At 61.0% G+C, this 57,671-nt stretch carries 48 protein-coding genes (2 of these 48 cut by a window edge); 24 read left to right on the top strand and 24 right to left on the bottom strand.

Annotated features, from left to right (window positions below; all coding sequences use genetic code 11):
- Nucleotides 1-1,335, top strand: the 3' end of a protein-coding gene (locus tag AD666_RS06530) for an OTU domain-containing protein (RefSeq protein ID WP_256222496.1). Its footprint begins 3,975 nt before the window's first position; 1,335 of the gene's 5,310 nt are visible here — the last part of the coding sequence; the start codon falls outside the window, past its left edge; its stop codon occupies nt 1,333-1,335.
- Between the two features lie 63 nt (nt 1,336-1,398).
- On the opposite strand, the gene AD666_RS06525 is transcribed toward AD666_RS06530, so the two are convergent.
- From AD666_RS06525 to AD666_RS06515, 3 genes are read right to left on the bottom strand one after another with little or no spacing between them, the layout of a single operon-like run.
- Nucleotides 1,399-2,082 carry a GNAT family N-acetyltransferase gene (locus AD666_RS06525; RefSeq protein ID WP_053148964.1) on the bottom strand — a complete coding sequence of 228 codons (684 nt, stop codon included), beginning with the start codon at nt 2,080-2,082 and terminating at the stop codon, nt 1,399-1,401.
- A gap of 10 nt (nt 2,083-2,092) precedes the next feature.
- Nucleotides 2,093-2,539 (bottom strand): GNAT family N-acetyltransferase, encoded by a 447-nt coding sequence (locus tag AD666_RS06520; protein ID WP_053148961.1) that lies wholly within the window; start codon nt 2,537-2,539, stop codon nt 2,093-2,095.
- Between the two features lie 2 nt (nt 2,540-2,541).
- A complete protein-coding gene (locus AD666_RS06515) occupies nt 2,542-3,183 on the bottom strand; it encodes an FMN-binding negative transcriptional regulator (RefSeq protein WP_053148957.1) in 642 nt (213 codons plus the stop codon).
- A gap of 101 nt (nt 3,184-3,284) precedes the next feature.
- Between AD666_RS06515 and AD666_RS06510 the strand changes: the two genes are divergently transcribed.
- Nucleotides 3,285-4,850 (top strand): PLP-dependent aminotransferase family protein, encoded by a 1,566-nt coding sequence (locus AD666_RS06510; RefSeq protein ID WP_053148954.1) that lies wholly within the window; start codon nt 3,285-3,287, stop codon nt 4,848-4,850.
- Between the two features lie 34 nt (nt 4,851-4,884).
- On the opposite strand, the gene AD666_RS06505 is transcribed toward AD666_RS06510, so the two are convergent.
- From AD666_RS06505 to AD666_RS06480, 6 genes are all read right to left on the bottom strand, one after another.
- Nucleotides 4,885-9,498, bottom strand: coding sequence for a dermonecrotic toxin domain-containing protein (locus AD666_RS06505; RefSeq protein ID WP_053148951.1), 4,614 nt, complete (start codon nt 9,496-9,498; stop codon nt 4,885-4,887).
- Nucleotides 9,499-9,612: 114 nt separating this feature from the next.
- Nucleotides 9,613-10,713: a polyamine ABC transporter substrate-binding protein gene (locus AD666_RS06500; protein ID WP_053148948.1), complete on the bottom strand. Its 1,101-nt coding sequence runs from the start codon at nt 10,711-10,713 to the stop codon at nt 9,613-9,615.
- An 11-nt stretch (nt 10,714-10,724) separates the two neighbouring features.
- Nucleotides 10,725-11,756 carry a histone deacetylase family protein gene (locus AD666_RS06495; RefSeq protein WP_053148945.1) on the bottom strand — a complete coding sequence of 344 codons (1,032 nt, stop codon included), beginning with the start codon at nt 11,754-11,756 and terminating at the stop codon, nt 10,725-10,727.
- 485 nt (nt 11,757-12,241) lie between these two features.
- Nucleotides 12,242-12,796, bottom strand: coding sequence for a hypothetical protein (locus tag AD666_RS06490; protein WP_053148941.1), 555 nt, complete (start codon nt 12,794-12,796; stop codon nt 12,242-12,244).
- Between the two features lie 181 nt (nt 12,797-12,977).
- Nucleotides 12,978-13,340 carry a DUF6124 family protein gene (locus AD666_RS06485; RefSeq protein ID WP_053148938.1) on the bottom strand — a complete coding sequence of 121 codons (363 nt, stop codon included), beginning with the start codon at nt 13,338-13,340 and terminating at the stop codon, nt 12,978-12,980.
- 405 nt (nt 13,341-13,745) lie between these two features.
- The gene (locus AD666_RS06480) at nt 13,746-14,738 is read right to left on the bottom strand and encodes an AraC family transcriptional regulator (protein ID WP_053148936.1); all 993 of its coding nucleotides are present in this window, start codon (nt 14,736-14,738) and stop codon (nt 13,746-13,748) included.
- Nucleotides 14,739-14,911: 173 nt separating this feature from the next.
- On the opposite strand from AD666_RS06480, the gene AD666_RS06475 reads away from it, so the two are divergent.
- Nucleotides 14,912-18,337, top strand: coding sequence for a dermonecrotic toxin domain-containing protein (locus AD666_RS06475; RefSeq protein WP_053148933.1), 3,426 nt, complete (start codon nt 14,912-14,914; stop codon nt 18,335-18,337).
- A 45-nt stretch (nt 18,338-18,382) separates the two neighbouring features.
- Here the strand turns inward: AD666_RS06475 and AD666_RS06470 are convergent, their stop codons facing one another.
- The 3 genes from AD666_RS06470 to aspA all read right to left on the bottom strand — a co-directional run bounded on the left by AD666_RS06470 (nt 18,383) and on the right by aspA (nt 22,872).
- Nucleotides 18,383-19,387, bottom strand: a complete 1,005-nt coding sequence (locus AD666_RS06470; RefSeq protein ID WP_053148930.1) for an asparaginase — start codon at nt 19,385-19,387, stop codon at nt 18,383-18,385.
- A gap of 132 nt (nt 19,388-19,519) precedes the next feature.
- On the bottom strand, nt 19,520-20,968 hold the full coding sequence (locus AD666_RS06465) for a sodium:alanine symporter family protein (protein ID WP_053148927.1): 1,449 nt from the start codon (nt 20,966-20,968) through the stop codon (nt 19,520-19,522).
- A gap of 479 nt (nt 20,969-21,447) precedes the next feature.
- Complete coding sequence (gene aspA, locus AD666_RS06460) at nt 21,448-22,872, bottom strand: aspartate ammonia-lyase (RefSeq protein WP_053148924.1); 1,425 nt, start codon at nt 22,870-22,872, stop codon at nt 21,448-21,450.
- A gap of 180 nt (nt 22,873-23,052) precedes the next feature.
- On the opposite strand from aspA, the gene AD666_RS06455 reads away from it, so the two are divergent.
- From AD666_RS06455 to AD666_RS06435, 5 genes are all read left to right on the top strand, one after another.
- Nucleotides 23,053-23,970 (top strand): LysR substrate-binding domain-containing protein, encoded by a 918-nt coding sequence (locus AD666_RS06455; RefSeq protein ID WP_053148921.1) that lies wholly within the window; start codon nt 23,053-23,055, stop codon nt 23,968-23,970.
- A 333-nt stretch (nt 23,971-24,303) separates the two neighbouring features.
- Nucleotides 24,304-24,795: a 5-(carboxyamino)imidazole ribonucleotide mutase gene (gene purE, locus AD666_RS06450; RefSeq protein ID WP_003196369.1), complete on the top strand. Its 492-nt coding sequence runs from the start codon at nt 24,304-24,306 to the stop codon at nt 24,793-24,795.
- A 12-nt stretch (nt 24,796-24,807) separates the two neighbouring features.
- The gene (locus tag AD666_RS06445; RefSeq protein WP_053148918.1) at nt 24,808-25,893 is read left to right on the top strand and encodes a 5-(carboxyamino)imidazole ribonucleotide synthase; all 1,086 of its coding nucleotides are present in this window, start codon (nt 24,808-24,810) and stop codon (nt 25,891-25,893) included.
- Nucleotides 25,894-25,996: 103 nt separating this feature from the next.
- Nucleotides 25,997-26,242, top strand: a complete 246-nt coding sequence (locus AD666_RS06440; RefSeq protein WP_053148915.1) for a GlsB/YeaQ/YmgE family stress response membrane protein — start codon at nt 25,997-25,999, stop codon at nt 26,240-26,242.
- Nucleotides 26,243-26,333: 91 nt separating this feature from the next.
- Complete coding sequence (locus AD666_RS06435; protein WP_053148912.1) at nt 26,334-26,870, top strand: DUF3299 domain-containing protein; 537 nt, start codon at nt 26,334-26,336, stop codon at nt 26,868-26,870.
- 135 nt (nt 26,871-27,005) lie between these two features.
- Here AD666_RS06435 and AD666_RS06430 read toward each other — a convergent pair whose 3' ends face one another.
- Together AD666_RS06430 and AD666_RS06425 are read right to left on the bottom strand one after the other, a co-directional pair.
- Nucleotides 27,006-27,905: a D-hexose-6-phosphate mutarotase gene (locus AD666_RS06430; RefSeq protein ID WP_053148909.1), complete on the bottom strand. Its 900-nt coding sequence runs from the start codon at nt 27,903-27,905 to the stop codon at nt 27,006-27,008.
- A gap of 58 nt (nt 27,906-27,963) precedes the next feature.
- A complete protein-coding gene (locus AD666_RS06425; protein ID WP_024777863.1) occupies nt 27,964-28,368 on the bottom strand; it encodes an acyl-CoA thioesterase in 405 nt (134 codons plus the stop codon).
- Between the two features lie 364 nt (nt 28,369-28,732).
- On the opposite strand from AD666_RS06425, the gene AD666_RS06420 reads away from it, so the two are divergent.
- The 8 genes from AD666_RS06420 to AD666_RS06385 all read left to right on the top strand — a co-directional run bounded on the left by AD666_RS06420 (nt 28,733) and on the right by AD666_RS06385 (nt 39,486).
- Nucleotides 28,733-30,031, top strand: a complete 1,299-nt coding sequence (locus AD666_RS06420; protein WP_053148907.1) for an MFS transporter — start codon at nt 28,733-28,735, stop codon at nt 30,029-30,031.
- A 239-nt stretch (nt 30,032-30,270) separates the two neighbouring features.
- The gene (locus tag AD666_RS06415; RefSeq protein ID WP_053148904.1) at nt 30,271-31,269 is read left to right on the top strand and encodes a phosphate ABC transporter substrate-binding protein PstS; all 999 of its coding nucleotides are present in this window, start codon (nt 30,271-30,273) and stop codon (nt 31,267-31,269) included.
- Nucleotides 31,270-31,674: 405 nt separating this feature from the next.
- Nucleotides 31,675-33,708, top strand: a complete 2,034-nt coding sequence (locus AD666_RS06410; protein ID WP_172679603.1) for an ABC transporter permease subunit — start codon at nt 31,675-31,677, stop codon at nt 33,706-33,708.
- Between the two features lie 15 nt (nt 33,709-33,723).
- Entirely contained in the window at nt 33,724-35,394 is a 1,671-nt protein-coding gene (pstA, locus tag AD666_RS06405) for a phosphate ABC transporter permease PstA (RefSeq protein WP_053148897.1), read from the top strand.
- A gap of 136 nt (nt 35,395-35,530) precedes the next feature.
- A complete protein-coding gene (gene pstB, locus AD666_RS06400) occupies nt 35,531-36,364 on the top strand; it encodes a phosphate ABC transporter ATP-binding protein PstB (RefSeq protein WP_053148894.1) in 834 nt (277 codons plus the stop codon).
- Nucleotides 36,365-36,473: 109 nt separating this feature from the next.
- Entirely contained in the window at nt 36,474-37,235 is a 762-nt protein-coding gene (gene phoU / locus AD666_RS06395) for a phosphate signaling complex protein PhoU (RefSeq protein ID WP_053148890.1), read from the top strand.
- Nucleotides 37,236-37,404: 169 nt separating this feature from the next.
- Nucleotides 37,405-38,370 (top strand): response regulator, encoded by a 966-nt coding sequence (locus AD666_RS06390; RefSeq protein ID WP_053148887.1) that lies wholly within the window; start codon nt 37,405-37,407, stop codon nt 38,368-38,370.
- Nucleotides 38,371-38,589: 219 nt separating this feature from the next.
- A complete protein-coding gene (locus AD666_RS06385) occupies nt 38,590-39,486 on the top strand; it encodes a M23 family metallopeptidase (RefSeq protein ID WP_053148884.1) in 897 nt (298 codons plus the stop codon).
- A gap of 141 nt (nt 39,487-39,627) precedes the next feature.
- Here AD666_RS06385 and AD666_RS06380 read toward each other — a convergent pair whose 3' ends face one another.
- The 3 genes from AD666_RS06380 to phoB all read right to left on the bottom strand — a co-directional run bounded on the left by AD666_RS06380 (nt 39,628) and on the right by phoB (nt 43,140).
- A complete protein-coding gene (locus AD666_RS06380; protein WP_053148882.1) occupies nt 39,628-40,968 on the bottom strand; it encodes a hemolysin family protein in 1,341 nt (446 codons plus the stop codon).
- Between the two features lie 114 nt (nt 40,969-41,082).
- Nucleotides 41,083-42,369 (bottom strand): phosphate regulon sensor histidine kinase PhoR, encoded by a 1,287-nt coding sequence (phoR, locus tag AD666_RS06375; protein WP_256222515.1) that lies wholly within the window; start codon nt 42,367-42,369, stop codon nt 41,083-41,085.
- Nucleotides 42,370-42,450: 81 nt separating this feature from the next.
- The gene (gene phoB, locus AD666_RS06370) at nt 42,451-43,140 is read right to left on the bottom strand and encodes a phosphate regulon transcriptional regulator PhoB (RefSeq protein WP_053148877.1); all 690 of its coding nucleotides are present in this window, start codon (nt 43,138-43,140) and stop codon (nt 42,451-42,453) included.
- A 152-nt stretch (nt 43,141-43,292) separates the two neighbouring features.
- Between phoB and AD666_RS06365 the strand changes: the two genes are divergently transcribed.
- A complete protein-coding gene (locus AD666_RS06365) occupies nt 43,293-43,679 on the top strand; it encodes a hypothetical protein (protein WP_053148874.1) in 387 nt (128 codons plus the stop codon).
- A gap of 76 nt (nt 43,680-43,755) precedes the next feature.
- Here the strand turns inward: AD666_RS06365 and ubiA are convergent, their stop codons facing one another.
- The gene (ubiA, locus tag AD666_RS06360; protein WP_053148871.1) at nt 43,756-44,646 is read right to left on the bottom strand and encodes a 4-hydroxybenzoate octaprenyltransferase; all 891 of its coding nucleotides are present in this window, start codon (nt 44,644-44,646) and stop codon (nt 43,756-43,758) included.
- Entirely contained in the window at nt 44,646-45,209 is a 564-nt protein-coding gene (locus tag AD666_RS06355) for a chorismate lyase (RefSeq protein ID WP_053149697.1), read from the bottom strand. The genes ubiA and AD666_RS06355 overlap by 1 nt, the downstream gene beginning before the upstream one ends.
- Nucleotides 45,210-45,405: 196 nt before the next feature.
- Here AD666_RS06355 and AD666_RS06350 point away from each other — a divergent pair, with 196 nt between their 5' ends.
- The 3 genes from AD666_RS06350 to AD666_RS06340 all read left to right on the top strand — a co-directional run bounded on the left by AD666_RS06350 (nt 45,406) and on the right by AD666_RS06340 (nt 47,209).
- A complete protein-coding gene (locus AD666_RS06350) occupies nt 45,406-45,573 on the top strand; it encodes a rubredoxin (RefSeq protein ID WP_053148867.1) in 168 nt (55 codons plus the stop codon).
- A 24-nt stretch (nt 45,574-45,597) separates the two neighbouring features.
- Complete coding sequence (locus AD666_RS06345) at nt 45,598-46,746, top strand: NAD(P)/FAD-dependent oxidoreductase (RefSeq protein WP_053148864.1); 1,149 nt, start codon at nt 45,598-45,600, stop codon at nt 46,744-46,746.
- A gap of 190 nt (nt 46,747-46,936) precedes the next feature.
- Nucleotides 46,937-47,209, top strand: coding sequence for an HU family DNA-binding protein (locus AD666_RS06340; RefSeq protein WP_053148861.1), 273 nt, complete (start codon nt 46,937-46,939; stop codon nt 47,207-47,209).
- A 99-nt stretch (nt 47,210-47,308) separates the two neighbouring features.
- Here the strand turns inward: AD666_RS06340 and AD666_RS06335 are convergent, their stop codons facing one another.
- A complete protein-coding gene (locus AD666_RS06335; protein ID WP_053148858.1) occupies nt 47,309-48,820 on the bottom strand; it encodes a hypothetical protein in 1,512 nt (503 codons plus the stop codon).
- Between the two features lie 229 nt (nt 48,821-49,049).
- Between AD666_RS06335 and AD666_RS06330 the strand changes: the two genes are divergently transcribed.
- The 4 genes from AD666_RS06330 to AD666_RS06315 are packed head-to-tail and all read left to right on the top strand — an operon-like array spanning nt 49,050 to nt 51,533.
- Nucleotides 49,050-49,484 (top strand): DcrB-related protein, encoded by a 435-nt coding sequence (locus tag AD666_RS06330; RefSeq protein WP_053148855.1) that lies wholly within the window; start codon nt 49,050-49,052, stop codon nt 49,482-49,484.
- A gap of 24 nt (nt 49,485-49,508) precedes the next feature.
- Nucleotides 49,509-50,882, top strand: a complete 1,374-nt coding sequence (locus AD666_RS06325) for a PAAR domain-containing protein (RefSeq protein ID WP_053148852.1) — start codon at nt 49,509-49,511, stop codon at nt 50,880-50,882.
- The gene (locus tag AD666_RS06320; RefSeq protein WP_053148849.1) at nt 50,872-51,105 is read left to right on the top strand and encodes a hypothetical protein; all 234 of its coding nucleotides are present in this window, start codon (nt 50,872-50,874) and stop codon (nt 51,103-51,105) included. Before AD666_RS06325 ends, AD666_RS06320 begins: the two co-directional genes overlap by 11 nt.
- Nucleotides 51,102-51,533, top strand: coding sequence for a GTP pyrophosphokinase (locus AD666_RS06315; RefSeq protein WP_053148847.1), 432 nt, complete (start codon nt 51,102-51,104; stop codon nt 51,531-51,533). Before AD666_RS06320 ends, AD666_RS06315 begins: the two co-directional genes overlap by 4 nt.
- A gap of 20 nt (nt 51,534-51,553) precedes the next feature.
- On the opposite strand, the gene AD666_RS06310 is transcribed toward AD666_RS06315, so the two are convergent.
- The 4 genes from AD666_RS06310 to tssG form a co-directional block, all read right to left on the bottom strand.
- Nucleotides 51,554-51,988: a DcrB-related protein gene (locus tag AD666_RS06310; RefSeq protein WP_053148844.1), complete on the bottom strand. Its 435-nt coding sequence runs from the start codon at nt 51,986-51,988 to the stop codon at nt 51,554-51,556.
- Nucleotides 51,989-52,006: 18 nt separating this feature from the next.
- The gene (locus tag AD666_RS06305; RefSeq protein ID WP_053148841.1) at nt 52,007-53,944 is read right to left on the bottom strand and encodes a type VI secretion system Vgr family protein; all 1,938 of its coding nucleotides are present in this window, start codon (nt 53,942-53,944) and stop codon (nt 52,007-52,009) included.
- 169 nt (nt 53,945-54,113) lie between these two features.
- On the bottom strand, nt 54,114-56,804 hold the full coding sequence (gene tssH, locus AD666_RS06300; RefSeq protein ID WP_053148838.1) for a type VI secretion system ATPase TssH: 2,691 nt from the start codon (nt 56,802-56,804) through the stop codon (nt 54,114-54,116).
- Nucleotides 56,797-57,671, bottom strand: the 3' portion of a protein-coding gene (tssG, locus tag AD666_RS06295) for a type VI secretion system baseplate subunit TssG (RefSeq protein WP_053148835.1). 178 nt of this gene lie beyond the right edge of the window; the window shows 875 of its 1,053 coding nt (coding positions 179-1,053); its start codon lies beyond the right edge, outside the window; it ends in the stop codon at nt 56,797-56,799. The genes tssH and tssG overlap by 8 nt, the downstream gene beginning before the upstream one ends.

Genomic DNA, 57,671 nt, shown 5'->3' with positions numbered 1-57,671 from the left:
ACCGCAGATCCTGGCACCCGATTGCCGCCGGAAATTCTCCAGCAGGTCGGGCGCTTATTGTCGCAGCGGCCTCCGGCCAGATTGGCGCCCAGCATCAACGTGCCGTACTCCGGAGAAGAAAGACAGGCCATGAAGCAGCTGTTCGAAGACCTCCTGATAGGTCCTGTCGAGCATCAGCTGGTGCAGCAACTGCTTAATGATCAGTTCTTGCTGATTTCCAACGATGTGGCGCACATCCTGCTGGAATATGGCGTCACCGCCAGACAACTGATAGATCATCATCCCAACAACAGTTCGGCCTACGTTCTGCATGAGGAAGCGCTGCACGGTCATCTGGACGAGGATCAGTTGGAAGCGCTGCTCGACGGAGCTTACCTGGTCAACCGCGATGATCTGGATGATGCCAGTGACCTACTGCTGGCCGATGCCGGCAGGTACGTAGAGGAGACGTCTGAGCTGTTCGATCATTTTATCTACACGGACACAGCCGAGCGGACCGTTGATTTGCTCAGGACGGCCCTCGGGCGTTTCCCCGACTTGCTGAGGCGGGCGAATCTACTCCTGCGGTCGCCGGTCATCGCGCATAACCTGGGCGGCCTGTTGCGCGTCAGTGAAGTGGCCAGGTGGTTACGTAATCCCGCTCTGTCCGACTTGCGGTACCAGCTCATTGCCGAGTATGCCAGCAGCCGCCATAGCGAGTTGCAGCGCACAGAAAACATCAATATCGACTGGATGCAGTTGTTCGACGACCGGAACCTGCAAAGTATCGTCACGCGACAAGAAGAGCTGGCAGATTTCCTGGTGTTTCTGGGAGGTGCCTGGGGCAACATAATGGACAACGATATACCTGCGGTCGGCAAACTGTTCAGCTTCCCGGGACAGCTTCCGTCCAATAGCAGGGTTGCGTTGTTATTCGATACGCCAAATCTCTGGAGCTCCTTGCAGAAACTGCGCAGGGACTATGCCGGTCAGATCTGGGCCGACCTGATCGGGCCATATTTCAGCGACGCCACCATTCGACGTGCACTGGCCGAACCCAGGGTATTGAAGTCCGAGCTGCATCTGGCCCTTGCCTTGAGAAGCGCCCTTGGACCGGAAGAGTTCCGCGCCAACCAGATCATGCAGCGCCTGCTCTCCGTCGGCCAACGCCGGGCCCAGCAGTATCTCTACAATTTTGATTTCCCCACCAACCGCCTGGGCCATAGCCGTCTGGATTTTGCGGTGTATGTGGAGAGCCACTTGACCATCCCGGACTGGGCCTGGCAATACGCAAGGCGTGGTGTCACTCCCGATTCGCTGAAGCAGATTGGTGAGATGAAGCCCAAGTCTGAGTAAGTGCTATTGGTTTGTGGTGGCTGAAGTGTCGCCATCGCGAGCCCTGCTCGCGATGACGGACCTTCAGTCAACTACCTGCGTCCGGCACTCCACCAGACTGCGCACCTGCCCACCCTCGCTCTGGTTCTCTTCGCTCAACCATCGTTCGAACCCTGCGCCAATCGCCGGCCATTCCGAGTCGAGCATCGAATACCAGGCCGTGTCGCGGTTCTGTCCCTTGACCACCATGTGCTGGCGGAACACCCCTTCGAAGGTGAAGCCCAGCCGTTCGGCCGCGTACCTGGAGCGGGCGTTGGCGTTGTTGCACTTCCATTCCAGACGCCGATAACCCAGGGCGAAAGCCTCTTTGGCCAACAGGTAGACCGCTTCGGTGCTTTTCGGCGAGCGCTGCATCGGCGCACCAAAGGTCACATGGCCAATCTCGATGCGACCCTGGGCCGGTACGATGGACATCAGGCTGAGGATACCCTGTACATCGCCACTGGCGCGGTCGATCACGGTGAAGAAATAGGGGTCGGTGTTGGCGGCGTGGTTGTCCAGCCACGCGTCGAAAGCCTTGCGCTCCGGGAAGGGACCATAAGGCAGATAGTCCCACAGCTTCGGATCGGCGCCGGGGCCTTCCAGGGCTTGCCAGAGACCGTCACCATGGCGCGCCGGATCAAGCTTCTCCAGGCGGATGAAACGGCCTTCGATCAGCCGGGTGGACGGCGCCGGGACACCTTTCCAATCGGCGAGTGAAATCGACATGCTGTGCTCCTTAAAGGGCTTGGCGAAATTGAATGAAGCCTGGGCGTTCGGCGATGCGTTCATAAAGCTGGATCGCCGTTGCATTGGTCTCGTGGGTCAGCCAATGGACCTTGCAGCACCCGTCGGCCTTGGCGGTGGCGTAGACGAATTCGATGAGCTGGCGACCGATCCCGGTGCCCCGGCTTTTTTCGGTCACCAGCAGGTCCTGCAGGTAGCAGGAGTTCTCGATGCTCCAGTTCGAGCGGTGGTAAATGAAATGCACCAGGCCTACCGCAACATCGCCGTCCCAGGCGAGCGCGCCGTGGGTCGGCTCGCGGTCATCGAGCAGGCGTTGCCAAGTGCTTTGGGTGACCGCGTCCGGCAGTTCGGTCTTATAGAATCGCAGGTAGGCCTGCCACAATGGCAGCCAGGCGACGTGATCGGCAGCGGTGACTAAGCGGATCCTGAGTTGGCTCATCTTCATTCCTCGGTCGATGGGACAGGCATCAGGCGTGCGAGGGCCTGGTCCTGTGGGGTGGGACTGGCGGCGAGCCCGTTGCGCACCCCGGCTGCATCGGCAGGGGTGCGGTTCTGGCTGAGCTTGCGTTTGCCTTCCAGGCACTGGATCGGCAAGGCGAAGCCGACGATGGCCTTGAGCATGCTGTCGATGTAGTCGGGCGGCGCATCATCGACTTTCCACGGCTGGGCGCGGCCGGCTTCGTGACGGTCGGTGAGGGCACTTACCAGGTTGCGCAAGCGATGGGCGTCGCTGAAGACTTCGGCGGTACCGTAGGCATGCACGGCCAGGTAGTTCCAGGTCGGCACGACTTTGCCGTGCTCGGCTTTGCCGGGGTAGAACGCGGGGCTGACGTAGGCGTCGGCCCCGGCGAATATCACCAATGCCTCGGCGCCGGCTTCCAGGTCGCGCCATTGTGGGTTGGCCCGGGCCAGGTGCCCGTACAGGGTACCGTTGGGACCTTGCTGCGGGTCCAGCAACAGGGGCAAGTGACTGGCCTGCAAACCCAGCTCGCCTTGGGTAACCAATACGGCCAGGCGGCATTCGCCGATCATGTGATGCAGTTGGGTCAACTCTTCAACGGCAAAGGCTTTGGGGTTGTACATGGCGATTTTCCTTGGCGAATGCGCACATCCTAGGCAGGCTATTGGTCTGTTGTAAGAGCCACTTTCAGCAAATTCAATCGGACCATTTTGAGGGTGCTGTGATGACCAATGCGGTGCCGCCGCTATCCTTCAATCCCGCCGGAATCGAGCTGGACCGTCGCCACGGGCTGAGTCGTCAGCTTTACCAAGCCTTGCGTTCGCGGGTATTGGACGGGCGCTTGGCCAGTGGTACGCGCCTGCCGGCCAGCCGCGATCTGGCGGCGGCGCTGTCGATATCGCGCAATAGCGTGGTACGGGCCTACGATCAGCTCTATGCCGAGGGTTTCATCGAAGGGCGAGTGGGGGACGGCACTTATGTGGCAACGCTGTCTTCATTGGCGTTGCCCTTGAAAAACATATCCACAAAAGTATCCACAGGGTTTTCTACAGGCTTATCCCCAGGTTTATCCACAAAAACCTCTCTGGATTGGCTCGATCTGCCAGTGGCGCCCGTCAGTAAAGTTATCCACAGCGGTGGCTTGGAACGGGTCGAAAAGCATCATCTGAACCCGCCGCCCAGTGGACCTCCCCGGGCGTTCCGGGTCGGCGTACCGGCCTTCGATCTGTTTCCCTTCGACGTCTGGGCCAAGCTGAACGCGGCTTTCTGGCGCAAACCGGATCTGCAGCAGTTGTGTTATGGCGACTCCCAGGGCGACGCACGTTTGCGCAGTCTGATTGCCGCGTACTTGCGAAGCTCTCGGGGCTTGCACTGCACGGCTGAACAAATTGTGATCACCAGTGGGGCCCAACAGGGCATCAGCCTTTGTGCACAGCTGTTGGTGGATCCTGGTGACATCGTCGCTGTGGAAAACCCTGGCTATCGCGCCGCCGGGCATGCGTTTTCGGTCGCCGGCGCCGAAGTGCGCGGAGTGCCTGTGGACAACGAGGGGCTGGATTGCGCGGCGCTCGGTACGTTGAGCAACTGTCGACTGGCGTACGTCACCCCGTCCCACCAGTATCCGCTCGGTGTCGTCATGAGCCTGGCCCGGCGGCTGGAGCTGCTGGCCTGGGCCGAACGCAACGACGGCTGGATCGTCGAGGACGATTATGACGGCGAATACCGCTACAGCGGCGCGCCGCTGGCTCCGCTGGCGGCACTGGATCGCCAGGGACGTGTCCTGTATGTCGGGACATTCGGCAAAGTCGCATTCCCGGCCTTGCGCCTGGGCTATCTGGTGTTACCACCGGGTCTGGTGGACGCCTTCGCCCGTCGCCGTGCGGTGGACGTGCGCCATTCGGAAGTCAGCACCCAGGCGGTGATGGCCGAATTCATGGCGGCCGGGCATTTCCAGCGGCACATCCGGCGCATGCGGCGGGCCGCGTTGACGCGGCGCGATGCGTTGCTTGCGGGCTGGCCGAGGGCTATAGAAGGTGTCGGAACCTTGCCCACGGTCGTGGCCGGGCTGCATGTCACGGTGCCGGTGGACAGTGTCGAGCGCGAGCGTGAACTGATCGACCAAGCGACTCGCGCAGGTGTCGAAATCAATGGACTGAGCAGTTATTGGCTGCCCACCACACCGGCGTCGAACGTGCGTGCCGGGCTCGTGCTGGGGTTTGCGGCCGTCCCGCCAGTGGCGATCGAAGCGGCACTGGCGAGCCTGGACAGGGCATGGAACGGGGACGGTTGAACACTGGGCACCCAGGGACGCCCAGTGCTCGGGGTTATGCTGGTCGTTTGGGAAAAAACACTTCTATGGCTTGATCTACGGCGATCTCGCTACGGTAATGGTCGATCAGTTGATGCTGGTTGAGGTCGTTGGTCACATCGGCGGCTTTGCCCAGGTTGACCTGTTCCGGCGTCTTCAAGCGGGCAGACAGGAAAGCGTGAGCCGGTACCCAATCGGTCGAATAGTGGAAGTCCGCAAACCAGAGGGTTTTGTTTTCTTTCAGGTCCTTGATCTCATACCTGTCCAGGTAACCATACAAGGGGCCCTTGATACGTTGTCGGCTTTTTTGCTTGCTGATGGAAATCTGGTTCCGGCTCTTGAGCCAAGTAACGCTGCTCATGGTGGGTGGACGTTGTTTGATGACCTTGAGCACGGCTGCAAACCCCTCGTCATACAGAGCCTTCGCGGCCTTCTTGAGGTCTGCGCTCGTGGATTGGGCGATACGCCGGTCCTCGGCTGAGACGTCCACCGTTTCGTTCGAAGTCGAGTCCAGTGCTTTGGTGATCGCGGCGCCGACTTTCTCCATCCGGCTGGCATGGGCGTTCAGGATCACGCCGAGACCGGCCGGCGAACGCGAGGGTTTCTGCAGGTTTTCCGCGACTTGCACCTTGAATGCCGTCAAGCCGTTGATCAACGCCTTGCCCTTCGTCACGCTGGTTTTAAGGGGGGGAACGACCGACGGCATGCTGGCCGGCGGGACGTCGGCATTGACGTGGGGCACCCATTCGCCGCTCTCCTTGCGATGGAACGTGGCGATGATCTTCTCGGAAAACGGGTGTTTGACGTCGACCCAATCCGTTTCCTCCTTCAGCTTCGTCAAGCGAGGTTCGCCACTGACCAGGCCCCAGAACCGCGCCCTGATGAATCTTTTTCTCGGCCTCGGACGCTTCTCATAGGCGGCGCCCGTAGTCCGTCGGTTGCTTCTTTCGTCCAGCGCCTGGGCCAGATGATGCAGTGTTCGCCGCTTGAGCTGGCCGATTTGCTTGACCAGTCGGTTGAGATCAGCCAGCCGAACGCTGTCCTTGTACTCACTGGCAATATATTCCAGATGCTCTTCGATGGCAGAGAACTGTTCCGTCAGGCTGCCATAGGCGTCGATCTGCTCGTCGAGGCGTATCACGCTGCGCTCTTCAACGGCATCGTGCAAGCTCTGGAAGGCGACCGTGACGTTATCGACCACCTGGTTCAAGTCCGCCCAGCCCTCGGGCATGGTGCTGACGCTGTCGAGTGACAGGCAAAGATGCCGGTACATGTCCAATTGGATAAGCCGGATCGCATCACTTCCGTAGGCGGGCATTTTTCCGCGGTGCTGGCGCAGAAATTCAAAGCCTTCGCGGCCCAGTTTCTTGAGCCTGGCAAAACGGGTCTCCATGTAATCCAGGCGCTCTATCATGTCGTCGCCCACTCGGATCATATTGTCGGCAGCGTCTATGTGTTCCTGTTCCAGGCTTTCGACACCGGCGGTGGTCATGTCCATGGCTTTTCTCAGGGCTGGGGTAAATCGCTCGTTCAGCGCGTCTATTTCCTCGAACGTGAAATTGATCTGTGCGTTCAGGTAGCCCAGCCTGGCCTGGGGGGCGTCGGGCCTTGCCTGGAAAACAGGCCATTCAGTCAATATCCTCAGCGCTTCGTCGTAGCTTTCACGTTGCGTCTTCAAGGTGCTGAGGTACACGTCGCGCTTGCTTTCCTTGGCAGAGCCCGAAGCCTTGTTCATTTCCTCGGCGTTCATCGTCAGGAGCTTCTGGTTCTGCGGTTTACTGTTCTCGATTCGGTTCAGCTCCGACAGCAGTTGCGTGCTGAGGCGTTTTGCTTCGGCGAGGACTGCCCGCCTGGCGCCTTTGGATCCGAGGCCACGCAAACGCAGTCGTGTGTCGACATGCCATTTTCCATGTGTGTCAGCCATCAAGGCTGGGCCGATACGGGCAGGATTGGCCTCGTCGACAATGAAAACCCGATCATCCTCCACCGCGACCTTGAACCAGGTATGCGCCACTTGTGTGTACCAGTCCTCGCCTCGTGGATAGAGGCCTTTGAGCGCGCCTTCGGTCTCGGGTTGCTCCAGTTTCTCGGGTTTGTCGATACGGAAGGTTTCGAGGAGTTTCACGCCTTGCCCCGATTTGCTGATCAAGGCACCGCTGGAATGAATGACGGCGTAGTGTTCGGGTAACTGTTCATTACCCTTGAGCGTTGGGCGTTTTTCGATGACCAGATCGATTTTTTTCAGATCCTCCAGTTCGATCACCACCTCCGACGCTGTCGATCGACGGCCACGCTTACCTTCCCTGGCGTGGGCGATGGCATAGGCAGTGATAGCCATTGCCATGTTCAGCAGCAAGTCGACAAAGGCTTCCCATGTGGCTTGGCTGTTGGATGTTTCGTCGTCCTGGGTCAGGGATTCGACGTCGTCGAGGATCTGCCAGAACCAGGCGGCGGTGCCGACGGCCGAACCCAGGTAGGGCAGCGCCAGGTTGAAAATCAACCAGCCAGCTTGCTTGAAGGTCTGCCAACGGTGTTCGCTATTGGAAATCGATTGACGATCGGCCAACTCGGCCAGGGCATTGGCGTTTGCCTTGAACAACTGTGGCAGGAAATCCGCACCCAGGGTGTTTTCACTCAGCCTGATAGGGGCACTATTGGCCCATGCCGAAAAAGGATCGGTCACAAAATCGATAATGGTCCAGGGGGAGGGCAGCGGGCCTGAAAAAACGTATCGGCTGTAGTTTTCACGCACGCCGTCGGGTAACCAGGCCAATACCGATTGGCGCAGGGACGCGGTTTGCTTGATGGCATAGATCAGGTTGCTGAACGATGGATACTGACAAAGCTGCGGTTCGAGCAGCGGCCGGTACAGCAGGCAGGGACCGGCATCCGGGCTTTCGGGCCCGATCACGAACATATTGGTCACGACGTCCTCTGAACCCCTCTGCTCGGAGACGAACGCAAGCTTGCGTATCACGATGGTCTGCCCGTCGATCTTGTGATCGGTTTTCTCGGGCTCCATCAGGGCGCATACATACCGGTAGCCCCGTTCATCGATGTTCCCGATTCCACGGATCTTGCTTTCCAGCGCGAGCAGGGGGAGCTGGACGTGCAGTTGGGAGGTGAAAAGGCTCTGGCGACGGCTTGACTCTGTCGGATCGGCGAGCAATTTGCTCTTGATCAGCTCGGGATAGGCACGACCGATATCGACTTGGGCAATGAGCTTTTCGAGATAGTCGACCGACATCCACTTGGGCAGGGCGGTGCCATCGACTGATCGGACCGTTTTATCGCCTGGAGGCAGCGCCATCAGGTTCTGCAAGGCCAACTCCACCAGGCTGAACCGGGCGGTTTCAAATTTCCCCGGCACAATGAAGGTGCCCCAGGCGACCAGACTGCGGATCTGGACCTGTATTTTTTCCAGGTCCAGTGTCGAGGCGTCGGCATGTTCCGATTGCATTTGCTGCTTCAGGGCCGTCAACGTATAGCGCTTGATGGATGGAATATCGTCCAGATAGGTCTTGCCTGCATGGGCACTGCTCAGTGCCGAGAGGCTTTTCATGTGTTGGGCGAACAGGATCTGGTCTGATACCGATGCGGCTTTCAACCAGTCGGGTATCTGCTTCTGGAACCAGTCTTCGGTCGGGTCGTTATCCACGTCCAATTCATCGGAAGAGGACTGCTCGGTTTCGCTCGGTATGAACCGTTGCAGAAACCCGGGCGAACCAATGATCTGGACCTGCATGGCGATCAATCCACAGGCCTTGTGGTCGAAGATATTGCCGTCGGGTTCGTAGAGCCGCCATTGGATTTTCCTGCGCACGCCGGTCCCCAGGTGAGCGGGCAGGGATTGCCCCAGCGCATGTTGTGAGTCGAATTTCTCGTAGCCGTTGCGCAGCGAGTAGGTCAGGATGACTTCCTGGCCGTCTATTTTGCCGCTTAGCACCATGATCGAATTTTCGTTTACGCGAGTTGCCTCGTCGCCGTTGACATCATCGATGTCGATCAAATACGCGTGAGTGTCAAAGCGGTCGTGCGCCTTGCGATCCTGCTGGTCGGGGTAAAGGTAAAGCAATCTCGCCATGACGCATTCGGTCGCGGTCCAGCCCTTGACCTGCCTGACGTCCCAAAGCTTGCGCAATGTGCGGGAAAGTTCATGCCAGCGCGGCCCGGATGCACCGAGCGAGGCGTTCCAGTACGCCAGTTGCTGTTCCTGGCTGGCGGACAACATGGTGGGCACCAGCTCGTTGATCATGTTGCCGATCTGCCCGATGCGCACTGGCAGATGTACTTCGGGCGTAGTCAGCGGCAGTTGCGTCAGATAATGCAGACCCTCGACCAACATGGTCGATTCGTTTTCGCCCACCCGTTCGGCCACCATGCTGCTCAGGGTTTCATAGCGTGTGGGGCGTTCCACGATTTCGCCATCGACAATTTCCCAGTTTGGCTCCCCGACGACGGTGTTGTGTGGGTCGAGGTCCAGTGCCGGATAGAGTCTCTTGAGGGCTTTGCGCAAAAGTACGGCAGCAACTTCCGGAGAGGTAGGACCGGCCAGCAATTGGTTGAGTACAGCATCCCTGAGGCTGGCTTCAGGCGTGGATTGCGCGGTTGTTCTTAAGGTTCGTGCCATTCGAGTCTCCCTGTCTCGCGATGCATCCAATCCCCGAAGCCAGATGCTTCGGGGAGCCCATGCTAGGAGTGGGCGAGACAGGGAAGGTGGTAACTATGTATATGCCGCAGTGGATTACTGTCCGGATTTGATCCGCGTCCAGGCCCGGGTCCGTGCGCGCTCGGCATCCCTGGGCAAGGGTTGCAGGGTGTAGAGCGTGGCCATGGCGGTCTCGGTCGGGTACAGGTTGGGGTTGCCGCGGATCGCCGGATCGACCATTTCCGTGGCGTCCTTGTTCGGGTTCGGATAGCCGACGAAATCGCTGACCGGGGCGATCACCTGCGGCTGCAACAGATAGTTGATGAAGGTATAGGCGTCGTCTGGGTTCTTCGCTCCTTTGGGAATGGCGAGCATGTCGAACCAGATCGGTGCGCCTTCCTTGGGCAGGCGCATGTCCACGGTCACACTGTTCTTGGCATCCTTGGCCCGGTTGGCCGCCTGGGAGAAACTGCCGGAATAGCCCACCGCCACGCAGATGTCGCCATTGGCGATGTCAGCCATGTACTTGGAGGAGTGGAAATAGGTGATATGCGGGCGGATCTTCATCAACAGCGCTTCGGCCTTGGCATAGTCCGCCGGCTTCTTGCTGTTGGGGTCCAGACCCAGGTGCTGCAAGGCCAGGGGCAGGATTTCCGAAGGCGAATCCAGCAGCGCCACGCCGCATTGCTTGAGCTTGCTGATGTTCTCTTCCTTGAAGATCAGATCCCAGCTGTCCACCGGCGCGTTGTCGCCCAGGGCTGCCTTGACCTTGTCCGGATTGAAGCCGATCAGAATGGTGCCGTACATGTAGGGCACGGCAAATTTGTTGCCCGGATCGTTGGCCTCGATCAGCTTCATCAGCTTGGGATCGAGGTGGTTCCAGTTCGGCAATTTACTACGGTCCAGCGGTTGGAATACTCCGGCTTCGATCTGCTTGGCGAGGAATACGTTGGACGGTACCACGACGTCGTAGCCCGAATTACCGGTCAACAATTTGGCTTCCAGGGCCTCGTTGGTGTCGAAGATGTCGTAGACCAGCTTGACCTGGCTGTTCTGCGCCTTGAAATCTTCCAGGGCCTTGGGCGTGATGTAGTCGAACCAGTTGTAGACGCGCAAGGTGCGCTCTTCAGCCTGGACGGCACCGCAAAGCAGCGCGGTGCAAAGGGCGGGGACCATCAAACGCTTGAGTCTGCTCATGCTTGTTTTCCTCATTGGGCGCTTTGAAAACCTTCGAGAACGTTCACCGCATTGATGCCGATTTCGGCCACCGCATAGCCGCCTTCCATCACGAACAGCGTCGGCTTGCCGAGCGCGGCGATGCGCTTGCCCATCGCCAGGTAATCCGGGCTGTCGAGCTTGAATTGGGAAATCGGGTCGTCCTTGAAAGTGTCCACGCCCAGAGAGACGACGATCACATCGGCGTCGTAGCGCTGGACTTCGTCACACGCCTGTTCCAGGGCGGCGCTCCAGGTGTCCCAGCCTGAACCGGCCGGTAGAGGATAGTTGAAGTTGAAACCTTCCCCGACCCCTTCGCCGCGCTCATCCGCGTATCCCAGGAAGAACGGAAACTCGGCCTCCGGGTGGCCGTGGATCGAGGCGAACAACACGTCGCTGCGCTCATAGAAAATCGACTGGGTGCCATTGCCGTGGTGGTAATCCACATCGAGGATCGCCACCTTCTCGTGACCCTGATCGAGAAACGCCTGGGCGGCGATGGCTGCGTTGTTGAGGTAGCAATAGCCGCCCATCAAATCGCTGGCGGCGTGATGCCCCGGCGGCCGGCACAAGGCAAAGGCGCTGCGGGCGCCGCGCTGGATGTCGGCCTGGGCGGTGAGGGCGACCTGAGCGGCGCTGTAGGCTGCCTGCCAAGTGCCAGCGGTGATCGGCGCGCCGCCGTCGAAGCTGTAATAGCCGAGCTGGCCGTGCAAGCTGGCCGGGATGACCGTGCGCAGGGTCCGGGCCGGCCATGTATAGGGCAACAAGTCGCCGTCGCGGTGGTATTCGGCCCAGCGATCCCAGGCACCCTTGAAGAACTCCAGATAGGCCGGGGTGTGGATGCGTTGGATCGGTGCTAGGCCGAAGTCCTGTGGCGCTTGCACCGGACCCAGTGCCCGGGCCTTCACCCGCTCCAGTACATGATCGGCCCGGGAAGGCATTTCGAAGCAGGGCATCAATTGCCCATCCATGATTTCGCAACGGCCGTGGTGCAGGTGATGATCGTCCGAGTAGATCGTCAGCATTTTTGTCTTCCGCAGGGCTGATCCGGTTGCTTACAGTCTTGCGGCGGGCGGCGTTTCAGAGAACGGCAGGAGAGGCCAAAAGGGGATCAGAATGGCCAAAAGGTTTGACCGTAAATTGTCCTTGTTTTGGACGGATCGGCGCGGAAGTGAATAAAAAAATACGTGGGCCAGATTAACTGGGTAGAAAGGTACGGCAGATAAAAAAGGTAACCAGTTGGCCGCCGTATTCACAATCGGCCATGATTCTATGCACTAGCCGAAAGTTTGACCTGATGCGAACCAGCGAGCGCACCGTCTGGCTCGTCGGACGAACCACGCCGGATACGGTCGAGTATTCGCAGGTCCATTGAAGTAGTGACACGAGCTTTTCGCAGGCCGTGCACAAATGAGCCTCGGAAAGTGCCTTGCCCTTTGTGTTTGCCGGCTTTACCGCTTTGGGTTGCTTTCAATTTGCTCATTTTTCGATCACCTCTAAAGTGATGCTATTACGCATCAAAGGTCAATACAAGGGTACCGTTCACCATCCTGAACTCGTTCTCGATATATACCGGGACTGCTCCGGGTAATGGTTTATCGATTTCAATGTAGTCTGCGCCGATGATCTTGCAGTACTGGATAACGGCGAATATGCAGAGTTCGATGACTCTTCCCTTCAAGGGATGCTGGCCATTTTCCCGTTTAGGATGCCCTTCCAGTAGCTTGATCCGTACCAAGGTACGTTTGCCGCTGGGTGTGGCAAAGCATAGGCCGCATAACAAATCTCCATACCACAGCGCGAGATCGAAATGCCGGGCATCGTTTTTAATGACCCCTGGTGAGTCATGCCAAGGGAAGCCATATTCTGATTCCCACAGATCGAACTGTTCGAGGGCGACGGCGTCGCTGCCTCCGAATCGCACCAATGCGAAATCAAGCGCGTTCGTGGGCTCAGGACCTATTGAATCTCCTCCCAGCAATGCTAGTAACTCGTTAGAAGCAATACGGGCTGCACTGGCATAAGCCCTCCATTCCTCAAATTTTCGCTGTGTGTGTCTTGCCAATTTCTCAATCCCTGGTTTCGGCGAATACGATGATCGTCACACCGTGCACCTGTGGTGTTCCTTTACACATGGCGTAAACGGAAAAAGGAGCGTTGGAACCGCTGGGCTGGGTGGCTTACAACCAAAAAAATGAAGCAGACCCGACGCAACGCGCCGGGTTTCTGTCTGGAAAAGCTGTCCGCTATCGCGGATCGACATTTTCCAGCGCCCGGTTCGCCAGCAATGAACTGAGTTCGATCAGTTGCTGAATGCCAAGGGCAACATGACGTCGCGAGCCGTCCAGTTCGAATGCCAAGTCATTGACCATCGCATCAGCCGATGCCAGGGTTTCGCTGAGGTTGGCGAGCAGGCATTCGTTGTCGATGTCTTCTATGACGGTAAATAGCTGGCCCGGCTGAGTACCGGCTTTAGGCTTTTTCTGTTTGGGTAACAGATAGAAGTCCAAGGTACGTTTGGCGGCGTCGTCGAGCTTTTTTGCGTTTAGGCCGTCCAGGTAAGGTGAGGAGGGGTCTGCCTCTGGAGGGTTTGGGGTTATTTTGAACATTTGCTGAGAACTCCTTGGTTTAGCCGCAACCTCTTCCCTACTAAAAGAAGGGTGGCGGCTGTACGCAGGTTAGTAGACCGGGGAGCTCAGCATTGCCGGCGCGCCGAAGCGCCCTGCGTACAGCCACCATCAAGCACAGGGTGGACCTGCTTGGATGGAGACTCATACATCTTACCGAGAACCACGGGCTACTAAACCCGACCACTGATGGGCAGTGGCAGGAAAACGATAGAGTCCGGGGGCAAGGCGCACAAGCCGGCGGATTCTGGCGTAATTGTAGGCAAAGGCGCAAGGATGTGTGGCTTGACGGAGGTACGGCGGTCAGGACGAAAGCGCTTACCTGTGGGAGCAAGGCAACTCCCCACATAGCCTCCATAGCCGGTGTGGCTTGCCGACGACAGCGGCTCAGGGACGGAACTGACTCGGCGCTACACCACTCCAGCGCACGAAGGCATGACGGAAGCTCGCGGTTTCGCTGAAGCCCAGCTTTTCGGCGATTCGGTGGATCGGCAGTTGGTCTTCGCACAGCATTTGCTTGGCCCGTTCGAAGCGCAGTTCATCCAGCAGCTCCTGGTAGCTGCAGCCGCAGTCCTTGAGGTGTCGGCGCAGGGTGCGTGCCGAGCAGTTCATCTGTTCGGCCAGGCCTTCCAGGCCGGGGGCGGCTTCCAGCTGGACGTTGAGCAGTTGGCGGATCCGTTCCAGCCAGGCCTGGCGTCCGGTGAACTCGATGTTCTGCTTGCGGCAGCGTTCGACCATGGCGTGGTGGGTGACGGGGTCGGCCAATGGCAAAGGCTGGTCAAGCCAATGCCGGTCGAAGGCAAAGGCATTGTCGATGGCGTCGAAACCTACCGGGCAATCGAAGTGTGCGGCATAGCGTGCCTGATAATCGGGCGCCGGGTGCTGGAAGCGTGCGCTGCGCAGTGGCAAGACATGGCCGAGCAGGTCGTTACAGGTGACCCGCAGAGAGACCATGCAGAATTCGGCGTTGAACGCCGCCAGGGCCGGGTTTTCCCGGTAGTCGCTGGCGCTGAACCAGACGTGCTGGCCGTCGTCGTCCAGTTTCAGGTCGAAGAGTGTTCCCAATAGCGCCGGATAACGCAGCGCCAGGCGCAAAGCGTCACCTAAGGTGGCACTGGTGAGCAGCGCATAACCGAGCATGCCGTAGGACGACACGTGCATGCGCAGACCGAGGTCCAGGCCGATGTCATGCTTGCGGGCCACGGCGTTGACGCAAACCTGCATTTCCTGATTGGTGGTGATGCGGGTGTCGGCCCGGTCCAGGTCCGCCGTGCTGATGCCGCTGCCGGCCAACAGCGCCTCGCTCGGCAGGCCTTCGTGCTTGAAAGCATCGAGCACCAGAGAGACGGCGTTTAGCGTAGTGAGGTGGGAATGAAGCATGTTGTTTTCCGGCCTTGGGACGCTGTATAGCGAGCAAGTTGTATGCCGGGCAAAGCGATAACCCAATACCGCACAATGCCGCAAAGGGCTGTTTACGCTCGCCGGTAACGGTTGCGGCTCGCGTTTTATGCAGGTCGCAGATTTTTACACGTTACCTGCCACTGGGAACAACCATGTCGATTTCAAACCCGGCCCCTTCGGTCGCAAGCTTGCCACGCCCCCTGCGAACCGATGGCGAGATCACCTCGCTGGCCTTGAGTGTGCACCTGCTGTTCGCATCACGGCCTTCACTGATGGATGTCGCACGGACGACGCTTCGAGAAATACTCGCCGAGCACGACCCCGCGTTGGCGCCTGCCGCTGCAACGGCCGTGATCCTTGAACCTCAATGGCGCCTGGAGGGCGGCCAACCGCACAAAGTGGGATACAACACCCATGAGTTGACCGAGGTACTGCTCGAGCGCTGTCGGGGTGTGGGTGTCAGGACGTTCAGCCAAGGCAGCTTTCTTGCGAAATTCCCTGGTGCGGAGACGCCCCAAGGCGAAAAGGTCCCCTTGGGTGAGCTCCAGCAGATGCTCGATGAATCGGCCTCCTTGCTGATTGAGTCCTACCAACAGCACCTGGTGGATTTCTGGAGCACGGGCACCCCCAGCGTCTGGCGACAACTGTCCGATCTGTTCAAGGCGCAATTGCAACAGGCTGCTTCGGCGCTGATGGGCGAAGAACACGCCACCGTTCAGGCCGTCCTCGATTATCCGGAGCAGGGGCTGCGACAACAGGCCAAAGGGCAGGGCACCACCCGAGCCTACGTTACGTTTGTCTATGAGGGAGACAGCGACGTTCCCCATGCGGAGGACGTGTTGGTATTGGCCATGACACGTCAGATGAATGGACGAGAAGTCGCTTTGCTCTACACGTTGTCGGGCGGTATCGAGGTGTTCGGTTCGGTGGCGGCGATGGAGGCGTCCTGGTTCGGTGCGCGCCGCGCGGCGGACTCGAAGCTGAGGAACTACACACCCGAGCAGGACATCTTCGACGCCTTGACCCTCTGTCTCCTGGAGCGTCAGTTGCAGCTGCTTGCCGGGATCAAGCCCTCGGTTTATCCCGATACGGCCAGTCTTGAGCGCGAAGTGGCACAGGTTTCCAGCCCCAGTACATTGCTGGGGGCCTTTCGCTCGGGGCATGAGGCCAGGCTGTCGACATTCCAGGATGTGCTTCCTGCCTGGCTGAAGAGCGCACCGTTGGCGGATCGTAGCGCCTACAGTCGATTGCTGTCATCGCTGGCGGCCCAACATCGAAGGCAGGCGTCATTCATGACGGGTATTCCGAGCATCCTCGAGTTTGCCGGCCAGGCGCTAAAGGAAAAGATGCTGGAGGATGATCCCGCGCGCAGCGATATCTCAGTGAGCGAAATTGAAGTGACCTTGTCTCGAGTGAGCAATTCCTCCTTCGAGATCGTCGATCCGCCATTTCCGCCCCGCCGCAGTGAAGCGCAAACCCGGACGTTTTCCGAAATGGCGATCAAGAATCTTGGCGCCTTTCCCCGGGTTCAATCGAAAATCACCTATCAGGGGGGCAATCCCCCCGCCTGGATGACTTATGAGTACCTGCGGGACCTGACCTCGCGAGCCGACATTGGCCAACACTACCCCGAGCTGCTGCGACGCAAGCTGCTGGACGATCCTTTGGATTCGGCTCGCAGGCAGCAGGCCTTTGGCGACCGCCTCGGCATCCTGTTGCCGTTGTTGGCACTGGAGCTGAAGATCAAGAAGATTCTGACGGATCAGGCTTATCGTTCCGTCGTTGCGGTATTCCAGCCAAGGGCTTTCATCGATTTCGCGGCCGGGCATGAACCGGTCGTCAGGCCCTTGGCCTTCCTGACGGAGGCCAATGCGACGCCCGACGTGGTCGGCAACATGTTTGTGATCGGTCCCAGGGATGCCGGTCACGGGCCTCATGTCCTTTATCGGCCTGCATCGTCCGCGCCCTTGATGGAGTTCGCTTCCCGTGCCGCGCTTTTTGACGCCATCAAGGATGTCGGCGCGTTGCAAGGCAGCGTGCTCGCCGGGCTCGGGCCTTCTGCACGGCGGATCTACGCCAACGGCGGTTTCCAGGAGCCGCACATCGGCCGGGTGCTGCTGTCCGACGTCACCTCTCCCCGGACTCCTGAGCCCGCATTGCTCGGCACGGAGCTGATCCAGGGCGATATTGCCGGCGCCCTGTACAAGGCGTGCGCCCAGGCGTTGATCGAACAGGCCAAACGGGCCTCGGTGTCCGACTCGCAGGCGCGTTGGGACAGTTTCACGCAGTTTGGCTGGGTAGCGTTCAACCTGTTGCTGCCGCTGTTGGAGGGGCCTGTAGTGATGATCGGCCTGTTGGCCCAGCTCACGGAGCGGCTTGATGAGTTCGTCGACAGCGAGGGGGTGGAAAACACCGGGGAAGCCTTGGCCGAGGTGCTGATGAGCCTGGCGCTGGTATTGGTGCATGGAGGTTCACGCCTGGGAGCGATCAGCCGATTGGAGGAACGGCCAGTGACCGAGGCTGAGGCTCCGGTTGTCCCGCCGGGTAACGCAATCATCAAAGAGCCGGCATCATCTGCTTCCGCCAACCCTTACGGGGCGAAGGCGCGGCTGGTCTATGGCTGGTCGAGCCCTCGTGCCCGGTTTTGCGCCCCTGAACTGACCAGTCTCGACACCTTCAAACTGGCGGCTCCTTCCACATTGCAAGGCTTGGTGGTTTCGGGTGAATACCAGGGGCTCTATCGACGGGGCAGCCTGTGGTTTGCCCAGGTCGAAGGCCAGTGGTATCGAGTGTCACGCCGGCTTGAGGGGGTGGTGATCATCGACGCCGCCCACCCGGCGCGAACCGGTCCCTGGCTTGAACAGGATGGGCAAGGTCGCTGGAGTCTGGGACACAGCCCGCGATTGCTCGGTGGCGCGGGTGGGCTGAGCGTCCGTGCCGCAAAAAAACTCAAGAGCCTGGAGAAGAAGGGGCGCGATCTGCTGGGTACTCTTGATCAACAAATGTCTGATGCCGGTTGGCTGTCCAGAAGTGAGCGCCCGCCTATCGATGTTGAGGATCTCATCGTCGGCAAGGCAACCGAGTTCGAGCGCTGTGCCGAGGAGATCGAGCAGTTGACGCAGGCACTGGGTGACCAGGCCCCGCGAATGTTGATCAAGGATCTGAGAGCCGGTGCCAGGCGTCTGCGGGAGTTGGGGCGAACCACCCGCATCGCGATGACCAAGGCAAAGCTGCCCAACGTTGGCGCGGTGGAGTATTTGCTGCAGGAGCAGGAGATCAGTATCCGCAAGGCCGGTGGCCGGGTGGATATTTCAGACAATAAAGGCAACGACTTCCTGCAGGTCTACGAGATTCGCGAGAGGCGCAACAACCGCGTGCTGTGGTTCGCGCACTTCCATTATCTGAAACAGGATGCGGCAGCGGATGCCTTTACCAAGGCTCACCTGAAGACGTACGAGCAGGGTGGGCGGGGCCTTGAGTTCCAGAAAGCCCAGCAGAAAGCCGGCCAGGCGGTTGAAAGGATCTGGCGTGCCGACATCGGCAGCACCGCCGCCAAGGCCTTGTTCCTCTCGGTGTAGCGGTATGAGGCGCGAGGAGATTCGCGCCTCACCGGTTGGCAGGGCTCAGCTCAGCTCACCGCACAGATCCAGCTCAACCAGCCGGCGGACGTCTTCCACGGCCAGCCCGGCGCCGATCAACGCTTGCAGCTTGCCGAACGCCGCCTCGCGGGTCATGCCGCCGCCGGACAGCACGCCGACACCGCGCAGACGACTGCCGGCCTCGTACACGTCCAGCTCCACGCCACCTTCATGGCATTGCGTCACCGCCACGACCACCACGCCGTTGTCCCGCGCCCGCTGGAGGCTGGCGAGGAAAGCCGGATTGTCGCTTGGGCCGGTGCCGCTGCCGTAGCATTCCAATACCAAACCCTGGATGCCACTGCCGAGCAGGCCGTCGAGGATCTCGGCACTGATACCGGGAAACAGCGGCAGCGCCGCTACGTTGGCCAATTGCTTCGGCTGGCGATAATCCAGCTGCGCTGGCAAGGACGAGGCTTTCACGCCACCGCCCTGGCGCTCCAGGCGCTTGAACGGATGACGACCGAAGCTGCGCACCTTGGCGCAACGGGTCGGCGCCAGCAATTCGCCATGGAAGTACAAATGCACGCCCGGCGCCAGGCCTTGGCCGAGGGCAACCAGCGCGCCGCTGAGGTTTTCCCAGGCGTCGCTGTCGGTCACGCCGGCCGGCAGCATGGAGCCGGTGAAACAGACGCGGGCGTGCAGGCCCAGCAACTGGAAGCTCATCGCTGCGGCGCTGTAGGCCAGGGTATCGGTGCCGTGCAGGATCAGCACGCTGTCGCAGCCTTGGACGTCCACCGCGTCAACCACTGCTTCGCGCAGTTGTTGCCAGTAAGCCGGGGTCATGTTGGCGCTGTCGATCAGCGGCGACATTTCCCTGAAACGCCATTGTGGGACGACGAGTTCGGGTTGGCTGTGCAGGTAGTCGCGCATCCGCGCTTCGAAACCGGAAGCCGGGGCCAGGCCGTGGGCACTGGCCTGCATGCCAATGGTGCCGCCGGTGTAGAGCACCATGACGTGCTGCGCGGCAGGGTAAGAGGCGGATTTCATTGATGGGTCTCCTGGACGAATGCACCTTGCGCCCAGCATGCCTGCGTGCGCAAGGTGTGTCACGTCGAGTGGCAGGACGCCACTCGTTGCGGTCTGTCGCGGCGGGTGGCGGGGAGCCACCCGCCAGGGCGATCAGCGTTGCGTGGCAGGCGTGCCCTGGGCTGCGCCTTGCTCGCGTGGAGCCGATTGGCTTGGGCTGGTCGGCCAGGCCTTCGGGTCCAGGTCCAGGTCGGTGAATTTGCTGGAGTCGAACACTGGCTGCTTGACGCCGGCGCGGCGCTGCTCGTCGTAGTCGCGCATCACGCGCAGGCCGACCTTGAACAACATGGCCAGGGCCATCAAGTTAACGAAGGCCAGGCAGGTCATGGTGATGTCGGCGAAGGCGAACACGGTCGAAAGGTCCTGCATCGAACCCCATACCACCAGCGCCAGCACCAGGCCGCGGAAAATCATCAGCACGGCGCGGTTGCGGCTGAGGAACTGCAGGCTGTTCTCGCCCAGGTAGTAGTTATAGAGGATGCAGGTGAAGACGAACAGCGACAGCGCGACGCTGACGAACACGCGACCCCAGTCACCGACCACGGCGGCCAGCGAGTTCTGGGTCAGGACGATGCCGTCACCTTCGAAGCCCGGGGTGTAGAAGCCCGACAGCAGGATCAGCAGCGCGGTGCAGGTGCAGATCACGAAGGTGTCGAGGAACACACTGAAGGCTTGGACCACGCCCTGGGCGCCCGGGTGTTTCACGGCGGCCACGGCGGCGACGTTCGGCGCACTGCCCAGGCCTGCTTCGTTGGCGAACACGCCACGCTTCACGCCCATCACGATGGCGCTGCCGAGCAGGCCGCCGAAGGCTGGGTCGAGGCCGAAGGCGCTCTTGAAGATGGTTTCCAGCATGGCAGGCACGTATTCGATCTGGGTGCCGATCACGTACAGGGTCACGCCGATATAGGCCAGGGTCTTGACCGGTACCAGCAGGTCGGACACCGCGGCGATGCGTTTGATGCCGCCGATGAAGGTGATGGCCAGCAGCACCGCCAGGACGATACCGGTGTGGCTTGGGTCGAAGGCAAAGGCGTTCTGCAGCGAGTGGGTCACGGTGTAGGACTGCAGGCCGATGAAGGCGAAGCCGTAGGTGACCAGCAGCAGGATGGAGAACACCACCGCCATGCCTTTCAGCTTCAGGCCGTGCTGGATGTAGTAGGCCGGGCCCCCACGGTACAGGCCGTCGCCGTCGGCGCGCTTGTAGACCTGGGCCAGGGTGCATTCGAAGAAGCTGCTGGACATGCCCACCAGTGCGGTGACCCACATCCAGAACACGGCGCCCGGGCCGCCGAGGGTTACGGCGATACCGACACCGGCGATGTTACCGGCGCCGACGCGGCCGGCGAGGCTCAGCATCAGGGCCTGGAACGAGCTCAGCTGGCCAGCCTGGCCGTGAAGGGACTCTTTGAAGACACTGAACATGTGGCCGAAATGGCGGAACTGGACGAAGCGCGAGCGGATCGTGAAGTAGCCACCGAGTCCCACAATAAGCAGGATCAGCACTTTCCCTGAAAGGAAGTCGTTGATGACTTCGAGCATGGATTATTCCTCGCTGTTTTTTGTTTAAGCAAATACTGGCCGCTGGAAACATCGTGTTACGACGGCCGACAGGCGGCCAGGCAGGTCAAGCGATGTTTCGTCCCGGTCCATTTCGCGGGTTGTTATTAGTTCGGGTTCGCATGTTTTAAGGGGCGCTTGTTTACGACCTCGCATGCGAGAGGGGCGGCACTATACCTATCAGTGCGGTGCCCGTCTGCACAGTTGTGGTGCGTCCGACGAAACAGCCTCTTTAGTTACCTGGCCTTTCGGTCAGGTTCTTGTGGGGCGAGTCGGCCCATGATGGCTGACGACGCGGGTTACAACGGCAGCGCGGCGTCGTTTATCACGAGTGGTCTCGGTCCTACAGGTTCGGTCATCCTTTCGCTATCAATTAAAAAAAGGGCTTGGGGAAAGTCCCCAAGCCCTCAAAAGGTGAGAGGTGTCTAGTCCCTCGACCTGGTGAGCAATGGTCGCGTCGATCACGCTTTGAGCGGAACCAGACGCGGGGCAATCATGTTTTCGGGGCGCAGGATGTCGTCGAGCATCGCCTCGTCGAGCAGGCCTTCCTCACGCACCAGTTCCAGCACGCCGCGGCCGCTTTCCAGCGCGACGCGGGCAATGCGGGTGGCGTTCTCATAGCCGATGTACGGGTTCAGGGCGGTGACCAGGCCGATCGAGTGCTCGACCAGCTCACGGCAGCGCGCTTCGTTGGCGGTGATGCCCACGATGCAGTGTTCGCGCAGCATGTCCATGGCCCGTTGCAGCAGGCGGATCGAGTCGAAGATCTTGAAGGCGATCAGCGGTTCCATCACGTTCAGTTGCAGTTGGCCACCTTCGGCCGCCATGGTCAGGGCCAGGTCGTTGCCGATAATCTGGAACGCCACTTGGTTGACCGCTTCCGGGATCACCGGGTTGACCTTGCCGGGCATGATCGAGCTGCCTGGCTGGCGGGCCGGCAGGTTGATTTCATTGATGCCTGTACGCGGTCCGCTGGACAGCAGGCGCAGGTCGTTGCAGATCTTCGACAGCTTGACCGCGGTGCGCTTGAGCATGCCGGAGAACAGGACGAAGGCGCCCATGTCGGAGGTGGCTTCGATCAGGTCGGCGGCCGGAACCAGCGGCTGGCCGCTGATGGTCGCCAGGCGCTGTACGGCCAGGGCCTGATAGCGTGGGTCGGCGTTGATGCCGGTGCCGATGGCGGTGCCGCCCAGGTTCACTTCGGTGAGCAGTTCGGGCGCCAGGGTTTTCAGGCGCGCCAGGTCTTCGCCCAGGGTCGTGGCGAAGGCACGGAACTCCTGACCGAGGGTCATCGGCACGGCGTCTTGCAGCTGGGTGCGGCCCATTTTCAGGACGTGGCTGAATTCTTCGCCTTTGGCGGCGAATGCCTGGATCAGGCTTTCGAGGCTGGCCAGCAACGCATCGTGGCCCAACAGCAGACCCAGACGGATCGCGGTCGGGTAGGCGTCGTTGGTGGACTGCGCCATGTTCACGTCGTTGTTGGGGTGCAGGTACTGGTACTCGCCCTTCTGGTGGCCCATGGCCTCCAGCGCGATGTTGGCGATCACCTCGTTGGCGTTCATGTTGGTCGACGTGCCGGCGCCGCCCTGGATCATGTCCACCACGAATTCTTCGTGGAAATCACCGCGGATCAATCGTGCACAGGCTTCGCTGATGGCTGCGTGCTTGGCTTCGCTGAGTTGGCCCAGTTCGCGGTTGGCGTCAGCGGCGGCTTGCTTGACCATGGCCAGACCGACCACCAGTTTCGGGTAATGCGAAATCGGAACGCCCGAGAGACGGAAGTTGTTCACCGCTCGCAGGGTCTGGATGCCGTAGTACGCTTGCGCTGGTACTTCGAGTACGCCAAGCAGGTCTTTTTCTGTGCGGAAAGATGCAGCGGAGGACATGACGGAAATCATCTCGATAAGGACCCGGTCTGAGCCGGAACGCTGGGGATGCTAGGCCTTCGAGAAAATTAGGGCCAATGCTGTTAAACACTGCCCTATGCATATTCGGCATAATGCCGGTGTGACGTCGCGTGGGCGGCGAACGTGTGACCTGTTTTGGTGCGTGGGTCGGGAGGAGTGATGAATCTTGAAAGCAAATGGCTCGAGGACTTCAGTGCCCTGGCCGCTACCCGCAGTTTCTCCCAGGCGGCTGAACGTCGCTTCGTGACGCAACCGGCCTTCAGCCGACGCATCCGCAGCCTCGAGGCGGCGCTGGGGCTGACGTTGGTCAATCGCTCTCGCACACCGGTCGAACTGACGGCGGCGGGGCAGTTATTCCTGGTGACCGCGCGCACGGTGGTGGAGCAACTGGGCGAGGTGCTGCGTCATTTGCATCACCTGGAAGGCGGGCAAGGCGAGGTGATCCAGGTGGCGGCCGCTCACTCCCTGGCGCTGGGCTTCTTTCCACGCTGGATCGCGCAACTGCGCAACGAAGGCATGAACATCGCCACGCGGCTGGTGGCCACCAACGTGGGCGATGCCGTGCATGCCTTGCGCGAAGGGGGCTGCGACCTGATGCTGGCGTTCTACGACCCGGATTCGGCCATGCAGATGGACCCGGAGATCTTTCCGTCGCTGCACCTGGGCCAGACCGAAATGCTGCCGGTGTGTGCCGCTGGCGCCGACGGCAAGCCGATGTTCGACCTCGAAGGCGAGGCCAGCGTGCCGTTGCTGGCCTATAGCGCCGGGGCATTCCTCGGTCGCTCGGTGAACCAGTTGCTGCGCCAGCGTGCGCTGCGTTTCACCACCGTCTATGAGACAGCCATGGCCGACAGCCTCAAGAGCATGGCGCTGGAAGGCCTGGGCATCGCCTGGGTACCGCAATTGAGCGTGCGCGCCGAGCTCGCCCGGGGCGAACTGGTGATCTGTGGCGGTGCGCAATGGCACGTCCCCCTGGAGATCCGCCTGTACCGTTGCGCCCTGGTGCGCAAGGCCAATGTGCGTTTGTTATGGCGCAAGCTCGAGGGCGGAGTAGCGCAGGGCGTCGCCCATTCTTGATAACGACACATAACCCCTGTGGGAGCGAGCTTGCTCGCGATAGCGGTGGGTCAGCCTGCATCGATGTTGCAGGGTTGCCCTGCAACATAGAATCTCCCACATAGGGAATTTTGCGGTGTGCTTTCGCTGACCCGCCGGTCAATAAAACTGCTGTTTAACTGCAAATGACAGATGGTCGCGACGGGGGCTGTTTATCTGCTTCATTGCGGTATACTGCGCGGCCTTCGGCCGGTACAGATCGGCCATTATTCGTACAACAAGCCACGCCGGTTTCCCGCGTGGCTTGTTGTTTTTTGACGCGCCCGCGGGCGCCCAGAGAGAAGAGGCACGACGATGAGTGCACTGGTTGGCGTGATCATGGGCTCCAAGTCCGATTGGTCCACCCTTAGCCACACCGCCGATATGCTGGAAAAGCTCGGCATCCCCTATGAGGTGAAAGTGGTCTCTGCCCACCGCACCCCGGACCTGCTGTTCCAGTACGCCGAAGAAGCCGAGGCCCGTGGCATCGAGGTGATTATCGCCGGTGCCGGTGGCGCGGCTCATCTGCCGGGCATGTGTGCGGCCAAGACCCACCTGCCGGTGCTGGGCGTACCGGTGCAGTCGTCGATGCTCTCGGGTGTCGACTCGTTGTTGTCCATCGTACAGATGCCGGCCGGCATCCCGGTCGCGACCCTGGCCATCGGCAAGGCTGGCGCGATCAACGCGGCCCTGCTGTCGGCGAGCATCCTGGGCGCCAAGCACCCGCAATTCCATACCGTGTTGAAGAAATTCCGCGCTGAGCAGACAGACAGCGTCCTGGACAATCCAGACCCGCGCATTGCCTGAGGTGGTTGACGAATGAAGATCGGTGTAATCGGTGGCGGCCAGTTGGGCCGCATGTTGGCCCTGGCGGGTACGCCCCTGGGGATGAACTTCGCTTTCCTGGACCCGGCGCCGGACGCCTGTGCCGCTGCATTGGGCGAGCACCTGCGGGCCGACTACGGCGACCAGGATCACCTGCGCCAACTGGCCGATGAAGTCGATCTGGTGACCTTCGAATTCGAAAGCGTCCCGGCCGAAACCGTTGCTTTCCTGTCCCAGTTCGTTCCGGTCTACCCGAGCGCCGAAGCCTTGCGAATCGCCCGGGATCGCTGGTTCGAAAAGAACATGTTCAAGGACCTGGGCATCCCGACCCCGGCCTTCGCCGACATCCAGTCCCAGGCCGACCTGGAAGCCGCCGTTGCGTCCATTGGCCTGCCGGCCGTGCTCAAGACCCGTACCCTGGGTTATGACGGCAAGGGCCAGAAAGTCCTGCGCAACCCCGAGGACGTGGCCGGCACGTTCGCCGAGCTGGGCAGCGTGGGCTGCCTGCTGGAAGGCTTCGTGCCGTTCACCGGTGAAGTCTCGCTGATCGCCGTGCGTGCCCGCGACGGTGAAATCCGTTTCTACCCGCTGGTGCACAACACCCACAAGGACGGCATTCTCAAGCTGTCTGTCGCCAGCACCGACCACCCGCTCCAGGCCCTGGCCGAGGATTACTCCAGCCGGGTGCTCAAGCAGCTGGATTACGTGGGCGTGATGGCATTCGAGTTCTTTGAAGTGGACGGCGGCCTCAAGGCCAATGAAATCGCTCCTCGGGTGCATAACTCCGGCCACTGGACCACCGAAGGCGCCGAGTGCAGCCAGTTCGAAAACCACCTGCGGGCGGTAGCCGGGCTGCCGCTGGGCTCGACCGCCAAGGTCGGTGAAAGCGCCATGCTCAACTTCATCGGCAAGGTGCCGGACACCGAGAAGGTCCTGGCCATCGCCGATTGCCATCTGCATCACTACGGCAAGGCGTTCAAGGCCGGGCGCAAGGTCGGCCACGCCAACTTGCGCTGCGCTGATCGGGCCACGCTGGCCCAGCAGATTATCAAGGTTGAGACGCTGATCGCCGAGCAATAATCCGAAACATTATTGGAACCATTCGTCGGCTGGATTCTCTCATGGCAAGGTGCCAAAGCCTGACTAGGCTTTGGCATAGCTCCTACTCAAAAGAGGAAATGCCATGGGAATCATCGGAACCATCTTTATCGGCTTGATCGTTGGCCTGCTGGCGCGCTTCCTGAAACCGGGTGATGACAGCATGGGCTGGATCATGACCATCCTGCTCGGTATTGGCGGTTCGTTGGCAGCCACATATGGCGGCCAGGCCTTGGGCATCTATCAGGCGGGTGAAGCCGCCGGCTTCATCGGTGCCCTGGTGGGCGCGATCGTATTGCTGGTGATCTACGGCCTGATCAAAAGAAACTGACTCAGAATGCTGATGGCTCTCTCTGCGAGGCGCGCAGAGAGAGCTAGAATGCCCGGCGTTTCACTGACCATTTCCATTGCCGAGCCTTTTCATGCGCCGTCTAGTGTTAACCCTTCTTCTATTGGGCAGCGGCCTTGCCCATGCCGCCGAACTGCCGGAAACCGACTGGCTGGAACTGATGCCCAAGTCGGACCAGAAAGCCCTCGAGGCGATGCCCGAAATCGACCACAACTCCCCTGAAGCCAATGGCACCTTCACCCAGAAAGGCGGCCTGAAGCAGAGCAAAGGCTTGCCTGCGGTGATGTATTCGACCAAGACCGTGGCGTCGATGAACGACAAACACATTCGCATCGGCGGTTATCCGGTGCCGTTGGAAACCGATGCCAAGGGCCATAGCACGCTGTTCTTCCTGGTGCCTTACCCCGGTGCCTGCATCCATGTCCCGCCACCGCCACCCAACCAGTTGGTGCTGGTGCGTTATCCCAAGGGGCTGAAGCTGGACGACATCTACACGCCGTTGTGGGTGACCGGCATGCTGAAGATCGAAAAGGTCGACAACGACCTGGCGAGCGCGGCGTATGCGCTGGATGCGGAGAAGGTGAGGGTGGTGCAGGAGGCGGATTTGTAGCGGCCCGCTTGGCCGGACATAAATCCCCTGTGGGAGCGGGCTTGCTCGCGAAGGCGGCGTGTCAGTCTACATTCTTTCAACTGAGCCACCGCCTTCGCGAGCAAGCCCGCTCCCACAGGTTTTTTGTAGTGTCGGTTAGAGCGGCTTGCTACCGATACTCACGCCCAAGGTATGACTGGCTTGCGGTAGCAGCGTCACCACGTCATCCATCACATTCGCCGTCTCGATGCACAGCATGCGTTGCCAGCCGTCGTCGGCCATGTCGCTGAAGGCCTTGGCCCGTTCGGTCCAGGGGTTCCAGATGACGGCCGAACGTGAGCCGCTGCTGGTCAGTTCGATCCGTCGCGACCAATGCGGGTCGACGATGCTCAGTGTCGGCGGAGTGCCGAGGTAGATGCGGTCGGTCTCGCCGGTAAAGTGCAGGTCGCCGGCCTGGATGACGGTTTTCCAGTCGTCCAGGGTTTCGATATAGCTCAAGCCGTCTACGCCTTCGACGTGTACGTTGTGCACGTCGCTGACCGCGAAATAGCTGTGCAGCGCCTGGCTGAGGCTGACGGTTTCGCTGCCACGGTTATGGCTGGTGAGGCTGATATGCAGTTGCTCGTCCATCACGATGGTCAGCGTCAGGTCCACCTGATGAGGCCAGCCGGCCAGGCCGTTTACGGGGTAGGGCAGCACGAATTCCACCTTCAGGCGTTCGCCCTCGGCTTCTATGCCCTGCAATTGCCAATCCATCGCGCGCACCAGGCCGTGGGCCGTGGCCGGTTCGTTACTCACGCGCATGGCCTGGACGCTGTCGGGGTTGCGGGTCAGGTTGCCGAACCAGGGCCAGCACACCGGCACGCCGGCGCGGATGCTCTTGCCGGCTTTGAAGGTCGCCTGGTCATTGAGCCAGATCAGCGGAGGCTGGCCGTCCACTTGATAGCTGAGGATATGCGCGCCTTGCTGGGCCACCAGCAACTCGGCCTGGCCATGGCGAATGCGCCATCCATTGAGTTCATCCAGTTTGACGGCTTCGACATTGGGCGTAGGCATGCTGCAAATCTCGCTCGGGAACAAGGAACTGCAATGGACCGCAAAACGGCCGCCATGTTTAACGTGCGCGGGGTGGAACCGAACGGGTGCGGCCACTGCCATCGATGGCGACGAACACGAACACCGCTTCGGTCACCTTGCGCCACTCGCTGGACAGCGGATCGTCGCTCCAGACCTCGACCATCATCTGGATCGAGCTGCGGCCGATTTCCAGCGTCTGGGTGTAGAAGGACAGCTGTGCACCCACCGCCACCGGCACCAGGAACGCCATGCGATCGATCGCCACGGTCGCCACGCGCCCGCCGGCCACTCGACTGGCCATGGCCGTGCCGGCCAGGTCCATCTGGGACACCAGCCAGCCGCCGAAAATATCGCCGAAACCGTTGGTGTCGCGAGGAAGGGCGGTGATTTGCAGCGCCAGGTCGCCTTGCGGGATTGGATCTTCTTGTTCGAGCTCTATCATGCCGGGGGTGCCTCTGACCCGTAACTCTGTCGTGTACTTCAGGTGAATAGCCGTCTTTGTAAAAAACGATTCAGCCCGAACCTGCGTTCGTCACGTTTTTCGTAAAGGCGTGCCAAAGGGATACTCTGCGAAACCGGCTGGTTCTTCATGACGCCCCCAACGACGTTTTCGCACAGCAACCCCTTACAGAGTGTCGCAAGCCTGGGAGTATATCGGGCGATAGGCGTCGAGACGACCACCCGGTTCCGATTTCGACTATCAATAATGCACCTCTATGTGCTTTTTCGAACAATTTGCTATCGTGCCGAACCGCTCCAACCCGTATTGACGGGTTGCAGAACCGACTATAAGAGAAGCCCCCGCCATGACCACTGCGCCTTCGAGCACGGCAACCCCCGCGCAACCCGCCCGTCCGCTTACACGCAACGACTACAAGACCCTCTCGCTTTCCGCCCTGGGCGGTGCGCTGGAGTTCTACGATTTCATCATTTTCGTGTTTTTTGCCACCGTGGTCGGCAAATTGTTCTTTCCCGCCGAAATGCCCGAGTGGCTGCGCCTGATGCAAACGTTCGGCATTTTCGCCGCCGGTTACCTGGCGAGGCCGCTGGGCGGAATCATCATGGCGCACTTCGGCGACCTGCTGGGGCGCAAGAAGATGTTCACGCTGAGCATCTTCATGATGGCCGTGCCCACCCTGATCATGGGTCTGTTGCCCACTTATGCGCAGATCGGCATGTGGGCACCGATCCTGCTGCTGTTGATGCGGGTGATCCAGGGGGCTGCCATCGGCGGTGAAGTGCCGGGTGCCTGGGTATTCGTTTCCGAACACGTTCCGGCACGCCATATCGGCTATGCCTGCGGTACCCTCACTTCCGGCCTGACGGCGGGGATCCTGCTGGGGTCGCTGGTGGCCACCGCCATCAACAGCCTTTATACGCCCGTGGAAGTGGCGGAGTACGCTTGGCGCATTCCGTTCCTGTTGGGCGGCGTGTTCGGCCTCTTCTCGGTGTACCTGCGCCAGTGGCTGCACGAAACCCCGGTGTTCGCCGAACTGCAACTGCGCAAGGCCCTGGCTGAAGAAGTGCCGTTGCGCGCCGTGCTGCGCGATCACCGGGGGGCCATCATTATTTCAATGCTGCTGACCTGGTTGTTGTCCGCCGCCATCGTGGTGTTGATCCTGATGACCCCCACCGTTCTGCAGACGGTTTATCACTTCGCACCGACCACGGCGTTGCAATCCAACAGCGTGGCGATTGTGCTGCTGAGCGTAGGCTGCATCCTGGCCGGCGCCCTGGCGGATCGTTTCGGCGCGGGCCGCGTCTTCGTGTTCGGTAGCGCCGCGCTGCTGGCCAGCTCCTGGACCTTCTACCACAGTCTGGCCGACCATCCCGACTGGCTCTTCCCCCTGTATGCCCTGACCGGTCTGTTGGTGGGTACCATCGGCGCGGTTCCGTATGTCATGGTCAAGGCCTTCCCGCCGGTCGTGCGATTCAGCGGCCTGTCGTTCTCCTACAACGTCGCCTACGCGATCTTTGGCGGCCTGACGCCGATGATTGTCAGCCTGCTGCTCAAGGAAAGCTCGATGGGGCCGGCGTATTACGTGGCGGCGCTGTGCGGGATGGGGATAGTGGTGGGCGCTTATCTCTGGAAGAAGGGGCGCTAGAGCCGGGTCTTCATCGGCTTCACCGGCCTCATCGCGAGCAGGCTCGCTCCCACACTGGTTCTGTGCGCACCGCCAAACCCTGTGGGAGCGCGCCTGCTCGCGATTGGGGGGCACCGCGAATCAGCCTGCAAAACTCAATACTGGCCTTTCATCCAATTGTCATATTTCAGCCATAGAGTGTTCACACGGCTTGCTGATACTTGGCCGACTTAACACACCCTATCTGCTAGGAGTAAGGCATGAAACTGAAGCGTTTGATGGCGGCAATGACGTTTGTCGCTGCTGGCGTTGCGACTGCCAACGCGGTTGCCGCTGTTGACCCTGCGATCCCGAGCTACACCAAGACCACTGGTGTGTCGGGCAACCTCTCCAGCGTCGGCTCCGATACCCTGGCCAACCTGATGACCTTGTGGGCCGAGAACTACAAGAAAGAATACCCGAACGTAAACATCCAGATCCAAGCCGCCGGTTCCTCCACCGCGCCGCCCGCACTCACCGAAGGCACCGCCAACCTGGGCCCGATGAGCCGCAAGATGAAGGACAACGAACTGCAGGCCTTCGAGCAGAAATACGGCTACAAGCCTACCGCTATTCCGGTGGCCGTGGACGCCCTGGCGGTATTCGTGCACAAGGACAACCCGATCAAGCATCTGACCATGGCTCAGGTCGATGCCATCTTCTCGTCCACCCGCCTGTGCGGTGCCAAGGCTGACGTCAAGACCTGGGGCGACCTGGGTGTGACCGGTGACCTGGCCAACAAGCCGGTCCAGTTGTTCGGTCGTAACTCGGTATCCGGCACCTATGGCTACTTCAAGGAAGAAGCCCTGTGCAAAGGCGACTACAAGCCAAACGTCAACGAACAACCTGGTTCGGCTTCGGTTGTGCAATCGATCAGCAGCTCGCTTAACGGCATCGGCTATTCGGGCATTGGCTACAAGACCGCCAGCGTGAAAACCGTTGCCCTGGCCAAGAAAGAAGGTGGCGAGTTCATCGAGGACACCGAAGAAAACGCCCTGAACGGCAAATACCCGCTGTCGCGTTTCCTCTACGTCTACGTCAACAAGGCACCGAACAAGCCTCTGGCTCCGCTGGAAGCCGAGTTCGTGAAGCTGATCCTGTCCAAGCAAGGCCAGGAAGTCGTGGTCAAGGACGGCTACATCCCGGTACCTGCCAAGGTTGCCGCCAAGGCACTGGCTGACCTGGGTCTGTCGGAAGGCGGCAACGTCGCCAAGAAGTAATCTCTGAGTCCGGGCCAGTGCCCGGATTGCTGTGGGGGCAGGGTTGGCCCCCACAGTCCAAATTCCTCTCCGCTGCCGGTACCCACGGGCGGCGGATTTGTTGCGTCACTGCATTGTCATCTTTCTGTCATACAGGATCGCTAGGGTGTGCGCATGAATGATCTGGCCAATTCCACCATGACTACGACTTCCCCTCCCAAGCGCATTGATTTCAATACGCCTGAGCTTCAACGCAAGCGCCATCTCCGTGCGCTCAAGGATCGCCTGACCCGCTGGTACGTTTTGGTCGGTGGTCTGGCCGTTCTGGCGGCCATTACGTTGATTTTCTTCTTCCTTGGCTACGTGGTGATGCCCCTGTTCCAGGGCGCGGAGCTGACTTCCAAGGATTCGATCACCCCGGCCTGGATGCAAGACGCCGGCAAGCCGTTGATGATCTCCATCGAAGAGCAGAACCAGGTCGCCATGCGGGTATCCGACAAGGGCCAGGCACTGTTCTACAACATCGACGGCGGTGCGGAACTGCGCCGTGTCGACCTGCCGCTTCCGGCCGGTGCCAGCGTGACGTCCATTGGTGAAGACCAGCCCGGCAGCCCGCTAGTGGCGATCGGCCTGTCCAATGGTCAGGCCCTGGTGTTCCGTCATACCTATAAGGTCAGCTACCCGGACGGCAAGAAAACCATCACCCCGGCCGTTGAGTACCCCTATGGCGAAACGCCGATCGCGTTGAATGAGCAGGGTGCGCCCCTGGAGCATGTCAGCCTCAACGCCACCGATTCGACGCTGCTGATCGCCGGTTCCAGCGGCGCACAGCTGCATGTGTTGTCGGTCACCAGTGAAGAAAACATGATGACCGGTGAAGTCACCAGCGAGCAGACCCGCATCGAGCTGCCGCAGATGACCGAACCGGTGAAAAACATCTTCGTCGACCCGCGCCAGCAGTGGCTGTACGTGGTCAACGGCCGGGCCCAGGCCGACGTGTTCAGCCTGCGGGACAAGAGTCTCAACGGTCGTTACAAACTGCTGGAAAACGCCGATGCCCAGATCACCGCTGCCACCCAATTGGTGGGCGGGATCTCGCTGATCATGGGTGACTCCAAGGGTGGGCTGTCCCAGTGGTTCATGGCCCGCGATGCGGATGGCGAGCAGCGCCTGAAGCAGATCCGCTCCTTCCAGATGGGCAACACACCCATCGTCGAAATCACTGCCGAGGAACGCCGCAAGGGCTTCGTCGCTCTCGACGCGGCTGGCAAGCTCGGTGTGTTCCACAGCACTGCCCACCGCACCTTGCTGGTGGATCAGGTGGTGGACGGACAAGGCGTGTTCGGCATGTCACCACGGGCCAACCGGCTGATCGTGGAGCAGGGCGGCAAGCTGCAACCGTTGACGCTGGACAACCCGCACCCGGAAGTGTCCTGGAGCGCGCTGTGGAGCAAGGTCTGGTACGAGAACTACGACGAGCCTAAGTACGTTTGGCAATCGACCGCCGCCAACACCGACTTCGAGCCCAAGCTGAGCCTTTCGCCGCTGACCTTCGGTACGCTCAAGGCCGCGTTCTACGCAATGCTGCTGGCCGCGCCGCTGGCCGTTGCCGCCGCGATCTACACCGCTTACTTCATGGCCCCGGGTATGCGCCGCAAGGTCAAACCGGTGATCGAGTTGATGGAAGCGATGCCAACGGTGATTCTCGGCTTCTTCGCCGGCCTGTTCCTGGCGCCGTACGTCGAAGGGCATCTGCCGGGTATCTTCAGTCTGTTGATGTTGCTGCCCATCGGCATCCTGGTGGCCGGCTTCACCTTCAGCCGCCTGCCCGAGTCGATTCGCCTGAAAGTGCCGGACGGCTGGGAAAGCGCGCTGCTGATCCCGGTGATCATCTTCGTGGGCTGGCTCTCGCTGTACATGAGTCCGTACATGGAAGCCTGGTTCTTCGGCGGCGACATGCGCATGTGGATCTCCCATGACCTGGGCATCACCTACGACCAGCGCAACGCCCTCGTGGTCGGCCTGGCGATGGGCTTTGCAGTCATCCCGAACATCTACTCCATCGCCGAAGACGCCGTGTTCAGTGTCCCCCGTGGCCTGACCCTGGGCTCCCTGGCCCTGGGTGCCACCCCGTGGCAGACCATGACCCGCGTGGTGATCCTCACCGCCAGCCCGGGCATTTTCTCGGCGCTGATGATCGGCATGGGCCGTGCGGTGGGCGAGACCATGATCGTGCTGATGGCCACCGGCAACACGCCGGTCATGGAAATGAACCTGTTCGAAGGCCTGCGCACCCTGGCGGCCAACGTGGCGGTGGAGATGCCGGAATCGGAAGTCGGCGGCAGCCATTACCGCGTGCTGTTCCTGTCGGCGCTGGTGCTGCTGTTGTTCACCTTCATCATGAACACCCTCGCCGAGCTGATCCGTCAGCGTCTGCGCAAGAAATATTCGTCGCTTTAAGAAAGGTAGAAGTCTGTGAAACAGCACTCCCTGAAAGGATGGTTCAAGAGCGGCGCCCCCGGCGTCTGGATCAGCGGTGGCGCGGTGTCCATCGCGGTCATCATGACCATTGGCCTGCTGGCGGTGATTGCCGTGCGCGGCCTGGGTCATTTCTGGCCGGCGGACCTTATCCACGCCAACTACAACGTTCCGGGCATGCCCGCGCACCTGGTGGTCGGCGAAGTGGTGCAGAAAGAAGAAGTGCCCCGCGAGCGCCTGAAAAGCGCTGGCTTGCCGGTGCCTGATGAGGGCCCCGAGTTCATGACCCGTGAGCTGATCAAGGTTGGCAACCGGGACCTGAACGGCACTGACTTCACCTGGATCGTCGGCGACTGGCTGACCAACCAGACCACACCACCGGAGCTGATGGCGCTTGAGCGCCGTGAATGGGGTAACTTCTATGGTTACCTGGTCAACGTCAAGGAACAAGGCAAGGTCGTGGCCGAAGGCGAGGCCGCCTGGCCGCAGTTGCAGGCGCGCATTGCGCGGGTCAATCAGCTCGCCGCCGAGCTCAAGACCCTGGAAAAAAGCGACATCGGCGCGATCAACGCCGGTTTGGAGCGCATCCGTCTGCATGGTCGCAAGCTGGAACTGGACGGCAAGCTCGACGCCGCCGCCCAGGCCGACCTCGCCAGTGAACGCGCCGAGCTCGACGCGCGGTACAAGGAAATCGAAACGCGCCTGGCCGACCTGCACGCGCAGTTCAACCGCGACAGCCTGACTGCCCGCGATGCCAACGGCAAGGAAGTGGAGATCGAAATCGGCAAGGTGGTGCATGCTTTCCAGCCGAACGCCATGGGTACCTTTACTAAGCTGGGTTTCTATTTCAGCAAGGTCTGGGAATTCCTCAGCGACGACCCGCGTGAAGCCAACACCGAAGGCGGGATCTTCCCGGCGATCTTCGGTACGGTGATGATGACCCTGATCATGGCGATGATCGTGACCCCGTTCGGCGTGCTGGCGGCGGTTTACCTTCGCGAATACGCCCGCCAGGGCCCGATGACCCGCCTGATCCGCATCGCGGTGAACAACCTGGCCGGTGTACCGGCCATTGTCTACGGCGTGTTCGGCCTGGGCTTCTTCGTCTATGTGCTGGGTGGCTCGGTCGACCGTCTGTTCTTCCCGGAAGCCCTGCCGGCGCCGACCTTCGGCACCCCAGGCCTGCTCTGGGCGTCCCTGACCTTGGCGTTGCTGGCAGTGCCGGTGGTGATCGTCGCCACCGAAGAAGGCCTGGCGCGGATCCCACGGACCGTGCGCGAAGGCTCCCTGGCCCTCGGTGCGACCAAGGCCGAAACCCTGTGGAAGATCGTGCTGCCGATGGCGAGCCCGGCGATGATGACGGGCATGATCCTCGCCGTCGCCCGCGCCGCCGGTGAAGTGGCACCGTTGATGTTGGTGGGTGTGGTGAAACTGGCGCCGTCGCTGCCGCTGGATGGCAACTACCCCTACATTCACCTGGATCAGAAGATCATGCACCTGGGCTTCCACATCTATGACGTGGGCTTCCAGAGCCCGAACGTCGAAGCGGCGCGGCCACTGGTCTACGCCACAGCCCTGCTGTTGGTGCTGGTGATTGCCATATTGAACTTGTCGGCAGTGTGGATCCGTAACCATCTGCGGGAAAAATACAAAGCACTCGATAGCTGATTTCACTGATTTTCTGTGGGAGCGAGCCTGCTCGCGATGGCATCACCTCGGTGCACAGCCAAACCGAGTCGCCTGGATCGCGAGCAGGCTCGCTCCCACACAACCGAACCGAATTTGTTAGCACAGGGAGCCTCCCATGCAACACGAAGCACATACACACGGTATCAACATGTCGGCCCTGGGCCGCGACAAGCAGAGCCTGAACCTGGCAGACGAAACCGTTGCCATCGAAGTACCCGGCCTGAATCTGTTCTATGGTCAAAAGCAGGCGCTGTACGACGTCAGCCTGAACATCCCGAAACAACGCGTGACCGCGTTCATCGGCCCGTCGGGCTGCGGCAAGTCCACCTTGCTGCGCACCTTCAACCGCATGAACGACCTGGTGGACGGTTGCCGCGTCGAAGGCGAGATCAACCTCTACGGCAACAATATCTATCGCAAGGGTGAGGACGTGGCCGAGCTGCGCCGTCGCGTGGGCATGGTGTTCCAGAAGCCCAACCCGTTCCCGAAAACCATCTACGAGAACGTGGTCTACGGCTTGCGCATCCAGGGCATCAACAAGAAGCGCATTCTCGACGAGGCCGTGGAGTGGGCCCTCAAGGGCGCGGCATTGTGGGATGAGGTCAAGGATCGCCTGCATGACTCGGCCCTGGGCCTGTCCGGTGGTCAGCAGCAGCGCCTGGTGATCGCCCGTACCATCGCCGTGGAACCGGAAGTCCTGTTGCTCGACGAACCTTGCTCGGCCCTGGACCCGATCTCGACGCTGAAGGTCGAAGAGCTGATCTACGAGCTCAAGTCCAAGTTCACCATCGTCATCGTGACCCACAACATGCAGCAGGCGGCACGGGTTTCCGACTACACCGCGTTCATGTACATGGGCAAACTGGTGGAATTCGGCGACACCGATACGCTGTTCACCAATCCAGCCAAGAAGCAGACCGAAGACTACATCACCGGTCGTTATGGCTAGTCGAGGCCGCTGCAAGCCGCAGCCTCAAGCGGCAGATGCGATACAGAATCAACATTTAACTGCTTGAAGCTTGCAGCTTGAAGCTTGCAACTTTCGCGGAGCGAACAAGATGATTTCGAAGGAAGGCCTTACTCACCACATTTCCGCCCAGTTCAACGCCGAGCTGGAAGAAGTGCGTAGCCATCTGCTGGCCATGGGCGGGCTGGTGGAAAAGCAGGTCAACGACGCGGTGACAGCGCTGATCGAGGCCGATTCCGGTCTGGCCCAGCAGGTTCGCGAGATCGACGACCAGATCAATCAGATGGAGCGCAACATCGATGAAGAATGCTTGCGCATTCTGGCCCGTCGGCAACCAGCGGCTTCCGACCTGCGCCTGATCATCAGCATCTCCAAATCGGTGATCGATCTTGAGCGGATCGGCGACGAAGCCACCAAGATCGCTCGTCGCGCCATCCAATTGTGCGAAGAAGGCGAAGCGCCGCGCGGTTACGTCGAGGTTCGTCACATCGGTGACCAGGTGCGTAACATGGTACGTGACGCCCTGGACGCCTTCGCCCGCTTCGATGCCGACCTGGCCTTGTCGGTAGCGCAGTACGACAAGATCATCGACCGTGAATACAAGACAGCGCTTCGTGAGCTGGCGACCTACATGATGGAAGACCCGCGTTCGATCTCTCGGGTGCTCAGCATCATCTGGGTGCTGCGTTCCCTGGAGCGTATTGGCGATCATGCGCGCAACATCTCCGAACTTGTGATCTATCTCGTGCGTGGCACCGATGTGCGGCACATGGGGCTCAAACGAATGAAGGAAGAAGTTGAGGGCACCCCGTCCGAAACCGCTAATGTTCCGGGTGAATCTGACGATAAGTAAGATTGCCCAAGAAAAGCGCCCGGCCTTCTGGTCGGGCTTTTTTTTGCAGGCCTTTTTAATCGAAAGCAGCACCCCGCGAACGAAAAGTCCCGGCGTGACTGACGGTTTTTGGCAATATGCCATCAGTAAAAGCGGTATGCTTGCCGGGATTTTTTAGAGGTGTATCTGGATGAGTAAGGTCAGTGTGTTGGTCGTGGACGATGCTTCGTTCATTCGTGACCTGGTGAAGAAGTGCCTGCGCAACTACTTCCCGGGCGTGCGTATCGAAGACGCGGTGAACGGCAAGAAAGCCCAGGCACTGCTGGCTCGCGAGGCATTCGACCTGGTGCTGTGCGATTGGGAGATGCCGGAAATGTCCGGCCTGGAACTGCTGACCTGGTGCCGTCAGCAGGACAACCTCAAGGGCATGCCGTTCGTGATGGTCACCAGCCGTGGCGACAAGGAGAACGTGGTCCAGGCGATCCAGGCCGGCGTTTCCGGCTACGTCAGCAAGCCCTTCACCAACGAACAACTGCTGACCAAGGTCAAGCAGGCCCTGCACAAGGTCGGCAAGCTCGACACCCTGATGAACAGCGCCCCGACCAAGATGAATTCGGCGTTTGCCAATGACTCCCTCAGTGCTCTGACGGGTGGCAAGGCCGCTCCGGTGGCCGCCGCCGCGCCTGTACCAGCCGCCGCCAGACCAGCCGCCGCAGCCCCTACCGCTGCTGCGGCCGCTCCAGCCCCAGCGGCCGCCCCGGCCCGTGGCTTGCTCAACAGCCCGCCTGTCAAGGCGCCCGCCGCCTCCGCACCGGCCGGCAACCGTGGCCAGGGCCAGTTGCGCCTGTCCAGCGGCACCCAGCAATGCGTGATCAAGGCCCTGAGCCTCAAGGAAGCGCTGCTGGTGGTCAAACGCACCGACACCCTGCCGCAGGTGCTTGAAAGCTCCGTGCTGGACATGGAGCAGGGCGACAACGCCGAAACCGCACGCCTCAACGGCTACTTGCACGCCATCGTCGCCCACGAGCAGACGCCGGACAGTGAATGGCTGCAACTGACCTTCCGTTTCGTCGACAAAGACCCGCAGAAACTCGACTACATCTCCCGCCTGATCGCCCGCGGCACGGCGCAGAAGCACTTCGTACCGGGCGCTTGATTCAGCGGCGCTCTTGAGTCCGTCTTCGCGAGCAAGCCCGCTCCCACATTCGATCTTCCAAACACTTGAGATCCTGTGTGAGAGCGGGCTTGCTCGCGAAGAGGCCAGCGAATTCAGCGCCAATACCTTGCCGATTTGAAACATCCGTCGAATACGCTGGTCCATCCCAGCTGCTAGTCTGCTGTGCAGGCCTTCATTTTTCGACAGAATCCTTACCTCATGCTCGTGCCCTTGTTGTTCGCCTGTGGTCTTGTCCTGGCCTCCACCTCGGCCGCGGGCATGACAATCTACAAGTCCACCGATGCCAATGGCGTCGTTTCCTATAGCGATCGTCCCAGCAAGGGGGCCCAGGTCTTCGTGTTCCGTGATCGCATGGTCGAGCACCTGGAGCGTCAGGTGTTTCTCGATATCAAGAAGCAGAAAGGCGCCGATGCGGTGTTCGTGCGCAACGATTTGTACGCGCCGGTGGAGATCGAGTTGAGTTTCACCGGGTTGAGCAATGTGAGCGGGGCGCCGAGCCGGCCGATTCGGCGGGTCCTGCCGGCGCGCAGCAACCTGCGCCTGGCGCTGCTCACGGCCTCGCAGCCCGGAAAGCCGCTGGTATACACCCCCAGGTTCGAGTATTCCCTGGGCGACCCCGCCGGTACGGCGCAAGCCTACCGCTATCCGTTACCGTGGCGTGGCGGGCCGTTTCGCCTGAGCCAGGGCGCCAATGGTCAGTACAGCCATTACGGCCCGAAAAGCCGCTACGCGATGGACATCGCCATGCCCGAAGGCACGCCGATCATCGCGGCGCGGGGCGGTGTGGTGATCAAGACGGAAAACCAGCAGACCGGCCGAGGCGACGACCCCTCGGGCAACTTCGTGCGGATACTGCACGACGACGGGACCATGGGCGTGTACCTGCACCTGCAGAAAGGCTCGGTGAGCGTACGGGAAGGCCAACGGGTGGTGGTGGGCACGCCGCTGGCGTTGTCGGGCAACACCGGCAACAGCACCGGCCCACACCTGCACTTCGTGGTGCAGCGCAATACCGGGTTGGGGCTGGTGTCGATTCCCTACCAGTTCGACCAGCCGGTAGGGGAGTTGCCCAACTTTGCGGTGGGCAAGCAGTGACGGGGCGTTCGGGCGACGTCATCGCGAGCAGGCTCGCTCTCACAGTTGATCTTCCGTGGACATCAGATTCGTGTTCACCGCAGGCCCCTGTGGGAGCGAGCCTGCTCGCGATGGGACCGACGCCAATCCTGAGTCAACGACTCAATCGACCATCAACACCTTCGCCAGAATGATCTTCGGTCCTTTCATCTTTTTGATGATGATCCGCAGGCCTTCGACCTCCAGCACTTCTTCCTCTTCCGGCACCCGATTAAGGGTTTCGTAGACCAATCCCGCCAATGTTTCGGCCTCGATGTGGTCCAGGTCGATCCCCAACAGGCGCTCGACCTTGAACAGCGGCGTGTCCCCGCGTACCAGCAACTTGCCCGGCTGATAGGCCAGGATGCCGCGCTCGGCCTTGCGGTGCTCGTCCTGGATATCGCCCACCAGCACTTCCAGCACGTCTTCCATGGTCAGGTAGCCGATGATGTTACCGTCGGCCTCTTCCACCACGGCGAAGTGCGAACCACCCTTGCGGAACTGCTCCAGCAGATGCGACAGCGGCATGTGTCGCGACACGCGCTCCAGGGGCCGGGTCAGCTCGGCCAGGTTGAACGACTCGGGAATGTGGTCCAGGGCCGCCAGTTCCAGCAGCAGGTCCTTGATGTGCAGCAGGCCTACGAATTCCTGGCGCTCGCTGTCGTACACCGGGTAGCGGCTGAATTTGTGACGGCGGAACATCGCCAGGATTTCCTTGAGGGGCGCGTTGAATTCCAGCGTCACCAGGTCTTCCCGGGAATTGGCCCAATCCACCACTTCCAGCTCGCCCATTTCCACGGCCGAGGCCAGCACGCGCATGCCTTGGTCGCTCGGATCCTGGCCCCGGCTGGAGTGCAGGATCAGTTTCAATTCTTCACGGCTGTAATGGTGCTCGTGATGAGGGCCCGGCTCGCCCTGGCCGGCGATACGCAGGATGGCGTTGGCGCTGGCATTGAGCAGGTAGATCGCCGGGTACATCAGCCAGTAGAACAGGTACAGCGGCACCGCCGTCCACAGCGACAACAGCTCGGGTTTGCGGATGGCCCAGGATTTGGGCGCCAGCTCACCGACCACGATGTGCAGGTAGGAAATGATGAAGAACGCGGTGAAGAACGAAACGGCCCTGATCACTTCCGGCGACTGGACGCCGACCGCGCCCAGCAGCGGTTCGAGAAGGTGGGCGAACGCGGGTTCACCCACCCAGCCCAGGCCCAGGGAGGCGAGGGTGATGCCCAATTGGCAAGCAGACAGGTAAGCGTCGAGCTGACTGTGAACCGTGCGCAGGATATGCCCGCGCCAGCCGTTCTGATCGGCGATGGCTTCGACCCGGGTCGAACGCAGCTTGACCATGGCGAACTCCGCCGCAACGAAAAAGCCGTTGAGCAGGACCAGGACAAAAGCAAAAAGGATCATGCCGAATTCGGCGAAGAGTGTGACGAGGGACAAGCCAGGGGAAGGGTCCATGATGGGGTTTTGCGGGTTCCATGTGTGCTTAAGGGGTGAAAACAGAGTGCCTGGAAAAGCAGGCGCGAGTCAGCCAATGTAGCGGCTGACTCGGCGATTGCCTAGGGGGGCGGCTCAATCGGCGGGGTTGGCGAGCCGCGCACGCACCACCTGCGCCGGTGCGAAATGGCAGGTGAACGTACTGCCATGGCCGGGCACGCTGCTGATTTCCATGCGTGCGCGATGACGCAACAGCACGTGTTTGACGATGGCCAGGCCCAGTCCCGTGCCGCCGGTATTGGAGTTGCGGCTGGAGTCGACGCGGTAGAAGCGTTCGGTCAGGCGCGGCAGGTGTTTGCTGTCGATGCCGATGCCCGAATCCTGCACGCTCAGGTGCGCGCCCTGCGCGTCGCCCCACCAGCGGATGTGGATCCGGCCTTGCTCCGGCGTGTATTTCACCGCGTTGAACACCAGGTTGGAAAACGCGCTGCGCAGTTCTGCTTCGCTGCCCTTGAGCTGGACTGTCGGGTCGGCTTCCAGGGTGATGGTCTGTTGCTTGGGACCGGACAACTCCCGGGCATCTTCGCTGATGATTTGCAGCAGATCGTCAATGGCCACTGGCTGATTGTCCGACGGGTAATCGGTCGCCTCCAGCTTCGCCAGCAACAGCAAGTCATTGAGCAGTGTCTGCATGCGTCCGCCTTGCTGCTGCATCTGTTGCAGGGCGCGGCTCCAGCGCGGGTTCACTTCCTCGACGTTGTCGAGCAGGGTTTCCAGGTAACCGCAGATCACCGTCAACGGGGTGCGCAGTTCGTGGGACACGTTGGCAATGAAGTCCTTGCGCATCTGTTCCAGCTGATGGATGCGCGTCACGTCCCGCACCAGCATCAGGTGCTCGTTGTTGCCGTAGCGGGTGATGTACAGCTGGATGCGCAGCCGGTCGTTGGTGGGCGAGGGGATTTCCAGCGGCTCGGCATAATTGGCCTGCTCGAAGTATTCCTTGAAGCGTGGGTGGCGTACCAGGTTGGTCACTGGCTGTCCGCTGTCCTGAGGGGTTTTGAGGCCCAGCAGGGTTTCGGCAGCGCGGTTCCACCACTCCAGGTTGCCCTCGCTGTCGAGCATGATCACCGCGTCTTTCAGCGCCGCGGTGGACTCCTGGACCCGGTCGATCACCGCTTGCAAGCGGCCGCGAACGCGTTGGTCGCGTCGTTGCAAGTGATAAATGCTGTCGAAGACCTCGCCCCACAAGCCATAGCCGTCGGGTGGGGCTTCGTCGGGTTGGTGCAGGCGCAGCCATTCATGCAGGCGCAACAATTGTTTCAGGGTCCAGGCCAGGTAAAGCCCCAGGCCCGCAGCCAGGCTCCAGCCGTAATAACCGCTGATCAGGCCGATCACCAGACAGCCGGTCACCAGCAACAACATGTGGCGAATCAGGGTGCCATGCCAGTTTTGATTCAATTGAAGGTGCGTCCTTGTCAGCTTGTCGGGCGGTAAGGGCTCGGATCAGGCCTTCGTCGAAAAACGATAACCGGTGCCACGCACGGTTTGTACCAGATTCTCGTAGGCGTCGCCGAGGGCCTTGCGCAGACGGCGGATGTGCACATCCACGGTCCGCTCCTCGACATAGACGTTGCCGCCCCAGACTTGATCCAGCAATTGTCCGCGAGTGTAGGCGCGCTCCTGGTGGGTCATGAAGAACTGCAACAGGCGGTATTCGGTAGGGCCCATCTCGGCGGGCTTGCCGTCGATGGTCACCCGATGGCTGATCGGGTCGAGCAGCAGGCCGCCGACTTCGATCGGCGCTTCGCCATCGGTGGGACCAGCGCGACGCAGTACGGCCTTCAGGCGTGCCACCAGCTCCCGTGGGGAGAAAGGTTTGGTGATGTAGTCGTCGGCGCCGACTTCCAGACCCTGGATCTTGTTGTCCTCTTCGCCCTTGGCGGTGAGCATGATGATCGGAATGTCACCCGTCAGCTCGTCGCGCTTGAGGCGTCGCGCCAGCTCGATGCCGGACGTGCCGGGCAGCATCCAGTCCAGCAGGATCAGGTCGGGCTTGCGGTCGATGATGATCGCGTGAGCCTGTTGAGAGTTTTCTGCTTCCATGCAGTCATAGCCGGCCATCTCCAACGCAACGGCGATCATCTCGCGGATGGGCGCCTCGTCGTCGACGATCAGAATGCTCCTGCCAACCATGGGGTAATCCTCTTGTCATTTAACTGTCTTGCGCCGCATTAGATAACGGAATTATTGCAGTCGTGTGACAGATATTCCGCCTTCCGGCAGCGAAACGGATCCTGGACTAAGCTTTTCAGTCCGAATCCTGACAACCACAAAAGAAGGTTTCCATGACTTACTTCACCCAAACCACCAAGGCGCTGGCGCTCATGGCTGCCCTGGCGTTGCCGGCGATGGCGTATGCGGCTGAGCCGGCGATGGTCGATCAAAAGCATCATGTGCTGACGGACCACGGGGGCATGGCGCTTTATACGTTTGATAAAGACTCGGGCGGCAAATCGATGTGCAACGACCAATGCGCCAAGAATTGGCCGCCGCTGATGGCTGACAATGGCGCCGAGCCCGTGGGCGAGTGGACGTTGATCACCCGCGAAGATGGCAAGCAACAATGGGCCTACGAAGGCAAGCCGATCTACACCTACGCCATGGACAAGAAGGGAGAGAAGCCGACCGGTGACGGTAAAGGCGGCGTTTGGCACGTCGTCAAGGCTGACTGACGGGAAGACGCTTCTGTGGCGAGGGAGCAAGTCTCTCGCCACAAAGGTTTTCATGAGCCCCATATTCACCGCTGGATCAGCGCAACGCATAATCCAGCACAATCCCCACGAAAATCGCCAGCCCGGCCCAGTGGTTGTGCAAAAACGCCTTGAAGCAGCGCATCCGGTCCTTGCCACGGGTGTACCAGAACTCCCAGGCAAAACACGCGGCGGCGGCCACCAGCCCCAGGTGGAACCAGCCGCCCAGCTGGAATTTCGCTCCGGCCAACAGCAGGCAGCCCAGTGCCAGGCCCTGCAACGTCAGGATGATCACCCGGTCGGCATCGCCGAACAGGATCGCCGTGGATTTCACGCCGATCCGCAAGTCGTCGTCGCGGTCGGTCATCGCGTAGTAAGTGTCGTAACCCACCGTCCAGAGCAGGTTGGCGATGTACAGCAGCCAGGCGGCCGCCGGCAGGTGGCCGGTTTCGGCGGTGAACGCCATCGGCATGCCCCAGGAGAACGCCGCGCCCAGCACCACTTGTGGGTAATAGGTATAGCGCTTCATGAACGGATAAGTGCAGGCCAGTGCCAGCCCACCGAGGGACAGCAGGATGGTCGGCGCATTGGTGCACAGCACCAGCAGGAAACTCACGGCCATCAGGACGGCGAAAAACACCAGCGCTTCTTTCGAGCTGATCTTGCCGCTCACCAGTGGGCGTTGTTCGGTGCGCTTGACGTGGCCGTCCACCTTGCGGTCGGCCCAATCGTTAATGACACAACCGCCCGCCCGGGTCAGCACCACACCGAGGACGAAGATCACGATGTTGGCAAGGGAGGGCGATCCCTCACCGGCAATCCACAGCGCCCACAGGGTCGGCCACAGCAGCAGATAAATACCGATGGGCTTGTCCATGCGGGTCAGTTGCAGGAAGTCCCAGGCCCGTGGGTTCAGGCGATTCAGGGATTTGAGCAGTTGCAGGTACATCAGCAAGTCTCCGAATAGGCGCGGGCGACACTCCACAGGCGCGGCAGAAAGATTTCCGCCACCAGCACGCTCAACGTGCCGCGGTCGAAGCGTGAACGCCGGCCCCACAGCTCAGGGGCGCGTATTTCCACCGGCAGCCACGGCTCGGGGTAATGGCAGACCTCGATGTCGCCGCGCTGGAACGCCTGGTCGCAAAACAGCAGCTCTCCCAGGGAGCGGCTGCCCAATTCGTCCAGCTGCAAGCCGTCACCCTGCAACGCGCTGCGCGCCGCCACACTGCGGGCGAACACCCAGGGCTCGCCATGACCGCGCAGGTACACTTCGCGCACCCAGCCTTCGCTGCCTTCCGGCAGGTCCAGTGCGACACATTCGTCGGCGCGCAACGGCTGCCAGCCTTCGAAGACCGGCGTTATGCTGAAGCGCTCATCGGACAAACGCATGAGGCGCCGGGTCAGGGAGCCTTCGTCGAACAGCCAGTCGAGCACGCAGGCATCGGGGCGGGGCGACAGCAAGTGCCGGGGCCGCCATTGAAGTGTAGGAAATATCGAATTTGTATGCGGCACGGGGGTCTGGATTGGCAGCAAAGGAGGCCGCGAGCTTACCATGTCGACCGGCGGTTTTGCCTGGCCCGGCCCACGTCGCGCCGATCATGCTTGCATCTGTCGCGATCGATCAGTACAAAACGCCCTGAGCCGGAAGGGCAGCTGCAAAATGACCCAAGCATGCCGGCAAATGCCTGACACCTGAGGAAGTACCTGAATGAAGAAGTGGCAATGTATCGTCTGCGGCCTGATCTACAACGAAGCCGAGGGTTGGCCGGATGATGGCATCGCCCCTGGTACGCGCTGGGAAGACGTGCCGGCAGACTGGCTTTGCCCGGACTGCGGTGTGGGCAAAATGGATTTTGAAATGATCGAAATCAACTGATCATTTCTTGAAAAGGAGAGCAACATGAGCGCACCTGTCGTCATCGTCGGTACCGGCCTGGCCGGCTACAACCTCGCCAGGGAGTTTCGCAAGCTCGACAGCGACACCCCGTTGCTGCTGATTACCGCCGACGATGGTCGCTCTTATTCCAAGCCGATGCTCTCCACGGGCTTTGGTAAAAACAAGGACGCCGATGGCCTGAGCATGGCCGAGCCGGGGGCCATGGCCGAGCAACTGAAGGCCGAGGTACGGACCCACACCCGCATCAGCGGCATCGACCCGGGTCACAAGCGCTTGTGGATCGGTGAGGAAGCGGTGAACTACCGCGACCTGATCCTGGCCTGGGGTGCCGAAACCGTGCGCGTGCCAGTGCAGGGTGATGCCGCTGACCTGATCTTTCCCATCAATGACCTGGAAGACTATGCGCGCTTTCGAGCGGCGGCCGTCGGCAAGCGCCGTGTCCTGCTGCTCGGTGCCGGCCTGATCGGTTGCGAATTCGCCAACGATCTGATCCTCGGTGGCTACGAAGTGCACCTGGTGGCGCCGTGCGAGCAAGTCATGCCGACGCTGCTGCACCCGGCCGCTGCCACGGCAGTGCAGGCCGGCCTGGAAAGCCTCGGGGCGCGCTTCCACCTGGGGCCGGTGCTCAACCGCCTGCAACGGGTGGCCGACGGGCTGGAGGCGCACCTGTCCGATGGGCAAGTGATTGCCTGCGACCTGGTGGTTTCGGCCATCGGCTTGCGTCCGCGCATCGATCTGGCGGCCGCGGCAGGTCTGGTGGTCAATCGCGGTGTGGTGGTTGACCGTCACCTGAAGACTTCCCATGCCAATATCTATGCCTTGGGCGATTGCGCCGAGGTCGATGGCTTGAACCTGTTGTACGTCATGCCGTTGATGAGCTGCGCTCGTGCCCTGGCCCAGACCCTGGCCGGCAACCCGACCGCCGTCAGCTATGGCCCGATGCCGATCACCGTCAAGACGCCCGTGTGTCCATTGGTGGTCTCGCCTCCACCACGGGGGCGCGAAGGTGAGTGGCGTGTAGAAGGGCAGGGCAGCGACATCAAGGCGTTGTGTCGCGATGCCCAAGGTAACCTGCTGGGCTATGCCCTGACCGGTGCGGCGGTGATGGAGAAACTGGCGCTGAACAAGGAACTTCCGCCCTTGTTGGCGTAAATACTGGTCGTTCTGTCGCAAAAACCCTACTTTTGGTCTCGCAAAGGTCGCTCGGGTACTGGCGTCGTCCTCGGCCCCGTGCCATCCTCACTCCGGTCTGCCGCAGAGTAGAGCCTGCGGTGCCTTAGGGGCTGTTCCCATGAGACCAGTCCAGACATAACAACAAAAAATCGTCAAAGGGGCTTCATTCATGCGTAAACCAGAACTCGCCGCCGCCATCGCGGAAAAAGCAGACCTCACCAAGGAACAGGCCAACCGGGTCCTCAACGCCGTCCTCGAAGAAATCACCGGCGCCCTGCACCGCAAGGACAGCGTTACCCTCGTAGGTTTCGGCACCTTCCTGCAACGCCACCGCGGCGCCCGCACCGGCAAGAACCCGCAAACCGGTGAGCCAGTGAAAATCAAGGCCAGCAATACCGTTGCATTCAAACCGGGCAAGTACCTGAAGGATCAGGTGAATTAATCATTGCCCCGGGGCCCTCGTTCAGAGGAAAAAAGGGTAGTAAAAAGGGTACGCCGGTAAATCGGGTACCCTTTTTTATTTTGATGCCCACCGCTCGCGTCAATCGAAAACCAGGAGATCGCAGCCCTTGTCGTCAAGCATGTCGGTGAACGATGGCAGCCGGGCGACGAACTCCGTTTCGAACGCCAGGTAGCGATCCTGCGTCGGCAAATAACGAATCTGCGGTTTGATGCGCCGGATATCCTGGGAAGACAGCTTCAGCACCTGATGGCTGCTCTGGTTCCAGAACCAGGCCAGGGTGTGGGAGCCGAATGTCTGGGTCTCGTAATTCCAGACCCACCAATCGCCATGTCCGCGGGACACATGGATCTTGCCGTGAAACGTACGCAGCGTGATCACCTGCTTGGGTTGCGTGACGAGCAGGCGCGTGTCCTGGCGCAGCTCGCTGCCGAAGCCGTCCAGCACCGCCTTCGTTGCGGTCCCGGTTACCACGTTGAAGCGCCACGCCAACAGCACCGTCTCGTGAAAGCGCGGGTCTTCGAGGTTGGGTCGCTTGTCTTCGCTGAACAACAGGACTTCATCGCCCCCCAGGTACGCGCTCGAAGCCCTAAGGATATAGCCATCAACCACTGGCATTGGTTTGGCGGGCAGGGCGGGCTGCCCGATGTCCTGATGCCAGATCCAGCACGCCGGCCCGTTGTGCTGCATGAACAGCAAGCGGCGTGACCCGATGGGCAGGAGGGTGAGTTCATCCGGGTGTTCGAAGATCACTTCACTGCCGTGGGCCGTGATCCGCCAGATACGCGTCAAAGGCTCTGGCTGGTAAATGCGCTGGCGTTCGAATAGTTCATCGTCGAGCACTACGCAGGGCTGTTCGAACTCTGGCCATTCCATCCCGCAGGGGCCGAAGGCGCGGACAGTCTCGCCTTGGCGGATTTCGTACTGATAGCGATCCTCCGAGCTGTAGTCGCCTTTTTTGACCCGTCGTTTCCAGACGCTGCCTTGAGCACTGGCATCGATGAGCGTCAGATCGGCGCCATCGACCCTGTCGTTGCGGTGTTCGAGCATGTCCTGTTCGGTGGGTGGCCAGGGGTTGTAATCGATCAGAAAGCACAACCACTGATCGTCGTCCTGCTCGGTGACGGCAGCCCAACCGTTGCGGTAGTTGTATTCATGGACATAGGTGGGGCCGGGATAGTCATGCACGTCCTGCAGCCAATTGAGCTTGCTGCGTCTGGGCTTGGTTTTCTTGCGATTTGAGCGGGCAGGCGTGGGCGGCTCGATCAACGTCGGGCTGAGGGGCAGTTCCGCGGCACGGTCCTGCCAATGGCTGGCAAACGCCTCGCGCTGATCGGCCGCAACGATGACCGGTCGATAATCATCGCCACCGGCGTCCAGGTTCCAGAGATCGTAGCCCTGGCGCGTGAGGACGCCTGCCAGCGCCTGGAAACAGACCTCCGGCATTTCGTTGGCAAGCTCATCCAACAGCGCTTCGAAAGGCGGGCCGGAAAAGACGTCGATATCGGGGTAGTAATGTTGGAACAGCGCAAGCAACTCGCCGCCCGGGGTTTTCCAATCGATATGGATCAGCGGATCAAAACCAGGTGGCATCGCGCCTGCTTCCCTTTGATAGAGTATGTGCCCATCTTAGCCTTGGACAGGGCATACGATGCCAGGACGACGCGGTGCTTACGAGTGATCGTGCGCAAAGGCGATGCAAAGTGAGACGGGGGTCATGGCCCGGAAAATGACTCGCCTGGGTGCCTTGATTGTTACCATCCATTGCTTGAAGATCTGCCGCTTGCCAAAGCCTCTCTCTTGCCTGGAAACGATCCGAATCATGACGCTCTATCGCCTTCAAGAAGCCGATCTCGATATTCCTGACAACTGGCATGACCAGAGCATCAATATCTTCAAGTTGCCTGCCGTGGGCGGTGCCAAGGAAGCCAGTTTCGTCATCAGCCGTGACCCGAGCCGGGGCGACACGCCGTTCGATGACTACGTGGCTCAGCAATTGGCGAGCGCGGAACAACAATTGCCCGGTTTCAACCTGATCAAGCGTTGGGACTTCTTGCTCCATGGCTATGCCGCCGTGCTGCTCGATTACAGCTGGCAGCGCGAGGGTCGCGAGTTGATGCTGCGCCAGGTGTTCATCGACCGCCAGCCCGTGGGGTTGATCACCACGCTGACGACCACGCCGAACGACCTGATTCATCACGAGCCGGCCTGGAAGGCGGCGATGCATTCTTTTAAGGTCCTGCCTCAGACCGCTTGATCACTCCGGGAAGATCACAACGCAATGGATATGCTGGCCGCTGCGCGTCTTGGCGATGAAATAGCCCACGGTTTTGGTGTCGCCGCGATGGTGGCGGGCGCCGTCGCGGGGGCGTTGATCGGTGCCGCGGTGGTGGCGGCCACCGTGGCGACCGGTGGCGTGGCGTTGGCGATCATGGCCGGTTCGATTGCCGCTGGCGGCCTGTCGATGTTCCAGATCCTCAAGGGCCTGAACACGATTTTCAACCTGCCCGAGCCCACGACGGGGGCGTTGATCATGGGCAGCCTGAATGTCCAGATCAACCGGCGCAATGCGATGCGCGCTGGCATGGACACGGCGGCCGGCTGTACCGGCTTGCCCATGAACCATCCGATCTGGCCGTTCCCGGTGTTGATCGCCGAAGGCAGCGCCACCGTCTTCATCAACGGCAAGCCGGCCGCGCGCTTGCAGAGCAAGATGGTGTGCGGCGCGCACATCAAGACCGGCAGTTCCAACACGTTCATTGGCGGGCCCACGGTGTCCGTGGCGTTTGTGCTCGACCTCGAAGGCTGGTTGCACACCGGTCTCGAAGCGTTGGGGATGCTGGCCGCGGGGGCTGCACTGGTACTGGCCGCCATGGCAGGGGCCGCTGCCCTGGCCACCGCCGTTGCCATAGGTGCCGCTGCGATGGGCGGCATGGCCCTGCTGGGCGAGCTGGGCGATCGCCTGGGGCCGGGTTATCGCGACCTGTTGCAGGGTGTGGCGGGGATGGCTTTGCTGGGCATAGGGCCGAAGTTGGCGAAGCTGGGCAAGCCAGCCACCCCGCCCAAGGCGCCCAAGACGTTTGAAGAGGTTTACGCAAAGGCACCGGCAGCCAAAGCGGAAATCGATGCCGTCGCCGATGAGATCGCTGCCCAGTATGGAGGCAAGGTCGCCAAGGCACCGATCAAATCCGAGGCGCGTGCCCGACAGAAAATCGATAACGATTACGGTGGGGATGCGACCCGGATCAAGGACCTGGCACGCAACACGATCATCGTCGAGTCCGACCAGATCAGCGCCGTTGCGACGGAGCTTGGCAAGCGAGGCGCGAACGTGAAGGTCATTGAAGGCGCCACCAATGAAATGGGCTACAGCGGCGTTAACTCGACCTTGCCAACCCGTGCGGGCATACCGGGGGAAATCCAGGTGAACTCGCCGGAAATGATCTATGCCAAAGAGCCGGAACCGCTGGCCCGGGCACTGCTGGGGGACGACACCTATAATGCCGTTGCCGCTAAAACCGGGGTACCTGGAGGGCTGGGTCATAAGTATTACGAGGACTTCCGGGTCTTGGACAAGGCCAGCCCGGAGGCGCAAGCTATTGCGGATAAGAGTAAAGCCTATTACGACGCGATAAGGGGGAACGGTGGGAATTAAGGATCTGAGCGCCTTCGCGAGCCGGGATGTGTTTCTGGATTACGACTTCGAGGAGGTGACCTACCGCTGGGACCATCGCACCAAAACGGTCTTCGTGAAATTCTACGGAGCGGCTGAAAGCGACCGGCCAGTACCGGCGGATAACCGGCTGTACAACGATGCAATCTTGTACGGCCGTGAGATTTCCAAAGAAGAATACGAGAAAGGCTTCGAGCGCCGATGAGCATTCTGGATGCTGCAATCGCCCTGGCTGCACGGGTCCACGCGGGCCAGGTGGACAAAGCGGGCAAACCCTACATCCTTCACCCCCTGCGCCTGATGATGGCGTTCGAGGGGCTTGAAGAACAGCTGGTCAGCTTGCTTCACGATGTGGTCGAAGACGGCGATGTCACCCTCGATGAGTTGCGTGCGCTCGGTATTCCAGAGACGGCCGTGATCGCTATCGATTGCCTGAGCAAGCGCCCGGGCGAATCGTACGAACAGTTCATTGCCCGGATTCGCCCCAATCCGCTGGCGACCAAAGTGAAGATCGCGGACATCCGTGACAACCTCGATCTAACCCGACTGCCCGTGGTGCGCGACAAGGATCTGGAGCGCGCTGCAAAATATCATCGGGCATTACTCTACTTGCAAACGCCGCTTGGGTTGTAGCGCAGGATCCAACAAGGTGCTCAGGCCGGGCTGTCGAAAACCAGTGAGCCCTTGATCGTCGCCCAATGCGCGGCTTCGGCATCGCCGAGCTTTTCGGCTTTCACATAACTCAGCGCCAGCAGCTTGCGAGTACCGGGCAGGACCAGGGCCAGTTGGTACTGGAAGACCTTTTCAGTGCCCTTGTTGAACTGGCTGCGCAGCTCGATGCCTTCGACGTCCTGGTGGGGCCCCAGGCGCACGGCGACGCCGGGTTGGCAGCGCAGGTCCTGGACCTGTTTTTCCAGGCGCGCCAACTGGGCGTCGAGGTTGCTTTGCAGGGTTTCGCCTTCAGCCAGCAGGCTGCGGCTGACGATCAACGAGGTGCCCAGCTCAGGGAATTTGAGGATGTTGATCGTCGCGTCGAGCAATTCGCCGGGCGGCAACTGGAACTGGAACTCATTGATGCGGTAAGTCATGGCGCATGGATCTCGGAATTAGCCCTTGGACGACGGGAACGCGGCCTTGATGTTGGCGTCGATGCTGGCTTTCACGCCCTGACCATCAGGCGTGGCGCCGGGGCCGCCGCCGTTGTTCAGGTGCAGCACGCCGCCGGTGTTGAACTCGGCATCGCCGCTGGCATAGAAACTGATCTGCACGCCCGTCAGGTTGATCTGGCCGCTGGCGTTGAGCTCCAGGATGCTTTCACCGCACACCAGGCGCAGGTTTTCGCCCACCTCGATCACATAGCTCTGGCTGATGCTGTCGGTCTTGCGCTGGCCTACGGACAGGATGTCCTCTTGCTTGACGATGCGCAGGCGGTTGTTGCCGATAGTCACCGTCTCGTTGTGGCCGATGCTCTTGTTGCGGTCGTTGCCCACCGAATGGCTTTCATCCACCTCGACCACAATGTCCTGGTTGCGCTCGGCATGGATGTACAACTGCTCGGCGCCCTTTTTGTCTTCCATGCGGATTTCGTTGAAATTCGCAGGCGTGCCGCCCTTGCTCGAACGGCTTTTCATACCGCTCTGAGTTGCATTGGCGGGCAGGTCGTAGGGTACGGTCTGTTCGGCGTTGTAGACGCGACCGGTGATGATCGGGCGGTCGGGGTCGCCTTCCAGGAAGCTGACGATCACTTCCTGACCGATGCGCGGGATCTGCATCGAGCCCCAGTTTTTCCCGGCCCAGGCCTGCGACACGCGAATCCAGCACGAGCTGTTCTCGTTGGACTGGTCGTGACGGTCCCAATAGAAATGCACCTTCACCCGGCCATACTGGTCGGTCCAGATTTCCTCGCCCTTGGGACCGACCACCAGCGCGGTTTGCGGCCCTTTGACGACGGGGCGGTGGGTGATGGGCAACGGGCGATAGCTTTGCTGGGCGTCGATGCAGGTCAGGCTGCTTTCGAACTGGGCCGAAGGGGTGCCGACACTGGTTTCGCCGCTTTCCTGGGAAAGGTAGTAACGAGCGCCAACGATCAGGTATTCGCGATTCTGGTCCTGGCGGTTGAAGCCGGTCAGGCTGAACAGATGCCCCGAGCCCAGGCCCCGGGCGTTGCCGGCCAGCTCGACTTGTTCATGTTGGGTCTGCAAGGCTTCGATACGGGTGCGGGCGTAGTGTTCGCCGTCTGCGCTTTGCACGTAGGTGCCGGGATAGTCGTATAGCGGATAGTCGCCGGCGGCGTGCGGGCGCGGCATGGCCGAGCGCACATCGATGCGGGCGCTGGGGCGCTGGAAGTCATAGTCGTTGAGCTCCAGGGAGCCGGGCTGGACTTCCTGGGCCAGGTGCCAACCGTTAATGTGATCGCGTTCGCGATGCTGGTCATTCTTCGGGTAGTAGGGCACCGATTCGTACCCGGGCGCCTTGGCGTGGGCGCCGTAGGCGTCCGCCAGCACCAGCACATGACGGCCCTGTTCGTGGCGGAAGAAGTAATAGATTCCTTCCTGTTCCATCAGGCGGCTGACGAAATCGAAGCTGGTCTCGCGATACTGCACGCAGTATTCCCACTCGCGATAGGGGCGGCTCAGGGCGTCCTCGAAATCCGAGAAGCCCAGGTCGCGGAACACCTGCTTGATGATCTGCGGGATGGTCAGGTTCTGGAAGATCCGGCAATCGGAGGTCCGGGTCAGCAACCACAGCCAGGGCCGCAGCGTGGCTTGGTAACTGGCGAACTGGCCCTGGTCGACGTTCTGGCTGAAGCGGGCCACGATGCCGTGGAAATGCCGCTCGCCACCGCCGTCCAGCTGCATGCTCACGCACATGGGCTTGCCGAGCACCTGGTTGAGGTCGATGGCGTTGTCCAGCGAGTGCAACTGCAACTCATAGTTGAACAGCCTTCCTAACTCTTCACCGCCGCCCATGTCCTTGAGCAGCAGCACCTCGGGCCCCAGGGGGCTGGTGATTTTGGCCAGGCGTGAGGCTTGGTTGAATAACATCGGTTATCTCGTCGTTGTAGGGACTGCGTCGCGTTTTATCTGCCGGAACCGGATCGACTTGTGGGAGCGGGCTTGCTCGCGAAAGCGGTGTGTCAGTCGACTGTGATGTCGCTGACAGATTGCATTCGCGGGCAAGCCCGCTCCCACATTGATCGTCTTCTTCCCGTCGCTAGGCCGCGTCGCTGAAATCGTATTGCAATTCGTTGTCCACCGCACGGATCCGTACGCCCGCCAGCGCCTTGCCTTCAAGCATGCGCGTCAGGAATTCACGGCTCATGTCCGGCAGCAGGCTGTTGGTCAGGATGGCGTCGATCATGCGACCGCCGCTTTCGGTCTCGGTGCAACGGGAGACGATCAGGTCGATCACCGCGTCGTCGTAGTCGAACGCCACTTTGTGGGTGTTCTCCACGCGCTTCTTGATGCGGTTGAGCTGCAGGCGGGTGATGGCCTTGAGCATCTCGTCGCTGAGCGGATAGTACGGAATCGTCACCAGGCGACCCAGCAGCGCCGGCGGGAAAATTTCCAGCAGCGGCTGGCGCAGGGCCTTGGCGATTTCTTCCGGCTCAGGCACGTTTTGCGGGTCTTTGCAGACGTCGGCGATCAACTCGGTGCCAGCGTTGGTAGTCAGCAGGATCAAGGTGTTCTTGAAGTCGATCACCCGGCCTTCGCCGTCCTCCATCACGCCTTTGTCAAACACCTGGAAGAAGATCTCGTGCACGTCCGGGTGGGCTTTTTCCACTTCGTCCAGCAACACCACGCTGTAGGGTTTGCGCCGCACCGCTTCGGTCAGCACGCCGCCTTCGCCGTAGCCGATGTAGCCCGGTGGCGCGCCCTTGAGGGTGGACACGGTGTGGGCTTCCTGGAACTCGCTCATGTTGATGGTGATGACGTTCTGCTCGCCGCCATACATGGCTTCGGCCAGGGCCAGGGCGGTTTCGGTCTTGCCCACGCCGGAGGTGCCGGCGAGCATGAATACCCCGATCGGCTTGCTCGGGTTGTCCAGGCCGGCGCGTGAGGTCTGGATGCGCTTGGCGATCATCTGCAAGGCATGGTCCTGGCCGATGATGCGTTTTTTCAGGTGCTGGTCGAGGTTAAGCACGGTTTCCAGTTCGTTGCGGGCCATGCGGCCCACCGGGATACCGGTCCAGTCGGCGACCACCGACGCCACGGCCTGGTAATCCACGGTCGGCAGGATCAGCGGGGTCTCGCCTTGCAGGGCCGTCAGGCGCTGTTGCAGATCCACCAGTTGCTCGCGCAGGGCGTGGCTTTCGTTGTCGGAAGCTTCGCTGGCGGCTTCGCTGTCCACCACGCCGACGCGCTCGCGCAGGGTGGCGCGGGTGGCGAGCAGTTCGTCCACCAGGGCTTTCTCTTCGGCCCAGCGGCTTTCCAGTTCGGCCAGACGCTCGCGCTCGGCGCTGAGCAGGCTTTCAGTCTGGGTCTGGCGAGTGCCGATGACCACGCCGATGGCATGCTCGCGCGCGATGATCTGCAGTTCGGTTTCCAGCGCTTCGATGCGCCGACGACTGTCATCCACCTCGGCCGGCACGGCGTGCAGGCTGATGGCGACGCGGGCGCAGGCGGTGTCCAGCAGGCTCACGGATTTGTCCGGCAACTGGCGCGCCGGAATGTAGCGATGGGACAGCTTGACCGAGGCTTCCAGGGCTTCGTCGAGGATTTGCACCTGGTGGTGCTGTTCCATGGTCGAGGCCACGCCGCGCATCATCAGCAGCGCCTTGTCTTCCGACGGCTCTGCGACTTGCACCACTTGGAAACGGCGGGTCAGCGCCGGGTCTTTTTCGATGTGCTTCTTGTACTCGGCCCAAGTGGTCGCGGCCACTGTGCGCAGGGTGCCACGGGCCAGGGCCGGCTTGAGCAGGTTGGCCGCGTCACCGGTGCCGGCGGCGCCACCGGCACCCACCAGCGTGTGGGCTTCGTCGATAAACAGAATGATCGGTTTCGGCGAGGCCTGGACGTCTTCGATGACTTGGCGCAGGCGCTGTTCGAATTCGCCTTTCATGCTCGCGCCGGCCTGCAACAGGCCGACGTCGAGGCTGCGCAGTTCCACGTCCTTGAGGGACGGCGGCACGTCGCCGGCGACGATGCGCAGGGCGAAGCCTTCGACCACGGCGGTCTTGCCCACGCCGGCTTCGCCGGTGAGGATCGGGTTGTTTTGCCGGCGACGCATAAGGATGTCCACCAACTGGCGGATCTCTTCGTCGCGGCCGACGATCGGGTCGAGCTTGCCGCTGCGGGCCTGTTCGGTCAGGTCGACGGTGAAGCGCTTGAGCGCTTCCTGTTTGCCCATGGCGCTGGGGGCCATGGCACCGCTGGCTTCGCCGGGCACGCTGCCGGCGTTGAAACCGTCGCTGGCGGTCAGGGCGTTTTCCGGCGAGTCGCCGATGTACTCGTCGAAACGCTCGCTCAGGGTCTCGACCTTGACCTTGTCGAACTCCGACGACAAGCCCAGCAGCGCGTGGCGCAGGCTCGGGGTCTTGAGGATACCGATCACCAGATAACCGGTGCGCACCTGGCTTTCACCGAACATCAGGCTGCCGTAGACCCAGCCGCGTTCTACGGCTTCTTCCACGTGGGACGACAGGTCGGTGATCGACGTCGAGCCGCGTGGCAGGCGGTCCAGGGCATCGGTCAGGTCGCGGGCCAGGCGCGCCGGCTCGACGTTGAACTGGCGGATGATGCGGTGCAGGTCCGAGTCCTGCAACTGCAGCAACTGGTGAAACCAGTGGGCCAGTTCCACATAGGGGTTACCGCGCAACTTGCAGAACACGGTGGCGGCTTCGATGGCTTTGTAAGCCACGCTGTTGAGTTTGCCGAACAACGCGGCGCGACTGATTTCACCCATGCTCATGGCTCCTTGAGGTCTGTGAGGTGTTGGCCTGTTCGGCGTAATGCCGGGCCAGTATTAAATCGTTGGCATCGGTTTCGGGCCGGCCCAGCCAGGTATTGAACCCCAGGCGGAAGCGACCGTTGAGTTGCAGCGCCGGGACTTCAGGCTGTTCCAGGACCAGGTTCAGGTCCCAGTCCAGTTCGTGCCCCAAGTATTCGGCGACCCAGGCCACCAGCTCGTTGAACGGCTGTTGGCCGGGGAGCATGCCCATGTAGTCGACGAGCTTGAGCGGCCCCAGGCGAATGCGGAATTTGTGCTGGCGATCCCACACATAGCGGCCGAGGCAAAAGTCGGTGCCCAACTGGTTGGCGCTGACGCCTACGCGGCTGCGCTCGGGCAGTTCCAGCCATTGGCCGACGTATTCCTCGATCTCCACCGGCAGACCGAAGTACTCGCTGAGAATCGCCTTCAAACCGTCCGGGTAGCGGGTCTGTGCCGACAGGTGGCCGCTGTAGTGCAGCTTAGCCGTATCCGGAATCAGGCCTTGATTGAGCAGGCTAGGCATGCCGCGGCCACTGAGGGCGGCCAGGCGCGCCGACCAATAATCATCATCCGGTCGGTCGTGGCTGACGGTCGGTCGCGCTTCAGCCCAGGCCCGGTAAAACAGGCTGAGCAGGCGATGATGAAACACGTCGAGAAAACGCTTGCTGGTGCTGTCGGCGTGGTTGCGCTGGCGTTCGCGCACATATTCGGTGATGTGCAACGGCATCGGGCCGTTGGGGCCACCGAGGCCGAAGAAGAACTGCTCCAGGCGCGCCGGCGTGCCGTCGGCACCCGGTTGTACCGACGCGAGGGTGGCCGGGGCGAAGGTGCATTCGGGCT

The sequence above is a fragment of the Pseudomonas sp. Pf153 genome (assembly GCF_001269775.1).
Classification (GTDB): Bacteria; Pseudomonadota; Gammaproteobacteria; order Pseudomonadales; family Pseudomonadaceae; genus Aquipseudomonas; species Aquipseudomonas uvaldensis.
This window is presented reverse-complemented; position numbering and strand designations above follow the sequence as displayed.

Excerpts from the sequence above, each read along its gene's own strand:
- AD666_RS06525 (WP_053148964.1), bottom strand. The coding sequence starts at position 2,082 with ATGTCGATTTCACTCGCCGATTGGAAAGGTGTCCCGGCGCCGTCCACC.
- AD666_RS06520 (WP_053148961.1), bottom strand. The coding sequence starts at position 2,539 with ATGAGCCAACTCAGGATCCGCTTAGTCACCGCTGCCGATCACGTCGCC.
- AD666_RS06515 (WP_053148957.1), bottom strand. The coding sequence starts at position 3,183 with ATGTACAACCCCAAAGCCTTTGCCGTTGAAGAGTTGACCCAACTGCAT.
- AD666_RS06510 (WP_053148954.1), top strand. The coding sequence starts at position 3,285 with ATGACCAATGCGGTGCCGCCGCTATCCTTCAATCCCGCCGGAATCGAG.
- AD666_RS06505 (WP_053148951.1), bottom strand. The coding sequence starts at position 9,498 with ATGGCACGAACCTTAAGAACAACCGCGCAATCCACGCCTGAAGCCAGC.
- AD666_RS06500 (WP_053148948.1), bottom strand. The coding sequence starts at position 10,713 with ATGAGCAGACTCAAGCGTTTGATGGTCCCCGCCCTTTGCACCGCGCTG.
- AD666_RS06495 (WP_053148945.1), bottom strand. The coding sequence starts at position 11,756 with ATGCTGACGATCTACTCGGACGATCATCACCTGCACCACGGCCGTTGC.
- AD666_RS06485 (WP_053148938.1), bottom strand. The coding sequence starts at position 13,340 with ATGTTCAAAATAACCCCAAACCCTCCAGAGGCAGACCCCTCCTCACCT.
- AD666_RS06480 (WP_053148936.1), bottom strand. The coding sequence starts at position 14,738 with ATGCTTCATTCCCACCTCACTACGCTAAACGCCGTCTCTCTGGTGCTC.
- AD666_RS06475 (WP_053148933.1), top strand. The coding sequence starts at position 14,912 with ATGTCGATTTCAAACCCGGCCCCTTCGGTCGCAAGCTTGCCACGCCCC.
- AD666_RS06470 (WP_053148930.1), bottom strand. The coding sequence starts at position 19,387 with ATGAAATCCGCCTCTTACCCTGCCGCGCAGCACGTCATGGTGCTCTAC.
- AD666_RS06465 (WP_053148927.1), bottom strand. The coding sequence starts at position 20,968 with ATGCTCGAAGTCATCAACGACTTCCTTTCAGGGAAAGTGCTGATCCTG.
- aspA (WP_053148924.1), bottom strand. The coding sequence starts at position 22,872 with ATGTCCTCCGCTGCATCTTTCCGCACAGAAAAAGACCTGCTTGGCGTA.
- AD666_RS06455 (WP_053148921.1), top strand. The coding sequence starts at position 23,053 with ATGAATCTTGAAAGCAAATGGCTCGAGGACTTCAGTGCCCTGGCCGCT.
- purE (WP_003196369.1), top strand. The coding sequence starts at position 24,304 with ATGAGTGCACTGGTTGGCGTGATCATGGGCTCCAAGTCCGATTGGTCC.
- AD666_RS06445 (WP_053148918.1), top strand. The coding sequence starts at position 24,808 with ATGAAGATCGGTGTAATCGGTGGCGGCCAGTTGGGCCGCATGTTGGCC.
- AD666_RS06440 (WP_053148915.1), top strand. The coding sequence starts at position 25,997 with ATGGGAATCATCGGAACCATCTTTATCGGCTTGATCGTTGGCCTGCTG.
- AD666_RS06435 (WP_053148912.1), top strand. The coding sequence starts at position 26,334 with ATGCGCCGTCTAGTGTTAACCCTTCTTCTATTGGGCAGCGGCCTTGCC.
- AD666_RS06430 (WP_053148909.1), bottom strand. The coding sequence starts at position 27,905 with ATGCCTACGCCCAATGTCGAAGCCGTCAAACTGGATGAACTCAATGGA.
- AD666_RS06425 (WP_024777863.1), bottom strand. The coding sequence starts at position 28,368 with ATGATAGAGCTCGAACAAGAAGATCCAATCCCGCAAGGCGACCTGGCG.
- AD666_RS06420 (WP_053148907.1), top strand. The coding sequence starts at position 28,733 with ATGACCACTGCGCCTTCGAGCACGGCAACCCCCGCGCAACCCGCCCGT.
- AD666_RS06415 (WP_053148904.1), top strand. The coding sequence starts at position 30,271 with ATGAAACTGAAGCGTTTGATGGCGGCAATGACGTTTGTCGCTGCTGGC.
- AD666_RS06410 (WP_172679603.1), top strand. The coding sequence starts at position 31,675 with ATGCAAGACGCCGGCAAGCCGTTGATGATCTCCATCGAAGAGCAGAAC.
- pstB (WP_053148894.1), top strand. The coding sequence starts at position 35,531 with ATGCAACACGAAGCACATACACACGGTATCAACATGTCGGCCCTGGGC.
- phoU (WP_053148890.1), top strand. The coding sequence starts at position 36,474 with ATGATTTCGAAGGAAGGCCTTACTCACCACATTTCCGCCCAGTTCAAC.
- AD666_RS06390 (WP_053148887.1), top strand. The coding sequence starts at position 37,405 with ATGAGTAAGGTCAGTGTGTTGGTCGTGGACGATGCTTCGTTCATTCGT.
- AD666_RS06385 (WP_053148884.1), top strand. The coding sequence starts at position 38,590 with ATGCTCGTGCCCTTGTTGTTCGCCTGTGGTCTTGTCCTGGCCTCCACC.
- AD666_RS06380 (WP_053148882.1), bottom strand. The coding sequence starts at position 40,968 with ATGGACCCTTCCCCTGGCTTGTCCCTCGTCACACTCTTCGCCGAATTC.
- phoR (WP_256222515.1), bottom strand. The coding sequence starts at position 42,369 with ATGTTGTTGCTGGTGACCGGCTGTCTGGTGATCGGCCTGATCAGCGGT.
- phoB (WP_053148877.1), bottom strand. The coding sequence starts at position 43,140 with ATGGTTGGCAGGAGCATTCTGATCGTCGACGACGAGGCGCCCATCCGC.
- AD666_RS06365 (WP_053148874.1), top strand. The coding sequence starts at position 43,293 with ATGACTTACTTCACCCAAACCACCAAGGCGCTGGCGCTCATGGCTGCC.
- ubiA (WP_053148871.1), bottom strand. The coding sequence starts at position 44,646 with ATGTACCTGCAACTGCTCAAATCCCTGAATCGCCTGAACCCACGGGCC.
- AD666_RS06350 (WP_053148867.1), top strand. The coding sequence starts at position 45,406 with ATGAAGAAGTGGCAATGTATCGTCTGCGGCCTGATCTACAACGAAGCC.
- AD666_RS06345 (WP_053148864.1), top strand. The coding sequence starts at position 45,598 with ATGAGCGCACCTGTCGTCATCGTCGGTACCGGCCTGGCCGGCTACAAC.
- AD666_RS06340 (WP_053148861.1), top strand. The coding sequence starts at position 46,937 with ATGCGTAAACCAGAACTCGCCGCCGCCATCGCGGAAAAAGCAGACCTC.
- AD666_RS06335 (WP_053148858.1), bottom strand. The coding sequence starts at position 48,820 with ATGCCACCTGGTTTTGATCCGCTGATCCATATCGATTGGAAAACCCCG.
- AD666_RS06330 (WP_053148855.1), top strand. The coding sequence starts at position 49,050 with ATGACGCTCTATCGCCTTCAAGAAGCCGATCTCGATATTCCTGACAAC.
- AD666_RS06325 (WP_053148852.1), top strand. The coding sequence starts at position 49,509 with ATGGATATGCTGGCCGCTGCGCGTCTTGGCGATGAAATAGCCCACGGT.
- AD666_RS06315 (WP_053148847.1), top strand. The coding sequence starts at position 51,102 with ATGAGCATTCTGGATGCTGCAATCGCCCTGGCTGCACGGGTCCACGCG.
- AD666_RS06310 (WP_053148844.1), bottom strand. The coding sequence starts at position 51,988 with ATGACTTACCGCATCAATGAGTTCCAGTTCCAGTTGCCGCCCGGCGAA.
- AD666_RS06305 (WP_053148841.1), bottom strand. The coding sequence starts at position 53,944 with ATGTTATTCAACCAAGCCTCACGCCTGGCCAAAATCACCAGCCCCCTG.
- tssH (WP_053148838.1), bottom strand. The coding sequence starts at position 56,804 with ATGGGTGAAATCAGTCGCGCCGCGTTGTTCGGCAAACTCAACAGCGTG.